Source organism: Serratia microhaemolytica (assembly GCF_004011885.1).
Classification (GTDB): Bacteria; Pseudomonadota; Gammaproteobacteria; order Enterobacterales; family Enterobacteriaceae; genus Serratia_G; species Serratia_G microhaemolytica.
The window spans coordinates 115,344-173,014 of record NZ_SBEF01000001.1; the positions used below are offsets into that span (position 1 = coordinate 115,344).

At 49.4% G+C, this 57,671-nt stretch carries 49 protein-coding genes (2 of these 49 cut by a window edge); 30 read left to right on the forward strand and 19 right to left on the reverse strand.

Annotated elements, in window-relative coordinates; genetic code table 11:
* A protein-coding gene (locus EOJ37_RS01465) for a TIGR04211 family SH3 domain-containing protein (RefSeq protein WP_127956909.1) crosses the window boundary here: on the reverse strand, positions 1-551 show its 5' portion. 67 nt of this gene lie to the left of the window's left edge; 551 of the gene's 618 nt are visible here — the first part of the coding sequence; it begins with the start codon at positions 549-551; the stop codon falls past the left edge of the window.
* 149 nt (positions 552-700) lie between these two features.
* On the opposite strand from EOJ37_RS01465, the gene arcB reads away from it, so the two are divergent.
* Complete coding sequence (arcB, locus tag EOJ37_RS01470; RefSeq protein WP_127956911.1) at positions 701-3,040, forward strand: aerobic respiration two-component sensor histidine kinase ArcB; 2,340 nt, start codon at positions 701-703, stop codon at positions 3,038-3,040.
* Positions 3,041-3,388: 348 nt separating this feature from the next.
* Here arcB and EOJ37_RS01475 read toward each other — a convergent pair whose 3' ends face one another.
* From EOJ37_RS01475 to parC, 3 genes are all read right to left on the reverse strand, one after another.
* Entirely contained in the window at positions 3,389-5,560 is a 2,172-nt protein-coding gene (locus EOJ37_RS01475; protein WP_127956914.1) for a YgiQ family radical SAM protein, read from the reverse strand.
* 200 nt (positions 5,561-5,760) lie between these two features.
* On the reverse strand, positions 5,761-6,495 hold the full coding sequence (locus EOJ37_RS01480) for a 1-acylglycerol-3-phosphate O-acyltransferase (protein WP_127956916.1): 735 nt from the start codon (positions 6,493-6,495) through the stop codon (positions 5,761-5,763).
* Between the two features lie 149 nt (positions 6,496-6,644).
* Positions 6,645-8,918 carry a DNA topoisomerase IV subunit A gene (parC, locus tag EOJ37_RS01485; protein ID WP_127956918.1) on the reverse strand — a complete coding sequence of 758 codons (2,274 nt, stop codon included), beginning with the start codon at positions 8,916-8,918 and terminating at the stop codon, positions 6,645-6,647.
* 725 nt (positions 8,919-9,643) lie between these two features.
* Between parC and nrfA the strand changes: the two genes are divergently transcribed.
* The 11 genes from nrfA (at position 9,644) to crcB (ending at position 21,509) form a co-directional block, all read left to right on the forward strand.
* Positions 9,644-11,080 carry an ammonia-forming nitrite reductase cytochrome c552 subunit gene (gene nrfA / locus EOJ37_RS01490; RefSeq protein ID WP_127956920.1) on the forward strand — a complete coding sequence of 479 codons (1,437 nt, stop codon included), beginning with the start codon at positions 9,644-9,646 and terminating at the stop codon, positions 11,078-11,080.
* A gap of 41 nt (positions 11,081-11,121) precedes the next feature.
* The gene (gene nrfB / locus EOJ37_RS01495) at positions 11,122-11,739 is read left to right on the forward strand and encodes a cytochrome c nitrite reductase pentaheme subunit (RefSeq protein WP_127956923.1); all 618 of its coding nucleotides are present in this window, start codon (positions 11,122-11,124) and stop codon (positions 11,737-11,739) included.
* Positions 11,736-12,407, forward strand: a complete 672-nt coding sequence (gene nrfC, locus EOJ37_RS01500) for a cytochrome c nitrite reductase Fe-S protein (RefSeq protein WP_127956925.1) — start codon at positions 11,736-11,738, stop codon at positions 12,405-12,407. Before nrfB ends, nrfC begins: the two co-directional genes overlap by 4 nt.
* A complete protein-coding gene (nrfD, locus tag EOJ37_RS01505; protein WP_127956927.1) occupies positions 12,404-13,354 on the forward strand; it encodes a cytochrome c nitrite reductase subunit NrfD in 951 nt (316 codons plus the stop codon). Before nrfC ends, nrfD begins: the two co-directional genes overlap by 4 nt.
* 38 nt (positions 13,355-13,392) lie before the next feature.
* Entirely contained in the window at positions 13,393-15,081 is a 1,689-nt protein-coding gene (gene nrfE, locus EOJ37_RS01510; protein ID WP_170174621.1) for a heme lyase NrfEFG subunit NrfE, read from the forward strand.
* On the forward strand, positions 15,069-15,452 hold the full coding sequence (locus EOJ37_RS14595; protein ID WP_240651649.1) for a cytochrome c-type biogenesis protein CcmH: 384 nt from the start codon (positions 15,069-15,071) through the stop codon (positions 15,450-15,452). The genes nrfE and EOJ37_RS14595 overlap by 13 nt, the downstream gene beginning before the upstream one ends.
* Positions 15,449-16,027, forward strand: coding sequence for a TPR domain-containing protein (locus EOJ37_RS01515; protein ID WP_127956929.1), 579 nt, complete (start codon positions 15,449-15,451; stop codon positions 16,025-16,027). Before EOJ37_RS14595 ends, EOJ37_RS01515 begins: the two co-directional genes overlap by 4 nt.
* A 362-nt stretch (positions 16,028-16,389) precedes the next feature.
* A complete protein-coding gene (locus EOJ37_RS01520) occupies positions 16,390-17,118 on the forward strand; it encodes an oligogalacturonate-specific porin KdgM family protein (protein WP_162473640.1) in 729 nt (242 codons plus the stop codon).
* Positions 17,119-17,159: 41 nt separating this feature from the next.
* Positions 17,160-19,391 (forward strand): right-handed parallel beta-helix repeat-containing protein, encoded by a 2,232-nt coding sequence (locus EOJ37_RS01525; RefSeq protein WP_127956933.1) that lies wholly within the window; start codon positions 17,160-17,162, stop codon positions 19,389-19,391.
* A 197-nt stretch (positions 19,392-19,588) separates the two neighbouring features.
* A complete protein-coding gene (gene cysS, locus EOJ37_RS01530) occupies positions 19,589-20,974 on the forward strand; it encodes a cysteine--tRNA ligase (RefSeq protein WP_127956935.1) in 1,386 nt (461 codons plus the stop codon).
* Between the two features lie 154 nt (positions 20,975-21,128).
* Positions 21,129-21,509: a fluoride efflux transporter CrcB gene (gene crcB, locus EOJ37_RS01535; RefSeq protein ID WP_127956937.1), complete on the forward strand. Its 381-nt coding sequence runs from the start codon at positions 21,129-21,131 to the stop codon at positions 21,507-21,509.
* A gap of 145 nt (positions 21,510-21,654) precedes the next feature.
* On the opposite strand, the gene EOJ37_RS01540 is transcribed toward crcB, so the two are convergent.
* Positions 21,655-22,446 (reverse strand): hypothetical protein, encoded by a 792-nt coding sequence (locus tag EOJ37_RS01540; protein ID WP_127956939.1) that lies wholly within the window; start codon positions 22,444-22,446, stop codon positions 21,655-21,657.
* Between the two features lie 2 nt (positions 22,447-22,448).
* Positions 22,449-22,589, reverse strand: coding sequence for a hypothetical protein (locus tag EOJ37_RS14370; protein ID WP_155522470.1), 141 nt, complete (start codon positions 22,587-22,589; stop codon positions 22,449-22,451).
* Between the two features lie 364 nt (positions 22,590-22,953).
* Here EOJ37_RS14370 and EOJ37_RS01545 point away from each other — a divergent pair, with 364 nt between their 5' ends.
* Both EOJ37_RS01545 and sixA read left to right on the forward strand, forming a co-directional pair.
* Positions 22,954-23,250 (forward strand): YfcZ/YiiS family protein, encoded by a 297-nt coding sequence (locus EOJ37_RS01545; RefSeq protein WP_127956941.1) that lies wholly within the window; start codon positions 22,954-22,956, stop codon positions 23,248-23,250.
* A gap of 131 nt (positions 23,251-23,381) precedes the next feature.
* Positions 23,382-23,855, forward strand: a complete 474-nt coding sequence (sixA, locus tag EOJ37_RS01550; protein ID WP_127956943.1) for a phosphohistidine phosphatase SixA — start codon at positions 23,382-23,384, stop codon at positions 23,853-23,855.
* A gap of 121 nt (positions 23,856-23,976) precedes the next feature.
* Here the strand turns inward: sixA and smrB are convergent, their stop codons facing one another.
* Positions 23,977-24,504, reverse strand: a complete 528-nt coding sequence (gene smrB, locus EOJ37_RS01555; protein ID WP_127956946.1) for an endonuclease SmrB — start codon at positions 24,502-24,504, stop codon at positions 23,977-23,979.
* A gap of 255 nt (positions 24,505-24,759) precedes the next feature.
* Here smrB and prmB point away from each other — a divergent pair, with 255 nt between their 5' ends.
* From prmB to EOJ37_RS01625, 14 genes are all read left to right on the forward strand, one after another.
* Complete coding sequence (gene prmB / locus EOJ37_RS01560) at positions 24,760-25,701, forward strand: 50S ribosomal protein L3 N(5)-glutamine methyltransferase (RefSeq protein ID WP_127956948.1); 942 nt, start codon at positions 24,760-24,762, stop codon at positions 25,699-25,701.
* Positions 25,702-25,782: 81 nt separating this feature from the next.
* A complete protein-coding gene (gene aroC, locus EOJ37_RS01565) occupies positions 25,783-26,865 on the forward strand; it encodes a chorismate synthase (protein WP_127956950.1) in 1,083 nt (360 codons plus the stop codon).
* A 16-nt stretch (positions 26,866-26,881) separates the two neighbouring features.
* Positions 26,882-27,709 carry a penicillin-insensitive murein endopeptidase gene (gene mepA, locus EOJ37_RS01570; RefSeq protein ID WP_127956952.1) on the forward strand — a complete coding sequence of 276 codons (828 nt, stop codon included), beginning with the start codon at positions 26,882-26,884 and terminating at the stop codon, positions 27,707-27,709.
* A 91-nt stretch (positions 27,710-27,800) separates the two neighbouring features.
* Positions 27,801-28,595 (forward strand): TSUP family transporter, encoded by a 795-nt coding sequence (locus EOJ37_RS01575; protein WP_127956954.1) that lies wholly within the window; start codon positions 27,801-27,803, stop codon positions 28,593-28,595.
* A 73-nt stretch (positions 28,596-28,668) separates the two neighbouring features.
* Complete coding sequence (locus EOJ37_RS01580) at positions 28,669-29,571, forward strand: acetamidase/formamidase family protein (RefSeq protein WP_127956955.1); 903 nt, start codon at positions 28,669-28,671, stop codon at positions 29,569-29,571.
* A 10-nt stretch (positions 29,572-29,581) separates the two neighbouring features.
* A complete protein-coding gene (locus tag EOJ37_RS01585) occupies positions 29,582-30,925 on the forward strand; it encodes an APC family permease (protein ID WP_127956957.1) in 1,344 nt (447 codons plus the stop codon).
* Positions 30,926-31,329: 404 nt separating this feature from the next.
* On the forward strand, positions 31,330-32,754 hold the full coding sequence (locus EOJ37_RS01590; protein ID WP_206194004.1) for a gamma-aminobutyraldehyde dehydrogenase: 1,425 nt from the start codon (positions 31,330-31,332) through the stop codon (positions 32,752-32,754).
* A gap of 17 nt (positions 32,755-32,771) precedes the next feature.
* Positions 32,772-33,545, forward strand: coding sequence for a nuclear transport factor 2 family protein (locus EOJ37_RS01595; RefSeq protein ID WP_127956961.1), 774 nt, complete (start codon positions 32,772-32,774; stop codon positions 33,543-33,545).
* A gap of 183 nt (positions 33,546-33,728) precedes the next feature.
* Entirely contained in the window at positions 33,729-34,466 is a 738-nt protein-coding gene (locus EOJ37_RS01600) for a FadR/GntR family transcriptional regulator (RefSeq protein ID WP_127956963.1), read from the forward strand.
* A 98-nt stretch (positions 34,467-34,564) separates the two neighbouring features.
* Positions 34,565-35,296: a cache domain-containing protein gene (locus EOJ37_RS01605; protein WP_127956965.1), complete on the forward strand. Its 732-nt coding sequence runs from the start codon at positions 34,565-34,567 to the stop codon at positions 35,294-35,296.
* Positions 35,297-35,482: 186 nt separating this feature from the next.
* Positions 35,483-36,778 carry a 4-aminobutyrate--2-oxoglutarate transaminase gene (locus EOJ37_RS01610; protein ID WP_127956967.1) on the forward strand — a complete coding sequence of 432 codons (1,296 nt, stop codon included), beginning with the start codon at positions 35,483-35,485 and terminating at the stop codon, positions 36,776-36,778.
* Positions 36,778-38,271: an NAD-dependent succinate-semialdehyde dehydrogenase gene (locus EOJ37_RS01615; protein ID WP_127956969.1), complete on the forward strand. Its 1,494-nt coding sequence runs from the start codon at positions 36,778-36,780 to the stop codon at positions 38,269-38,271. The genes EOJ37_RS01610 and EOJ37_RS01615 overlap by 1 nt, the downstream gene beginning before the upstream one ends.
* A gap of 267 nt (positions 38,272-38,538) precedes the next feature.
* Positions 38,539-38,901, forward strand: coding sequence for a DUF805 domain-containing protein (locus tag EOJ37_RS01620; RefSeq protein WP_127956971.1), 363 nt, complete (start codon positions 38,539-38,541; stop codon positions 38,899-38,901).
* Between the two features lie 195 nt (positions 38,902-39,096).
* Positions 39,097-40,638, forward strand: coding sequence for an NAD(P)/FAD-dependent oxidoreductase (locus EOJ37_RS01625; RefSeq protein ID WP_127956973.1), 1,542 nt, complete (start codon positions 39,097-39,099; stop codon positions 40,636-40,638).
* Between the two features lie 125 nt (positions 40,639-40,763).
* Here EOJ37_RS01625 and dinB read toward each other — a convergent pair whose 3' ends face one another.
* Positions 40,764-41,822 (reverse strand): DNA polymerase IV, encoded by a 1,059-nt coding sequence (gene dinB / locus EOJ37_RS01630; protein ID WP_127956975.1) that lies wholly within the window; start codon positions 41,820-41,822, stop codon positions 40,764-40,766.
* A gap of 699 nt (positions 41,823-42,521) precedes the next feature.
* Here dinB and EOJ37_RS01635 point away from each other — a divergent pair.
* The gene (locus EOJ37_RS01635) at positions 42,522-47,210 is read left to right on the forward strand and encodes an autotransporter outer membrane beta-barrel domain-containing protein (RefSeq protein ID WP_127956976.1); all 4,689 of its coding nucleotides are present in this window, start codon (positions 42,522-42,524) and stop codon (positions 47,208-47,210) included.
* A gap of 93 nt (positions 47,211-47,303) precedes the next feature.
* Here EOJ37_RS01635 and nqrM read toward each other — a convergent pair whose 3' ends face one another.
* From nqrM to EOJ37_RS01675, 8 genes are read right to left on the reverse strand one after another with little or no spacing between them, the layout of a single operon-like run.
* On the reverse strand, positions 47,304-47,531 hold the full coding sequence (gene nqrM, locus EOJ37_RS01640; RefSeq protein ID WP_127956978.1) for a (Na+)-NQR maturation NqrM: 228 nt from the start codon (positions 47,529-47,531) through the stop codon (positions 47,304-47,306).
* A 7-nt stretch (positions 47,532-47,538) separates the two neighbouring features.
* Positions 47,539-48,555, reverse strand: coding sequence for an FAD:protein FMN transferase (locus tag EOJ37_RS01645; RefSeq protein ID WP_127956980.1), 1,017 nt, complete (start codon positions 48,553-48,555; stop codon positions 47,539-47,541).
* Between the two features lie 24 nt (positions 48,556-48,579).
* Positions 48,580-49,806: an NADH:ubiquinone reductase (Na(+)-transporting) subunit F gene (gene nqrF, locus EOJ37_RS01650; RefSeq protein ID WP_127956982.1), complete on the reverse strand. Its 1,227-nt coding sequence runs from the start codon at positions 49,804-49,806 to the stop codon at positions 48,580-48,582.
* A 13-nt stretch (positions 49,807-49,819) separates the two neighbouring features.
* A complete protein-coding gene (gene nqrE, locus EOJ37_RS01655) occupies positions 49,820-50,416 on the reverse strand; it encodes an NADH:ubiquinone reductase (Na(+)-transporting) subunit E (RefSeq protein WP_127956984.1) in 597 nt (198 codons plus the stop codon).
* Between the two features lie 6 nt (positions 50,417-50,422).
* Complete coding sequence (locus EOJ37_RS01660) at positions 50,423-51,052, reverse strand: NADH:ubiquinone reductase (Na(+)-transporting) subunit D (RefSeq protein ID WP_127956986.1); 630 nt, start codon at positions 51,050-51,052, stop codon at positions 50,423-50,425.
* Positions 51,045-51,839: a Na(+)-translocating NADH-quinone reductase subunit C gene (locus EOJ37_RS01665; protein WP_127956988.1), complete on the reverse strand. Its 795-nt coding sequence runs from the start codon at positions 51,837-51,839 to the stop codon at positions 51,045-51,047. Before EOJ37_RS01665 ends, EOJ37_RS01660 begins: the two co-directional genes overlap by 8 nt.
* Positions 51,832-53,070, reverse strand: a complete 1,239-nt coding sequence (locus EOJ37_RS01670) for an NADH:ubiquinone reductase (Na(+)-transporting) subunit B (RefSeq protein WP_127956990.1) — start codon at positions 53,068-53,070, stop codon at positions 51,832-51,834. The genes EOJ37_RS01665 and EOJ37_RS01670 overlap by 8 nt, the downstream gene beginning before the upstream one ends.
* A 3-nt stretch (positions 53,071-53,073) precedes the next feature.
* On the reverse strand, positions 53,074-54,423 hold the full coding sequence (locus EOJ37_RS01675) for a Na(+)-translocating NADH-quinone reductase subunit A (RefSeq protein ID WP_127956992.1): 1,350 nt from the start codon (positions 54,421-54,423) through the stop codon (positions 53,074-53,076).
* A gap of 936 nt (positions 54,424-55,359) precedes the next feature.
* Here EOJ37_RS01675 and dpaA point away from each other — a divergent pair.
* Positions 55,360-56,055 carry a peptidoglycan meso-diaminopimelic acid protein amidase gene (dpaA, locus tag EOJ37_RS01680; protein ID WP_127956994.1) on the forward strand — a complete coding sequence of 232 codons (696 nt, stop codon included), beginning with the start codon at positions 55,360-55,362 and terminating at the stop codon, positions 56,053-56,055.
* A gap of 115 nt (positions 56,056-56,170) precedes the next feature.
* On the opposite strand, the gene EOJ37_RS01685 is transcribed toward dpaA, so the two are convergent.
* The 3 genes from EOJ37_RS01685 to EOJ37_RS01695 all read right to left on the reverse strand — a co-directional run.
* Positions 56,171-56,938 (reverse strand): class II glutamine amidotransferase, encoded by a 768-nt coding sequence (locus EOJ37_RS01685; protein WP_127956996.1) that lies wholly within the window; start codon positions 56,936-56,938, stop codon positions 56,171-56,173.
* Between the two features lie 50 nt (positions 56,939-56,988).
* Complete coding sequence (lpcA, locus tag EOJ37_RS01690; protein ID WP_127956998.1) at positions 56,989-57,570, reverse strand: D-sedoheptulose 7-phosphate isomerase; 582 nt, start codon at positions 57,568-57,570, stop codon at positions 56,989-56,991.
* Between the two features lie 66 nt (positions 57,571-57,636).
* On the reverse strand, positions 57,637-57,671 hold the 3' portion of the coding sequence (locus EOJ37_RS01695; RefSeq protein ID WP_127957000.1) for an O-antigen ligase family protein. 1,222 nt of this gene lie beyond the right edge of the window; the window shows 35 of its 1,257 coding nt (coding positions 1,223-1,257); its start codon lies beyond the right edge, outside the window; the stop codon is at positions 57,637-57,639.

Genomic DNA, 57,671 nt, shown 5'->3' on the forward strand with positions numbered 1-57,671 from the left:
CCCGCGCCCGCTACACCGCCGCCATACAGAAACCACTGCAAAATAATGGTACGCTGCTTGTCATCAAGTTGTAAATTGACCGCATTGACCTTCTTCTGTGCAACGATTAACTGGTTTTTCAGATCTTGGTTCTCCTGCCGCAGGCTATTAATCGTGCTGTCACTGGCGGCCACTTTCTGCTGCATCTCCGCAGTGCGTTTACTCCAGCTCTCATCGATGTTAGCCAGCTTATCGGTCAGGTTTTTTACCTGTTGTTCCAGTTTAGGTACCTGAGTACGTAGGCTTGGGGTCTCGCTCAACAGATTCATTGGCAACCAGACTTCACGCCCTTTGGCATCACGGATTTGTCCATACTTACTGGCACTGTCAACCGTCAACAGCGTCACCTCTTCACCCGCATTCAGCGTACCGACAATCCGGTACTGAGTGCCTGGCCCACGATGCACATAAGTACTTAATTCATCTGAAATATAGCGTTTATCTTCAGCATGAACTGCAAAAATAAAGCCAAAAATCAATACAATAAAATAGGTTAAACGTAATCTCTGCATGGTTGGTCATTGTAGCTGTGTGGATTTGTGAAACGATAGTAGAGAGTTCAGTGCCACGCTGCAACGGCAAAACGGTCATCTGCACCATTTTTTATCTCTCTCCACTTTTACCGTATGATAGGCAAAATAGTCTCTACGGAGGATCACTGATGAAACAAATTAGGATGTTGGCGCAGTATTACGTTGATGTGATGGTCAGGTTGGGATTGCTACGCTTTTCTCTGCTACTGGCCTCTGCGCTGGTATTACTGGTGATGGTGGTACAGATCGCCGTCATGCTATTACTGCGAGGCCAATTAGAGAGCCTGGATTTTGTCTCATCAATTTTGGTTGCTCTGCTGATCACCCCTTGGGCGGTCTACTTTCTGTCAGTAATGGTTGAACAACTGGAAGAGTCACGCCAGCATTTGGCTCGTCTGGTGGAGGAGCTTGAACAGCTCTGCCAGCGTAATCAGACATTAAATCAGCAAATGAAGGAAAACATTCACCAGCTTAACCAGGAGATTGCTGTTCGTATCAAAGCAGAGCAAGAGCGTCAGCAAGCGATGGATAAATTAACACAAGAGATCAAACAGCGTGAAAGAGCGCAGGTTGAACTGGGGCAACAGTCCGCTTTATTACGCTCATTCCTTGATGCTTCACCGGATTTAGTTTACTACCGTAACGAAGAGAAACAGTTCTCTTGCTGTAACCGCGCAATGGAGTTGCTATTGGGCAAGAGTGAAAAGCAACTGGTTGGTCTGACACCGTTCGATGTCTACACATCCGATGTCGCTGAAAAGGTGATCGAGACTGACGAAAAGGTGTTTTATCACAACGTCTCACTCACTTATGAACAGTGGCTGGTCTACCCTGATGGCCGCAAAGCCTGCTTTGAGCTACGTAAGGTGCCATTTTACGATAGCGCTGGGCAGCGTCATGGGCTGATGGGCTTTGGTCGTGATATTACCGAACGCAAACGCTATCAGGATGCGCTTGAGAATGCCAGCCGCGAGAAAACCACATTTATCTCCACCATCAGCCACGAGTTGCGTACTCCGCTAAACGGTATTGTCGGTTTGAGTCGTATTCTACTCGACACTGCGTTGAACGATGAACAGCTAAAATACTTAAAGACCATCCACGTCAGCGCCATCACTCTCGGTAATATTTTCAATGATATCATTGAAATGGATAAACTTGAGCGCTGTAAAGTCCAGCTTGACAATCAATGGCTTGACTTTACCGGGTTCCTCTCTGATCTGGAAAATCTCTCTGGCCTGTTAGTGCAACCGAAAAAATTACAGTTCGTGCTGGAACCACAAGCACCACTACCGACAAGAATTTTTGCTGATGGTACCCGCTTGCGGCAAATTTTATGGAACCTGATTGGCAATGCAGTGAAATTCACCGAGCAAGGGCAAATCACAGTACGTGTGCGTAGCCCACAGCCGAATCAGTTGCTGTTTGACGTTGAAGATACCGGGATTGGTATTCCACCAGATGAGCAGGAGAAAATCTTTGCCATGTACTACCAGGTCAAAGATCAGAATGGTGGTCGTCCGGCCACCGGTACCGGTATCGGGCTGGCCGTGTCTAAACGGTTAGCACAAATTATGGGCGGCGATATTAGTGTCAGTAGCCATCAAGGCCAAGGCTCCTGCTTCAGTTTGACAGTTGCCATTCCTGAAAGCAGCGTATTACCAGAACAGAAGCAGCCGAATGAAGAGTTGTTGCTACCAACTCTGCATATTCTGCTAGTAGAAGACATTGAACTGAACGTGATCGTTGCACGCTCAGTACTGGAAAAACTGGGCAACAGTGTTGAAGTCGCCATGACCGGGCAAGCTGCATTAGAGATGTTCAGCCCCGATGAATTTGATCTGGTACTGCTGGATATTCAATTGCCTGATATGACTGGGCTAGATATAGCACGCGCATTACATCAGCGTTATGCCAATCAGATGCTACCACCGCTGATTGCTCTCACTGCTAACGTGTTAAAAGATAAAAAAGAGTATCTTGATGCAGGCATGGATGATGTACTGAGTAAACCGCTTTCCGTTCCTGCTTTAACTGCGATGATCCAGCACCACTGGCATCACCCAGCGTCTCATAGCGCTGACAAAGTGCGTCCACAACTGGCTCCAGCCAGTGAACCGTTACTCGACACTGCAATGCTTGAGCAGTATTTGGAGTTGGTCGGCCCACAACTGATCCACCAAAGCCTGACCCTGTTTGAACAGATGATGCCGAAATATCTGGCCGTGCTCGATTCGAATATGACCGCACGTGATCAATCGGGCATCACTGAAGAGGGGCATAAAATTAAGGGAGCAGCAGGCTCTATCGGATTAAAGCATCTTCAACAATTAGCACAACAGATCCAGACACCGACACTACCGGCTTGGTGGAACAATGTACAAGATTGGGTCGACGAGTTGAAATCAAGCTGGCGAGATGATGTTGCGGCACTGCGTGCATGGGTTGAGAGCGTAGAAAAAAAATGACCCCGACTTCAGTCGGGGTGCGCGAACATTGCGCCAACACCAGGGAAATCGTGCACCTGCGTATCGGTTTTACTTATTTTTGACCGGTTGCGTCGCGTGCTGACCACCGCACGCTGACCTCACCGAACCAAACTTAAACCGAGCTAGATACTCGGGCAAGTGCTCTGTAACCATGCTTAGGAGTAACATTGAACATAGATTAGCAGATGTAAGCGTTCGTGTTAAAAGATTCATCAAAATTTGTGATGCAGTTAACTAGAATTTTGCACACTGCCTTTTTCTTTATTACTAATCAACGATTAGATATATCTTTTGGTAATAAAAAAATCAAAAATTCATCTATTATCCTTAAGTGTTAACTTTCTTGCTCTGTAACAGTTGACGTTTTAGTCGCTCAGTCGGTCTCTGCTGCTGCCTGATATCACTGTGTCGAGTCAATGCGGGACGCGTCTGGCGCAACAGTCGTTTTGCCTCACGCTGCTCATTGAGCGTTGGCGCAGGCACCAAACACTCACGCCGCGAGCCGATCAGATGCTTCAACCCCATCTCCTCCAGCGCGCTGCGGATCAACGGCCAGTTCAACGGATCGTGATAGCGTAATAACGCTTTCTGCAACCGCCGTTGGCGCTCGCCACGCGGAATAAATACCGCTTCGCTTTTATAGTCCACCTTGCCCAATGGATTTTTAGCGCTGTAATACATGGTAGTCGCACTCGCCATGGGTGAGGGGTAGAAGTTTTGCACTTGATCGAGCCGAAAACGATTTTTCTTCAGCCACAGCGCCAGATTGACCATATCCTCATCACGACTGCCAGGATGCGCTGCGATAAAATAGGGGATCAGATACTGCTCTTTACCTGCCTGCTTGGAGTATTGGTCAAACAACTGTTTGAAACGATCGTAGCTGCCAATACCCGGCTTCATCATTTTCGATAGTGGGCCAGGCTCGGTATGCTCAGGTGCAATCTTCAGATATCCGCCGACATGATGCAGTGCCAACTCCTTAATGTAACGTGGATCTTCAACCGCCAGATCATAACGCACACCTGAGGCAATCAAGATCTTCTTGATCCCGCTTAGCTGACGTGCGCGACGGTAGAGTTTGATCGTCGGCTCGTGGTTGGTATCCATGTAAGTACAAATTTCAGGATAAACACACGATGCACGGCGACAGGTCTGTTCCGCGCGCGGGTTGGTACAGCGCAACATATACATATTGGCCGTTGGGCCGCCAAGATCTGAAATCACCCCGGTAAAACCAGGCACCTTGTCGCGTATCTGTTCAATCTCGGCAATGATCGAATCTTCAGAGCGGCTTTGAATAATGCGCCCCTCATGTTCGGTAATCGAGCAGAATGAACAGCCGCCATAGCAGCCACGCATAATATTGACTGAGAAGCGGATCATCTCATAAGCGGGTATACGCGCCTGACCATACGCTGGGTGTGGCACACGCTGATAGGGTAACGCAAACACACTGTCCATCTCGGCGGTACTGAGTGGAATGGCGGGTGGATTGATCCAGATATAGCGATCGCCGTGCTTCTGCATCAATGCCCGTGCACAACCGGGATTGGTCTCATGGTGCAAAATGCGTGAAGCATGTGCATACAGTACTTTATCGGCCTTCACCTTCTCATAAGAAGGAAGTAGGACATAGGTCTTTTCCCACGGTTTAGGCTTGGCAGCACGCACGCTGACCGGTTTTGCTACCACCTCTTCGCTACTGCTATCACTGCACCCCACCGGCATTGCATAGGGATCAGCGATCGGATCAATACGCCCCGGTTTATCCAAACGCGTTGAATCGACCCCTTGCCAACCAGGCAAAGGCTGTTTGCACAGAATGGCGGTATTACGAATGTCACGGATATCTTCAATTTTCTCACCGGCCGCCAAGCGGTGTGCCAACTCGACCAGCGGACGCTCACCGTTACCGTAAATCAGCATGTCGGCTTTGGCATCAACCAGCACCGAACGACGCACACTGTCTGACCAGTAATCATAATGCGCTATCCGACGCAGACTGGCTTCAATTCCCCCTAGAATGATCGGCACCTGCTTATACGCTTCGCGGCAGCGCTGGCTGTAGACCAGCGTCGCGCGATCTGGCCGCTTACCGGCAACATTATCAGGGGTGTAGCTGTCATCATGGCGCAATTTACGATCGGCAGTATAACGGTTGATCATCGAATCCATGTTGCCTGCCGTCACACCAAAAAACAGATTCGGTTTACCCAAACGCATGAAGTCGTCTTTGTTACTCCAGTCTGGCTGCGCAATAATGCCAACACGAAAACCTTGCGCTTCCAGCATTCGACCGATGATCGCCATACCAAAACTGGGGTGGTCAACATACGCGTCACCGGTAACGATGATCACATCACAGCTATCCCAGCCGAGTTGATCCATCTCTTGGCGTGACATTGGTAAAAAAGGCGCGGTGCCAAAACATTCGGCCCAGTAAGGTTGATAAGAAAACAGTTCACGCTCAGGTTGGATCAGGCTGGTAGTGCTCATGACGAATGCTCTTGTACAGGGTGAGTGACCGCAGGGCGGCGATAATACCCATAGGCAGGCAATTTTCCAACATTTTCTTAACCGCTAATGTTGGCTTCACAGCGGCACGCAGGTTGCCGCTGTGTTGATCGCGCCCAATCGTGCACGCTGTTTCGCTGCGCTGCAGGCGCATCTTGTTAAATTGATTGGGCGATCAGCAATTACCGATTGCCAGCATCAAGCTCTGCAACTTCTGCATCTAATTGTGCTATTTTCTGTTGCATCAATTGATGGCAGTGTGCTGCCAACTCGCGCACCCGCTCTTTGCTGTACTGGCTGGTATCAACCGGTGGCAACATTTCCACAATTGCATGGCCATTATTCCAGCGATTGAGCTTGATTTTACCGCTAGTGCTGGAAATGCAGATCGGCACAATCGGTACACCGGCCGCTATCGCAGCATGAAATGCCCCAGTTTTGAATGGCAGCAGGCCACGCCCTCGACTGCGTGTTCCCTCAGGAAACATCCAAATCGAAATTTTCTGCTGTTTGAAAGCGTCGACTACTTGGGCAATTGTACCATGCGCCTTGGCACGATTATCTCTATCAATCAATAAATTACCACTCAACCAGTAGAGCTGACCAAAAAACGGTATCCAAGCCAAACTCTTCTTACCGATTGTCACGGTACGTGGCTGCACCATGTTAGCTGCCGTCACCATATCAAAATTGTTCTGGTGGTTGGCAATGTAAATGCAATTGCCATACTGATCGGCATCAGCCGGTTTGCGCAGATGTACTTTTAAGCCAAACAGGGTCGACAAGCGACCAAATTGATGGGCAAACAGCGCAACATGGCGCGGATCACGCGGGCTAAACAGACAATATACTGAACCGAAAATACAGATCAGGATCGCATAAGGAACAACAATTATTGTGCGTAATATTAATAACATAAAACCCTCACCCTCCCAGTTATCAGCCTGAAAACCGCCAACAACCGAGCAAAATCATCAACACCGTAACCAAACAAATCAGCTATCTAGCGCCAGCTTCAATTAACTCAATCTCTGCCCACTGTTGCCGCAGGCAGACAAAAAACTGGCTACTCCGGCATCTCCAGTGGCAACATCGCTGGCGGAATATCAAGCTCAATACTGTCGATCCGTTGCAACCCGCGCGGCAATGAGGTGCCCTTACGCCCTCGTTCAGCACGATATTTCTGTAGATCGGCAGGCAATAATTTCAGTTTGCGCTTGCCGGCATGGAGAGTGACCGCCGTTTGTGGTGGCAACACCAGCAACCAGACTAATTTGTCCTCTCCACTGGCTGCTTCCGCAGCAGCGATCGCGATGATCTTGTTGCCCCTGCCTTTAGAGAGCTGCGGTAAATCAGCGACCGGGAACATTAACATGCGCCCTTGTGCGCTGATCGCCAGCAACATGCTGTCGCTGTTGTCGATCGCTATTGGTGTTAGTACCTTGGCTTTATCCGGCAGGGTAATCAGCCCTTTTCCAGCACGGTTACGCGCCACCAGATCGGCAAAGGTACAGACAAAGCCATAACCCGCATCAGAAGCCATCAACAGTGGCTGCTCATCTGCTGCCATCAGCACTTGTTCAATCGTTGCCCCTGGTGGTGGGGTCAATTTCCCAGTAAGCGGTTCGCCTTGCCCTCGCGCCGAAGGTAGCGTCAATGGATCCAGTGCATAACTGCGCCCTGTCGAGTCAATAAACACTACCGGCTGGTTACTTTTACCGCGCGCTGCAGCACGGAAACTGTCGCCCGCTTTATAGCTTAAACCACGCGGATCGATATCGTGGCCTTTGGCACTGCGCACCCAGCCCATTTCAGATAGTACAATCGTTACCGGCTCTGAAGGCACCAGCGCATGTTCACTCATCGCTTTTGCCTCTTCACGCTCCGCCAGTGGTGAACGACGATCATCACCATAAGCCTGCGCATCGGCCTGGATCTCTTTTTTAATCAAATTATTGAGCTTGCGTTCCGAGGCCAGCAGTGCCTGTAACTGATCACGCTCTTTCTCCAACTCACTCTGCTCAGCGCGGATCTTCACCTCTTCCAACTTGGCCAAATGACGCAATTTCAATTCCAAGATCGCTTCCGCCTGGGTATCCGACAGACCAAAACGCTGCATTAACAGCGGCTTTGGTTCATCTTCACTACGGATAATCTGGATCACCTCATCAATATTGAGGAACGCAATCAGCAAACCAGCCAGAATATGTAACCGTTTGAGCACCTTCTCCAGACGATAATTCAATCGCCGACGTACTTTATCACGTCGGAATGTCAGCCATTCTGTCAGGATCTCAACCAGCCCTTTGATCTGAGGTCGATTGTCGAGACCGATCATATTCATGTTGACCCGGTAGCTGCGCTCCAGATCGGTAGTAGCAAACAGATGATCCATGATCTGTTCCAGATCGACTCGGTTGGAACGTGGCACTATCACCAAGCGAGTAGGGTTTTCGTGATCTGACTCATCACGCAGATCTTCCACCATCGGCAATTTTTTCGCCCGCATTTGGCTGGCGATCTGCTCCAACACTTTCGCCCCAGAGACCTGATGCGGCAATGCAGTGATCACCGCACTGCCATCCTCTTTTTTCCACACCGCACGCATACGGATGGAACCACGCCCATGCTGGTAAATTTTGCGTATCTCATCGCGTGGCGTGATAATTTCGGCTTCGGTTGGGAAATCGGGCGCTTGGACAAACTGCAACAGTTCATCGAGTGTCGTTTCCGGCTTATCCAACAGCGCGATGGTCGCTGCCGCCACTTCGCGCACGTTGTGCGGCGGAATATCGGTCGCCATACCAACCGCGATACCGGTAGTGCCATTCAGCAGGATATTCGGCAGACGCGCCGGCAACATCTTTGGTTCTTGCAACGAGCCATCAAAGTTAGCCACCCAATCGACCGTACCCTGCCCTAACTCGCCAAGCAACACCTCAGCATATTTTGATAGCCGCGACTCGGTGTAACGCATCGCAGCAAAAGATTTCGGATCATCCGGCGCTCCCCAGTTTCCCTGGCCATCTACCAGCGGATAACGATAGGAGAAGGGTTGAGCCATCAGCACCATCGCTTCATAACAGGCACTATCGCCATGCGGATGATACTTACCCAGCACATCCCCCACGGTACGGGCTGATTTCTTGAATTTGGCGCTATGGCTAAGCCCCAACTCAGACATCGCATAGATGATGCGACGCTGCACCGGCTTCAATCCATCGCCAATATAGGGCAACGCGCGATCCATGATCACATACATGGAGTAGTTTAAATACGCGTTTTCAGTAAAAGTGTGCAGCGCCAAACGCTCGACACCATCATGAGTCAATTCACTCATTACTCAAATTTCCTCAAACCGTAGTTGGATGATCCCTAGCTCTTAGGTGAAAAAACTGTCGCTGTTACCCAACCTGCAACAGAACACAGCCAGACGTTTTTCTTTATATACTGTCAATAATTCGAGTTGCTTCTGGACGGCAAGCCCTCCCACAGAGCAGCATCGCAATCACCAGTTGCACATTCAGCCAGCGATAGTAACCCATCCCTCTGAAGCTGTCACAGTCGCACCAGCGCTAGATTAACATGGTTAACGCAATATAAGCCAAATGCGACAAATTGCGAACGATACCCAAAAATGAAACCGCCGCTACGGCTTTTTCTGCGGTTCAAAGAAGCAGCGAGTCATCCCCGCCAGTAAACGGTTACACCGGATTAACGTTAACTCGCGATCAAATTTCCCATCCGCGTTTTCACTGATGTTCAATCAGTCAGCAATCACCTTAAGCGCAAAACCCATATTTTGGCTGGAAAAGCCGTTACAGATTAAAAAACAATCAACTTGTTAGCTTAAATAATCATCAAACAACCTGTTAGTTCACAAATTTGACCAAATATTCTGTATGAGTTTATTTAACTTGATTAAGAACAATAATTTTTTTTTGCCATATGTTATCCATATCACATCTTTAATATCAATAAGATACTCATCTCAGTTTTCACTCGTCAGTCAAGATTACGATACCAGGATGAGTTATCGTCGCCCTAACCGCCTAATTTGATGAGATGCTTATGCTTAAGCTACACCATATACCGCTACTGTTAACCGTCACTGGTTTGGGGTTATTGCCATCAAGCCTGTTGGCACAAGCCAATGCCCCCCAATCCACAGCAACGATTGAAACCCGAAGTGAACGCTTCGCCACCAACCTGCCAGATCAATATCAGTCATGGCGTGCCACCGCTGAACAGTCAAAACAAGTTGATGCGCTGGCAGAAGATCCGCGATTGGTGATCTTGTGGGCCGGTTATGCCTTCGCCAAAGATTACAACAAACCACGCGGACACGCTTTCGCGCTCACTGACGTGCGCGCGACGCTACGCACTGGAGCACCGAAAACAGCCGAAGATGGGCCATTGCCGATGGCCTGCTGGAGTTGTAAAAGCCCAGATGTCGCACGGGTGATTAACCAACAGGGTGAAGAGCATTATTTTCGTGGTCAGTGGGCGCGTGGCGGGCCAGAGATCGTTAACCCGTTGGGTTGTGCCGACTGCCACAATACCGCCTCTGCCGCCTTTAAGCAGGGCAAACCTGAATTAACACTATCACGCCCATATGCTGATCGGGCGATGCAATCCTTAGGTAAATCGTTTCACAGCGAAGGACGCCTCTCACAGCAATCGATGGTTTGTGGCCAATGCCATGTTGAGTATTACTTCAGCGGTAAAAATAAAGCGGTGAAATTCCCGTGGGATCAGGGCACACGCGTTGATGATATGGAGGATTACTACGACAAACTCAATTTCTCGGATTGGGTACACCCGCTGTCAAAAACACCGATGCTGAAAGCACAACATCCCGAGTTTGAGACTTGGCGTGCCGGTATTCATGGCAAGAACAATGTCACCTGCATCGATTGCCACATGCCTAAAGTACAAAACAGCGCCGGTAAAGTGTATACCGACCACAAGATTGGTAATCCATTTGATAATTTCGACCAGAGCTGTGCCAACTGCCATACACAGGACAAAGCCAGCCTGCAAGCAGTGGTTGCGCAACGTAAGCATGATGTCAATGAGATCAAACTAAAAGTTGAAGATCAATTAGTTCACGCGCATTTTGAGGCAAAAGCTGCCTGGAGTGCTGGCGTTTCCAGTGCTGAAATGCAACCGATCCTACAGGATATTCGCCATGCGCAATGGCGCTGGGATTACGCCATCGCCTCGCACGGTGTACATATGCACGCCCCTGATGTCGCATTACGTGTGCTTGCCACTGCACTCGATAAGGCAGCCTCAGCACGTACCAAACTTGCGCGCGTATTGGCAACTAAAGGCATTAGCCATGAAATTGCCCTACCCGATATTTCCAGTAAAGAGAAAGCACAATTGGCGCTAGGCATGGATATGCAGCAACTGAATGCAGAAAAGCAGCAATTCCTTAACACGGTGGTTCCTCGCTGGGATGAGCAGGCGCGTAATGCTGGGTTACTGGGTAAGTGATCCGCTGGCGTCCGTTTAGCATTAAAGATTATGGAGTCAATATGCGCGTATTGCGTTCGTTACTAGCTTATGGGGTTTTGCTTTGTGCTGTCGTGCTGTCATCATCACTGGCATTCGCTGCCGCTAGCCACGCTGTTTCAGCAGACAAACACCCAACTTTGCCGGCAGAAAACAGCCAGCATGGTAGTACACCAAAAAACCTGGGTGCTGAATTGCAGCGTAATCCAGATGATGCCTGCCTGCGCTGCCATAAACCGGAAAAACGCGGGATGCATGGTAAGCATGGCAATGCGATTAATCCCAACACTCATCTCCCGGTGACCTGTACCAACTGCCACGGCAAGCCTTCTCCTCTACATCGAGAAAAGGTGAAGGATGTAATGCGCTTTAATCATCCGATGTATGATGCGGCGACACAAAACAGCGTCTGTATGTCTTGCCATCAGCCCCAGGCGTTGCACAACGCATTCTGGCCACACGATGTGCATTTGAGCAAAGTCGCTTGCGCCAGTTGCCATCAATTACACCCACAACAAGATCGCATGGAGAAGCTGAATGATAAGACGCGGATCAAGATCTGCGTTGATTGCCACAGCCAGCAGCAACAGGATGCCAACTTCAACCCGGCCGCTGTGCGCTTTGGTAAGGAGTGGCCATGAGTTGTTCTCGACGTCGCTTTATTACTGGTGTCGGAGCCTTGGCAGCCAGCGCGGTAGCGGCAGAAAAGGTACTGGCCTACAGCATGAATATCAATGGATTGCGTTACGGCATGGTACATGATGAGTCACGCTGTATCGGCTGCAATGCCTGTATGGCGGCCTGTGTTGAAGTAAACCAGGTGCCGGAAGGGGTTTCACGTTTAACCATTATTCGCAGCGAACCGATCGGTGAGTTTCCCGATGTGAAATATCGCTTCTTTCGCCACTCCTGCCAACATTGTGAGCAGGCGCCCTGCGTAGATGTTTGCCCGACCGGCGCTTCCTTTCGGGATGCTGCCACCGGGATTGTCGATGTCAACCCAGATCTCTGTGTCGGTTGCCAATACTGTATTGCTGCCTGCCCTTACCGGGTGAGATTTATTCATCCCGTCAACAAAACTGCTGATAAGTGTGATTTTTGCCGTAAGACTAATCTGCGCCAAGGTAAGTTGCCGGCCTGTGTGCTCTCCTGCCCGACCCAAGCGCTCACGTTCGGCAACTTGGATGATCCCAACAGCGACATTTCACGCCTATTAAGGAAGACAACAACTTACCGCTATAAAATTGCGCTCGGCACGCGTCCAAAGGTGTATCGTGTGCCGTTTAAGTTTGGGGAGATCAAACAATGAGTGCTGCATTCCATTTTGACTCCCTGGTGTGGGACTGGCCAATCGCCATTTATCTGTTTCTGATTGGCATCTCTGCCGGTTTAGTGACGTTGACTATTCTGCTACGCCGCTATCACCCCGATCAGGGCGGTGCGCAAAGCCTGGTGCTACGCACCACGCTGATTATTGCCCCCAGTTCGATCTTGCTCGGCCTGCTGATCCTGATCTTCCACCTCACCCGTCCGTGGACATTCTGGAAACTGATGTTTCATTACAGTGTGACGTCAGTGATGTCGATGGGGGTGCTGCTGTTCCAACTCTACATGTTAGTGCTGGTGATCTGGCTGGCGTTAATTTTCCGTGATCAGCTTAGCGAGCTACAACAGCGCTGGCTACCCAGGCTTGGCTGGTGTAGCCGCCTGTTAACCCGCTGCTTGCCGCTGTTGCGCCCGATTGAGACCGTGATGCTGGTGTGTGCCGTGCTGCTGGGCGCTTATACCGGTTTTCTGCTGTCAGCACTGAAATCTTACCCGCTGTTGAACAACCCCATATTACCGGTACTGTTCCTATTCTCAGGGCTATCCTCCGCAATCGCTGTAGCGCTATTGGTTTTTGCCATCCGTGCCAAACAGCAAGATCTACACCACCCAGAAGTCACTTTCCTGCATCGGTTGGAGACTCCGGTTGTGTGGCTAGAGATCTTTCTGTTAGCTGCCTTTTTTATCGGGTTATGGCTCGGTGACGACGGTAAGGTACGTGCATTGTCTGCCGCACTGGGTGGTGGCTTCTGGAGTTGGTGGTTCTGGATCGGTGTCGTTGCTGTCGGTTTACTAACCCCGCTACTGCTGACACTCTGCCACTGGGGAAAAACCCGCTGGCAACTGTTGTTGATCAGCAGTTGTAGCCTGATTGGCGTGTTGATGCTGCGTTACTTTATCCTCTATGCTGGCCAGATGACGGTCGCTTAACCGGTGCTCGACCGGCATCACAATATAAGGCGGTAAACGTGCGGTTGTGGTTACCCGAACTGGGTTTTTCAGCGTTATTGCTCGCGTGTGTTGCGTCACTGCTGCTGGCAGTGGTGACGCTGTTTTTGCCGACTCACCACCGCAGGCCACTGTTACCTGTGCGCCGGTGGATCGGCGCGATTTTTCTGTTGGTGGCACTCGCCTTTCTGCTGCTGTTAATGTTGTTTATCGCTAATGATTTTTCGGTGTTGTATGTCGCCCAACATGGGCATCACCAGTTGCCGAATCTGTTGAAAATCGGTGCGCTCTGGGGGGGGCATGAAGGCTCACTGTTATTATGGCTATTGTGTCTGGCTGGCTGGTCTGCTGCTTTTGCGCTATCGAACCGTACCAACCAGGAGCTATCCGCCACCACGTTAGCGCTGCTAGCACTGATGATTGCCGGTTTTCTGATCTTTATTCTGCTCTATTCAGATCCGTTTGCCAGGCTGTTACCACCCGCACTGGAAGGACGTGATCTCAATCCGATGTTGCAGCACATTGGTCTGATCTTGCATCCGCCACTGCTCTACCTAGGTTACGGTGGTTTCGCTGTCTGCTGTGCGCTGCTGCTATCCGCCCTGATCAAAGGCGAATTTAGCCGCCAAATCGCACACCAAGCGCTGCGTTACGCCTCTCTGGCATGGTGCTTTGTTACCGCTGGCATCATTCTTGGCTCTTGGTGGGCATACAGTGAACTCGGCTGGGGAGGATGGTGGTTTTGGGATCCGGTTGAGAACGCCTCTCTGCTGCCTTGGTTAACCGCCACCGCACTATTACACAGCCTCGTGGTTAGCCAACGCACCGGTGGGTTGATGCATTGGTCGCTGCTGTTAACTGTGGTGACATTTATCCTTAGCCTGCTCGGAACGCTGATTGTGCGCTCTGGCATCTTGACTTCGGTACATGCGTTTGCGCTGGATGAGCAGCGTGCTTTTCCATTACTGGTGCTGTTTACTCTGTTTAGCAGTGCAGCACTGCTGATCTATGCACTGCGTGCTTGGCGCATCCAGCAATCCGCGCCCGCAGCACAATTACGGCAACTGGCGGTGCTGCTGTTGGGCAGTGCGGTGGCGGTGATTGTGCTGTTTGGCACGCTCTACCCGATGTTTTACCGTTTGATGGGCTGGGGGCAGATCTCTGTTGGTGCGCCCTATTTCAATCTCGCTCTGTTGCCGTTTGGTCTGTTGGCGCTGCTGCTGATCGTTGTCAGTTCATGGCGTTCACTCCCGCAGTGGATTGCGCACTCCGGTGTGTTGCTGGTTGCATCCGGTATCTTGTGTTCTACGCTGCTGCAACGTGAAGTGAGTGTCAATATTGCGTTAGGAGAGACGGTGAAACTGGTGGATTATCAGTTTACCTTCCGTTCGATCAATCTGCTGTCACAGGGCAATTTTATTACTGAACAAGCGGTGATCGAGGTGACACGTCAAGAGCAAGCAGTGACTCAGTTGCTGCCTGAACGCCGTTTTTATACTGTACGACGGCAGCAGATGTTTGAACCCGGTATTGCTTGGAGTTTGCTACATGACTGGTATGTGGTGCTGGGGGAAAAACTGGGCGAAGATCGTTACGCAATGCGTTTTTATCTGCAAACCGGCATTCGCTGGATCTGGTGGGGAGGAGGATTGATGATTATCGGTGTATTAGCCGCGCTCTGGCAACGGAGAAAACCATGCGTATCCTGATGATAATGCTGTTCTGCTGTTGGCTGGCGCCTGCGCTGGCTGATATCGTCGATACTTGGGCATTCTCTTCAACTGCGATGCAGAAAAAGGCATTGTCAATCGCAGGGCAAATACGCTGTCCACAGTGCCAGAATCAGAATGTGCTGGAATCTTCAGCACCGGTAGCGGTAGCAATGCGCCATGAGATTTTCACTATGGTGGAGCAGGGCAAGAGTCGCCATGAAGTGATTGCCGCCATGACAGAGCGCTACGGTAATTTTGTCCGTTATCAACCCGCATTGAGTGCCAACACGTTGGCGCTTTGGCTGCTACCAGGGCTGCTATTGGCTGCGATCAGTTGGCTGTTGTGGCGAGCTAGGAGCCGCCGATGAGACAACATTTTCAACGACTGTCGATTGGCGCGGTGTTGCTAGTCACGCTCAGCCTCTATCTGGGGAGCCAACGTCACCGGCCACTGATCAGCGCACAGCAACAGCAGACGTTGAGGCAACAAACGGCTACAGCCAGCGAAGCCGATGCTGTTCTGCTGGCGTTGCAACAAAAAATTGGTCAACAGCCCCAAAATGGCGTGTTATGGGCCGAATTGGGGCAATTTTACCTCTACCAAGATGAGTTTGAATTGGCATTTTCCGCCTATCAACAAGCACTACTGCTACAGGGCGACAATGCCGAAATTTACGCTGCACTCGCCACCGTGCTCTATTACCAAGCCGGGCGACAGTTAACCACTCCCGCTGCTCGTTACTTGGAGCAGGCGCTGCAACGTGACCCTAATCAGGTCTCTGCCTTGATGTTACAAGCAAGCAACGCTTTTACTCAGGGTGATTACCCACAAGCCAGCCGCTTATGGCAACGTCTGCTTGATAGCCGTGCTGCTCGGGTTGATTACCACCAGCTAGTCGAAGCGATTAATATGGCAAACATGCTGGCTCAACAGCAACAGTAGCGGCCTGTTTCCGGCAGCCCGCCAACTGACTGATTCAGCTCTCCTGTTGGTTACGCGCTCTATTCTCTACCTTGGTGTAGATGTAACAAATACTCAACTACGCCCCCCTAACGACTCGCCTCACTGCACTTTCGGCAGCACAGAGATCGGCCAATAGCCCACCGCTCTATTTAGAGATGTCATTAAAACAAATAATATCAATATCTTAAATTGTACCAATAAAAATTATGAGCAAGCACACAAATAAAGAACATTAAACCTTATTAAATGAAATAATGTTTTATTTTTGTGTTTTAGATCTCTTATTTTTTTTGAAATGTGATGCACCATGTCTGGCATCACTCAATAAAAGGGGTAGCTTTATGAAATTCAGCCGTGTTTTTACCTTATTATCGCTCTGTTCTGTATTGGTATCCGGCACACTGCAAGCAACCACAATTGACTATCGCCATGAGTACCTTGCTGATACCGAACAACACGCCGATCGCGTGAGGATCTCTCACCGTTTTGCCAATCAGTTAGGCTTCGCGTTAGAGGCGAAATGGGGTTCAAAATCCAGTAGCGGTGATAGTCGGTTGTTCGAAAATAATTACGCGAAAGGGCATGAGTTTGAACTGAGCTACAGTTATAAATTCGATGATCGTTTGACCCTCACACCGGCGCTGGTAATGGAGTCTGCATCAGAAGCAGCCACTTACAAGTCACAAGTAAAGGCCATCTACCTGTTAACCGAGAGGTTATATACTGGCGCACGCTACCGTTACGGTATTCAGAACTACACTTCCGCCGCGCGTGACAATCGCCATTATCATCAAGGTAACGTCTATCTTGGCTACAAGTTTGGCTGGGCTAATCTTGAGTATGACTTTGAGTACAAAGATACCGATTACCCCAGTTTACGCGGCAAACAGCGTACTTATCTGCACAATCTGGTGATGCAGATCCCGGTCAATAAAGAGTGGGTTCCCTATGCAGAATTAGGCTATCTGCCATACCGGAATGATGCTAAAGGTGGCTACACTAACGGCAGCACCAAGTACGATAACGACTTTCAGCTTCGTTATCGTGTTGGTGTGAAATATAACTTTTAGCTCACTATTGGCAGAATAACGGAAAACGCAAGAGGATCACTATGAAGCGCACTATCTTGGCTCTGGTTGGCCTACTGTCTGGTGGTTTAGCCGTTGCGACTGATCAGTGGCAAGCACTGACCTTCGGTCAATCAACCGATCTCAATTTCTCTACCAATGTGCTGCCAAGTAAAGTTGGCGTCAATCGAGTCACACTGAACAACGGAAAGGTATTGCCGATGGGGCAACCTTCCCCGCTCTCGGCTTCATTTGTCATCGAAAGCCGTGGCGGTAAGCTCGCCAATTCACACGACGGTATCACCTTATTTTATCGCCAGATCCCTGCCGACCACGCTTTCGTTCTGGAAGCCGACATGACGCTGCTGCAATTCGGCCCAGAAAATGGCAAAACGCCTAATGGCCAAGAAGGCGCTGGTTTATTGGTGCGTGATAGTGTCGGCCCTGCACGGTTAATGCCGCAGCCGTTGGGGCACGAAGAGTTTCCTCATGCAGCCAACCAGTTATTAAATGCCGCATTGACTACCAACAAAGCCAACGACAACGTGATCAACCTGGTCTCAGTGCAACGCGATGGTGTGCTGCAAGCCTGGGGTAATGCCAGGATAGCGATTGAGCGTAAACCTTACCAGCAAGCGATTGACTATCGCCAACAACCTTTGCGCTTGAGGCTTGAGCGCAATGCTGCAGGTTATCTGCTCTCTTGGTTTGATCGCTCAGGTAAATTGCAGGCACAACAAAAAACCGCTGATCGCCCCGGTTTTCTGACCACGCAGGATAGCCAATATGCTTATGTTGGCTTTTTTGCTGCGCGTAACGCAACAGCACAGTTTGATCATGCCAAACTGACCATCGGCGAAAAAATTGTTAACAACAAATTGGCACCTTCACTGCGTAGCAAGCAACCTATGGCTGAACTGGAGCAATTATCGCCCGAATTTAGCTTCACGCCACATTATGTGTTGCAACTACGCCCCAATTACGCTGGTCAGATCGTTTACCATACTAAATCGATACCCGCCAAAGCAGGTGAATTTATACAGCTACCCACTGCACTCACTGCCGGTGTTAACACCTTGACGGTCAGTTATCTTCCCGATGAGGGGCCAAATGCTGGTAACAGGCTAGAGATGACATTTCCGGTGCAACTGCTCACTGCCACAGTGGCTGACAGCTCAGTGATCTATGCCTCTGCTAACGGCTTAGCCAGTAACCCAGGTACCCTACAGGCACCGGTAGATGTTGCTACTGCACTGTTGCAACTGCAACCCGGGGGAACCATCTGGCTGGCTGATGGCCAATATCCCGGTTTTAATCTGCCGGCCAGCCAGAGTGGGTTGCCGCAACAACCGAAACGCTTACAAGCAATCAATCGCCATCAGGTCAGCTTTACTGATACGCCTTCACGGCTAAATGCCAGTTACTGGATCCTGGAAGGGCTGGTGTTTGATGGCAATCCAGAGGGTTCGCTCACCAGTAACCGCTCAGCTTTTTTGCGCGTTGCCGGTAGTCATAATCGACTGGAGCGTTTGATAGCGCGTAATAATGCTGATACCGGCTTCTGGATCAGCGCAAATGGCGTTCATCGCAGTCCCAGCTTATGGCCAGCACATAACTGGGTACTGAACAGTGACTCCTACAATAACCGTGATGATTCCGGGATCAATGCTGATGGATTTGCCGCCAAACTCGGTGTTGGCGTCGGCAATCTATTTGATGGCTGTCTGGCACATCACAACGCCGATGACGGCTGGGATCTGTTCAATAAAATTGAGGATGGTCCGAATCAGCCGGTCACCATTATCAACAGTGTCGCCTATCGCAATGGTTTGCCATTTGGACATAAAGCCCCCCCCGGCACTATTGGTAATGGCTTCAAGTTGGGTGGCGAAGGACAGCCGGTTGCCCACATTATTCATCACAATAAAGCGATCGCCAATAATATGGATGGATTTAGCGATAACTTTAATACCGGCTCGTTGCAGTTAACTGATAACCTGGCTATTGATAACGCGAGATACAATTTCATCGTGCGCAATAACCCTTACCCGAATAGCACCACCAGGGTTACTTTTCTCGACAATCACTCACTGCGTAGTCAACCACATCAATTGGCTGACTTTTTAGGTCAGCAGGTCAATGTAATACACTCGCCCTCCTTCACCGACCAGCAACGCGACTTGACAACACAGTGGCAAAGCGGTGTAGCCATGCTGGAATTTAGCCGTGATCAGCAAGGTAAATTATTGATAAATAAAAAATCAGATACTGACTAGCTAGCGTTAATAACAGACACAGGGACGTGTTCTGTTACTGTCGGTAAAACACACAATCCCCCGCCCCGTGCTGCAATTGACTGTTGAAAAAACATCCAGCCCCTTCCCTCAGTTAATGCTGAGACTTGCAATAGTGCGCTCTTCACGGTTCAATAGACTATCATTCTGCTAAATTTCGCACTCCATGGAACGTTCTGATGCTAAAGATCTTCAATACCCTGAGCCGCCAAAAAGAGACTTTTAAGCCCATCGATGCTAACAACGTGGGCATGTATGTCTGTGGGGTGACGATTTATGATTTATGCCATATTGGCCACGGTCGTACCTTTGTTGCTTTTGATGTCGTCGCGCGTTACCTGCGCTATCTTGGCTATTCACTGCGCTATGTGCGCAATATCACCGATGTCGATGACAAGATCATTAAGCGTGCTGCCGAAAATGGTGAAAGCTGCGACCAACTTACCACGCGTATGTTGGCAGAAATGCACGCCGATTTTGATGCATTACTGATCGAACGACCAGACGTTGAACCGCGCGCCACACAGCATATTGCTGAAATTATCGCGCTCACCCAAAACCTGCTTGATCGTGAACATGCTTATGTTGCCAGCAATGGTGATGTGATATTCGCCATCGACAGTGATGCCAATTATGGCCAATTATCGCGACAAGATCTTGAGCAGTTGCAAGCTGGGGCACGGGTCGAAGTCGATGAGGTAAAGCGCAATCCGCTCGATTTTGTGTTGTGGAAAATGTCCAAACCTGGTGAGCCAAGTTGGTCATCACCTTGGGGGCCTGGCCGCCCTGGTTGGCATATCGAGTGTTCCGCAATGAACTGCAAACAGTTAGGCACCCATTTCGATATCCACGGTGGCGGTTCTGATTTGATGTTCCCGCACCATGAGAATGAGATCGCCCAATCCACCTGTGCGCACGACGGCCGTTACGTTAACTACTGGATGCACTCAGGCATGGTAATGATCGACAAGGAGAAAATGTCAAAATCACTGGATAATTTCTTTACCATTCGTGATGTGCTCAATCACTATGACGCAGAAACTGTGCGCTACTTTTTGCTGTCGGCTCACTATCGTAGCCAGTTGAACTACAGCGAAGAGAACCTGAAACAGGCTCGTGCTTCATTAGAACGTCTGTACACTGCGCTGCGCGGCACTGATGCCAATGCACAACCGGCTGGTGGTGAAGCATTTGTTACCCGTTTTCGTGCCGCAATGGATGATGATTTCAACACACCGGAAGCCTATTCGGTGCTGTTTGATCTGGCGCGCGAAATCAATCGGCTAAAAGCAGATGATCAGGCAGCAGCCAGTCGCCTTGCAGCCGAATTACGCCAGTTGGCAAACGTGCTCGGTTTGTTGCAACAGTCACCGGAGCAGTTCCTACAGGCCACAATACAGCGTGATCAAAGCGAAGTGGCAGAAATTGAAGCATTGATTAAGCAGCGTAATGACGCACGTAGCAGCAAAAACTGGCCTCTGGCTGATGCTGCGCGTGAACGGCTTAATCAGATGAATATTGTGCTGGAAGATGGTCCACAAGGCACCACTTGGCGACGTAAGTAAGCGCTGTCGCGACATCTGCTACCCGTGAGTCGAAGCTGACTTAATCGTTAGCGAAATCTACTCTGGCCGCCTTGCTACGCTAGCAAGGCGGTTCAGTTCAGTGCAATTATCCGCGCATTTTTTGTAAGTCACATCAATGGTGAGAGTGTTAATTATGCCGAGTGCATTACTGGCAGTATTTATCGGTGGTGGTTTAGGCAGTGTGTTACGTTGGTCACTCAGTTTGAAGCTGAATCCGTTACATCCGCATATTCCGCTCGGTACACTGGCAGTAAATCTGCTCGGCAGTTTCATCATTGCATTGGTACTGGCACTGATCACACGCCTTGAGCATATCGATCCCTTTTGGCGTTTACTGCTGATCACCGGCTTTTGTGGTGGACTGACAACCTTTTCTACCTTTTCACTCGAAGTGGTTCAACTGATCCAGAGTGGGCGCTTTATCTGGGCACTGACTAATGTACTGCTCAATCTGCTCGCTTCAATCACCATGACGCTGTGCGCGTTTATTGTGGTGAGGGTGTATCTGGATTAATCCTCTTTGCAGGTATTGCGCTGCCGGTTTGTTCACCCGATTTAGAGACAGACAGCGCTCGGAAACCACAAGTGACAGCGAGCATATGCGGATCAGCAACGCTGTCCTGCGCCAAAATAGCGACTAATCCTAATCGGAACGGTGATCAATTCATAAACTGTAGATTCAGACCGACGTTGACCTGCCAGCGCGGTTGACCTGGGCCATCGTTGGCGGCTGAACCTTGTCCCTCCACGAAAAAGTTATACATCGTGTTGCCTTGCCGGATCACCTGACCAATACCTAAGCCAAGTGGTACGTTGTAGCTATCATTCTCGAAGTTGTACAGCCAGATCGGTGTTGAACGCAGATAAGTTCCACCACCTAGCTGATAGAACATGAAAGGCTGGAAAGTAGCCGCATTGACATCATCACGTTCATCTTTACCGGCAAAACTGTGCTGCCAACCGGCCAGATAACCATATTGGAACCTAGGTGATGTCGCATCAAAAAAAACCCCGACTAATCCCGCAGACCATTTTTCCGTTCCCAACGCATTATCGCTCGCAGTGGGTAAGGTGAATTGTGGCCCAAAACCGAAACTCATGGTTGGGCTGTTAGTATCAATCAGCCAAGCAGCAAACAGATTGATATCACCCAGCCCAGTTTTGCGTCCGCCATTCGGTGGTGTCGGTAATGTATTGATTGGCAAAGATGCTCGTAGTAACCAGTTACTCTCTCCCAGTGAAAATGGTTGTGCGTAGCGGAACCAGAACTGATTGCCGCTTTTATCGCTAGCACTGATATCACCAAGGTAGAAGTTTTGCATACTCAGCGCACGCATATTGGCTAGCGGGTTGTTAGCCTGCCCGGCTTGCGCGGGTAGTGGTTCATCTGCACTGGCGGCAGAAGCCAGTGATAGTAGGAAAAAACAGGCTAACTTATTGATATTTTTCATTACTATACTCCAGAAGTTAAGTCGAGCGTCGTAGTGGCACCACGTAATATCATCATCATGACTGGACTGATTTCACCGCAGTCAGCGTGCGCGATACCAACACGATCTTGCCCTAGTGAAGGAGAATACCACCCCGTTCGCATGGCGATTGCTGGTACGTAACAGACAACGTAACGGGGTCGTAGCTATGAAAAAACTAGTAGAACTTTGCCAACTTGTCGATCTAGGTCAGGCAACTTGTCGCTATTGCTAGTCTGACGCTTGCATCTTAGATAACGACGGGTATAGTTGCGCCAGAGTCAATGATAAGCGCTTATTCCAGTAGGGTGATTGACTTGCCATGGTGTCGCTGGCGCGAGCTCGAAATCCGCACGGAGTCGCTGTACGCTGCGGTTTCTGCACACTGCCTGTGTCCATAACTGTCCACACTGGCGTTGTCAATCACGCCGACTGGGGTAGGCTCTGCGTTGGCTGGATCCAGCCATAGCCTATGAGGAGATTTGAATCATGTCAGATGCGATCAATAAGTGTAATGCACAAGAAACAGCCGCCTGCTGCTGTGTCGATGTTGGCACTATCATGGATAATACCGATTGTACTGCCAGTTACCGTCAAGTTTTTGCCAATCGACAACAAGCAGAACAAGCTTTAGCTGCACTGACAGAGAAAGCACGTAGTGTTGAATCAGAGCCTTGCCAAATTAATAGCAGCATCATGCCTCTCGCTGAAGGAACTGAGCTGCAGGCTGATTTCACTTTTGCTTGTCAGGCTGAAACACTTATTTTTCAATTGGCCTTGCGTTAAATCTGTCCGATTGTCGATTAATGCATCATGCAATACGCTCTGTCGGCTAAGGTGGAGATGCTGGGCGTAACCCGCTATCCACCTTGGCAGCTAAGGGCGTTGCATTGTCGATCCAACAACAATGGTGCTATATGCAAGTTTTGATTATGCGGCACGGCGAAGCCATGCTGAATGCTGCCAGTGATGCACTGAGGGCATTGACAGCCAATGGCCGTGAAACATCACGTCACATGGCACAATGGTTAAATCAGCAAAATGTGCAGATCGACCATATCCTAGTTAGTCCTTATCTACGAGCCAGACAAACCTTAGAAGCAATGCGTGAGGCGTTAACGCTAACACTGAATGAAGAGGTGCTGCCTGAGTTAACACCGAATGGTGAAGCTGAGTGGGTCAGCGATTATCTACAGCGACTACAACAACAAGGCGTGCGTTGTGTGCTGTTGGTCTCACACCTACCATTGGTTGGCTATTTAGTGGCAGAACTCTGCCCAGCGGAAGCTCCGCCGATGTTCGCTCCCGCCGAGATTGCCGCCGTTGAGTTACCAACCGAGGGGTATGGAAGGCTGCTTTGGCAACTTAACCCAGCCAAACTTCCCCGCTAAGCACATCGATAGGGCGAGCTTGGCGACTGCCGTTTGGCTGCGATAACGCGCTCGCAGGCGATGGTACTGCTGTTAGCAGCGATTGAACGATTGCCAGTCTCGTCTAGCAGCAGGCAGGAGGTTATTCGCTGAGTTCAACCAGTATCAGCAGCGCAGCACTGCCGCCCCATTGCTTTGGAGCCTGATGAAAAGCCAGCACATCCGGATGTTGCGCCAACCACAATGGCGTCTGCTGTTTCAGTACATGTTTTCCATGCCCATGCATCACGCAAGCACAATGTACATGTTCACGTTTACAGGCTGCTAACAATGCGCCCAGCTCCTGCTTCGCCTGCAATTGTGTTAAACCATGCAGATCAAGAAACAGCTCTGGCTGGTAATCACCACGCCGTAACTTCTTCAGTTCATAGTGGCTGTAGTCCGCGCGAACATAGCGGCTGGGGCCATCATCACTCAACTGCGGCTGAAATTCATCCGAAAAATAGAAGCTGGCATCACTCTGCTCCTGTAACAACCGCTGTGGTGGTATCCTCGGCGTTTTTACCGCCGGCACAGGGACAATGGTGTCTTGCCGCAGTGGCTTCGCACCGGCAATCGTCTCTCTAAAGAGCAATAACTCTTCGTTGCTCAATGACAGCTTCTTTTGCATCATAAACCCAGGTAAACAGTTTCAGGACGCCTAGTTTACCCTGCTATTGGTGACTGTCGATGTAAAAATGGTGCGGATAGTACCTTAGTGCGGGTGATTGCTGCTGATTTGTTGTCGGCTTCATGGCAAACTAACCGTTCGTTTGTCGGAGCAGCAAGAGCAATAAGCACGCTTGAGTCAACCGCTGTTGATTCTGTATTCCCCTGTTTTTGCCCTGCTCCACTTGTCAAATTATCGTGCCCGTGGGAGAGCAAATTGGACAAAATTTTCGTTGAAGAAGCCGTTGAGGCGGTCAATGAGCTACATACCATTGCAGATATATTGCGCTGGACAGTCAGTCGCTTTAGTGCAGCCAATATCTATTATGGACATGGAACTGATAATCCTTGGGATGAAGCGCTGCAACTGGTGTTACCCAGCCTCTCTCTTCCACTTGATTTGCCCAGCACTATGCACAACGCGCGACTGGTTCACAGTGAACGGCAGCGTATCGTCGAACGGGTGATCCGCCGAGTCAACGAGCGGGTACCTGTGGCTTATCTGACCAACAAGGCCTGGTTCTGTGGTTTGGAATTCTATGTCGATGAGCGTGTACTGGTTCCGCGTTCACCGATCGGTGAGTTGATCCTACAAAATTTCAGCAACCAGTTAACTCAGCCGCCGCAGCATATTCTGGATATGTGTACCGGTAGCGGTTGTATTGCGATTGCCTGTGCCGAGGCCTTCCCTGACGTACCGGTTGATGCGGTTGACATCTCAAATGATGTGCTGACCGTTACAGAGCAAAATATTCAGGCACATGGTGTTGAACAACAAGTCACGCCGATCCGTTCTGATCTGTTCCGTGATCTGCCGCCAATTACTTATGATTTGATCATCAGCAATCCGCCTTATGTTGATGCAGAAGATATGGCTGACTTACCAAAAGAGTTCTGTTTTGAACCCGAGTTGGCTCTCGCCGCAGGCAGTGATGGTTTGAAGCTAGTTCGCCGTATACTGGCTTGTGCGCCAGATTATCTCAGTGATAATGGCGTGCTGATTTGTGAAGTAGGCAATAGCATGGTTCATCTGATTGAGCATTATCCCGACATCCCGTTTACTTGGCTCGAATTTGCCAATGGCGGCGATGGCGTGTTTATGCTAACTCGGCAACAGTTGCTGGACTGTAAGCAGCACTTTAGCCTTTACCGTAGCTAGCGTGCAGCCAGTCGCTAGGACCTGATGCAATTAACAACCTACAGTAAAAACAACCGACAGTAAAAACAGTAAGGAGCCGTGATGGCAGGAAACAGTATTGGGCAGTTTTTCCGAGTCACCACCTTTGGTGAATCTCACGGTGTGGCGCTAGGCTGTATTGTCGATGGTGTTCCTCCGGGCATCGCATTAACCGAGGCCGATATCCAACATGATCTTGATCGCCGCCGCCCTGGAACCTCACGCTATACCACCCAACGGCGCGAACCTGACCAGGTAAAAATTCTCTCTGGTGTATTTGATGGTGTAACCACCGGCACCAGCATCGGCCTGTTGATTGAAAATACCGACCAGCGTTCGCAAGATTACAGTGCGATCAAAGATCTGTTTCGCCCAGGTCATGCCGATTACACCTACCAGCAAAAATATGGCATTCGTGACTATCGCGGCGGCGGCCGCTCCTCTGCGCGCGAAACTGCAATGCGCGTTGCTGCTGGTGCGATCGCAAAAAAATATCTGGCACAGCAATATCAGGTGGTGATTCGTGGCTATCTGGCACAGATGGGCGACATCAATTGTGAACTGAAAGATTGGCAACAGGTGGAGCAGAACCCGTTCTTTTGCCCAGATGCCGATCAGCTCGAACGCTTGGATCAGTTGATGCGCACGCTGAAAAAGGAGGGAGATTCGATCGGTGCCAAGGTGACCGTCATAGCAGAAAATGTGCCTGCTGGACTAGGTGAGCCGGTATTTGATCGGTTAGATGCCGATCTGGCACACGCGTTAATGAGCATCAATGCGGTAAAAGGAGTGGAAATTGGCGATGGCTTTGCGGTGGTAAATAAACGTGGTAGCGAAAACCGTGATGAAATAACACCTGAAGGTTTTCTGACCAATCATGCCGGCGGCATTTTAGGTGGCATTAGCAGCAGTCAGCCGATCATCGCCCATTTGGCACTGAAACCAACGTCGAGCATCATGGTGCCAGGGAGAACCATCAACAGCCAAGGGGAAGCCATTGAGATGGTGACGCGTGGTCGTCATGATCCCTGTGTCGGTATCCGTGCAGTACCGATCGCGGAAGCAATGATGGCGATAGTTTTGCTCGATCACCTGCTGCGCCAGCGCGCACAAAATGGTGATCCCGTGCGTTCTACAGCGTATTAACGAGAATCTGAACATAATGAAAAAATGGCTACTAGGCTCTGCGGCTTTGATGATCTCAAGCTCTCTCTTTGCCTCGACTCCCTGGCAACAAATTGAGCACCCGATCAAGGGAGCACCGAAAGCAATCGGCAGTTTCTCCAACGGTTGTGTTATTGGCGCGCACACCTTACCGTTGCATTCAGCACACTATCAGGTGATGCGCCCAGATCAGCGCCGTTACTTTGGTCACCCGGATCTGCTGGCATTTATCAAACGCTTTACCAAACAGGCTAACCAGCAGGCATTGGGCACCGTGTTGATTGGCGATCTGGCCATGCCTGCCGGTGGGCGTTTTAGTAGTGGCCACGCTAGCCACCAATCTGGGCTAGATGTCGATATCTGGCTCCAACTACCGAAGCAGCGCTGGACTGAACAGCAACTGCTTAAACCACAGCCGATTGATCTGGTCTCTGCCGATGGTAAGAAGGTACAGCCACAACTCTGGCAACCACAGATCGGCACGTTGATCAAATTGGCTGCACAGGACAGTAAAGTGACGCGCATTTTTGTCCACCCCGCGATCAAGCAGCAGCTATGCCAGGAAGCTGGCAGCGATCGCAACTGGCTGCATAAAGTACGCCCTTGGTTTGGTCATCGTGCCCATATGCATGTCCGTCTAAGCTGTCCGGCAGGCAGCCATGAGTGTATTGAACAACCCGCACCACCCAATGGTGATGGTTGTGGCAGTGAGTTGGCCAGTTGGTTTGAAACCCCGCAACCAAATGCAAACCCGGTTAACACTCCGCCACCAGCACCACCCGCAGCTTGTCAAGCGGTGTTAGATCGCCATTTCACCAATCGCTAATACGTTGTTATCGAAACAGTTAAGTGGACTGGACTGACCGGTGTGGATCAACACCGGTCACCCTTGCTTATAACCTGTAGGCTAATAATTTATGGAACAGTTACTGCTTGAACCCACCCTACTTGGCCTACTTTTTTTAGTCGCACTGCTGGCTGGCTTCATTGACTCTATCGCTGGCGGCGGCGGCCTGCTGACCGTACCGGCACTGCTAGCTGTCGGTGTGCCACCTGCTCAGGCACTGGCAACCAACAAACTGCAAGCGGTAGGCGGTTCCTTCTCTGCCAGTTGGTATTTTGTCCGCCGTGGTGCAGTCGACCTGGCGGCCGAAAAGCTGACTATTCTGTTTACCCTGTTGGGTTCAGTGCTTGGGGCGCTGTTAATTCAGCATCTGCACGCTGATCTACTGCGGCAAATGTTGCCACTGCTGGTGATCGCCATCGGCTGCTACTTCCTACTCACGCCACAACTCGGCCAATATGACCAACAACGGCGCTTGGGCGGATTCGCTTTTGGGCTGTTTGCTGGCGCGATTATCGGCTTTTATGACGGCTTTTTTGGCCCAGGTGCCGGTTCCTTCTATGCTTTAGCTTATGTCACATTGTGCGGTTTTAATCTTGCCAAAGCGACTGCACATGCCAAGGTACTCAATTTCACTTCTAACTTAGGCAGCTTGGTGCTATTTATTATCGCTGGCAAAGTGCTATGGAACATTGGCCTGATTATGTTACTCGGCCAGGTGATTGGCGCGCGCTTAGGTGCCCGGATGGTGTTGAGTAAAGGTCAACGCCTGATTAGACCGATGATTGTGGTAATGTCACTGCTGATCAGTGTCAAATTACTGTATGACAATCATGCTGTTGAAATTCAGCAGTGGTTGGCACATTAGGATATTTCTGGGGCAGACTCTGAATTAACCATTTATACCAAAACAACTTATTAATGATGCTATAGGAATCACCATGGAAAGAATCACTCATACACAGGTGGTATACGCCATGTCGCGTGAGAATGTACCGGTGGCTGAAGTAGCCAGTGGTAGTGATGTCTGTTTTGAAACCTGCGACTGCTTTTCGGATCAGATCGCATCTGAACAGGCGACATTTACTGCCCTAGACTGGGGCCGTATCAATCCGGCTACCGGCCCAGTCTATGTTAAAGACGCACAGCCTGGCGATTTGCTCCGGGTAGAGATTAAGCGTATTACACCACGCAGTAAGCAGGCAGTGATGGTCACGGCGCCTGGTTTGGGGGTGATTGGTGATCAGTTACAACAACCACAAATTCGGATCGTGCCGTTAGAGGCTGATCATGCACTACTGCCTGGCGGCGTGCGCTGGCCATTAAAGCCAATGATTGGCGTGATTGGTGTCGCCCCCGCCGGAGAGCCGGTGCCCTGCGGAACACCCGATGCACATGGCGGTAATATGGATTGCAAAATTATCACTGAGGGTTGTGTATTGTGGCTACCGGTGAATGTAAGTGGTGCTCTGTTTGCACTGGGTGATCTCCATGCCGCGATGGGGGATGGTGAGGTCTCAGTCTGTGGCTTAGAGATCCCGGGTGAAGTGGTGGTTAACTTACAAGTGATTAAACAACGCCAGTTACCCACACCCATGGTGACCACTGCCGATACAATCTACACCCTCGCTTCCGCACTGACACTGGATGAAGCCGCACAATTAGCTACCCGCAATATGGCGCAGTTTGTTGCTGATAACAGCGAGCTGACGCTGGCCGATGCGATCAATCTGTTAAGCATTACCGGTGATTTGCAAATCTGTCAGGTGGTCGATCCACTGAAAACCTGCCGTTTCTCACTGCCTCGCAGTGTTGCAGCACAATTAAATATTCAGTTGGATTAAGGGATTTAGCATGTCTGTAGAACAATTTGGTTATAAACAAGAGTTACACCGTACACTGACACTCAAGGACTTGATCATTTATGGCATGATCTTTATGGTGCCGATTGCGCCGTTTGGTGTGTTCGGCCTTGTTTGGGAGGGTTCACAAGGGATGGTGGCGCTCGCCTATTTGATCGGTATGGTGGCGATGTTCTTCACCGCAATGAGCTACTGGTCAATGTCGCGTGCTTTTCCTGTCTCTGGCTCGGTTTATGCCTACGCACAGCGCGGCATACATGAAACGGTTGGTTTCTTTGCCGGTTGGTTGATCCTGTTAGACTATATTCTGATCCCTTCGTTACTCTATATCGTCAGTGCAGCCGCACTCGGCCCGATTATGCCCACTGTACCGGCTTGGGTATGGATCGTCACTTTTATTGCTATCAACAGTGTGATCAACCTGATCGGTATTCAGTTTACCGCTAAGGCCAACCGTTACATTCTGCTGGCTGAGATTATCATTCTGGCTATCTTTGTGGTATGTGGATTGATTGCGCTCTACTCCGGTGAAGGTGCGGGCGGCTTAACACTAAATCCGCTTTACAATGCCGATAAATTCAGTTTGCCACTGGTGATGGGCGCCGTCTCGATTGCTGTGCTCTCCTTCTTGGGCTTTGATGGCATTTCAACCCTCTCGGAAGAGAGTAAAGGTGGCGTTGATGCGGTCGGCAAAGCCTCGCTGTTCGCACTCCTGCTGGTCGGTTCACTGTTTATTCTACAGACTTGGATTGCGGCTGATTTGGCGATTGGGATGCAATTTGAAAACCTGGATAATGCCTTCTATCAAACCGCGAGTCTGGCTGGTGGCAGTTGGCTGAAACAGGCTACCATCTGGGCGACTGCGCTCTCATGGGGGATCGCTAATGCACTGGTAGCTCAGGCTGCCATTTCGCGTATTCTGTTTGCTATGGGACGTGATCGTCAGTTACCCAGTATTCTGGCAAAAGTCCATCCGCGCTTTAAAACACCTTATGTCAGCACACTACTGGTCGCGGTGATCTCTCTTGGCTCAGGGCTCTATTTTAACGGCAGCATCGATAATCTGGCCCGTCTGGTGAACTTTGGCGCCTTGACCGGTTTCTTCATTCTGCACTTATCAGTGATTAACCACTACATCATCCGGCAAAAATCAACCGATTGGCTACGCCATCTGCTTTTCCCACTGGTTGGTCTGCTGATTATCGGCTTTGTGCTGTACGAAATGGAATGGGAAGCCAAATCCCTTGGCTTGAGCTGGTTAGCCGTTGGCGTAATCTATTACTTGGTACTGACTCAGGTATTGAAACGCAAAACTTCACTCAAATTGAGTGACTAACAGCAGACGATTGCTGCCCACAGTATAACTACAGTGGGCGGCCTGACATCCTCCTGATAGAAATTACACTTTCACCTTATTTCTCACCTGTGATAAAGCCGAGAACACGGCACCAGCCAGAGATCACGCTAGGGTAGATCTCTGGCTAGCACTTTGCTTTATCACTGCTGTGTTGGCGTCAATTCACTACCTTCACACTACAACCACACTGCCAAAGCGATTACGCATAACAACTATCACCAATTGAAATTATAAAAAACACAAATAAACATTTTATTCACACAAGTTTGACAACGAGTTTACCTTAAAATATATTACTTCATAGTTTATATCTTTATAAGTAACAGCCGGAACCACTCTGGCACAGCCATTCTGGGCATACTATTGAGAGGAACGCTATGACAATACCAACACTTAAGCACTTCATTAACGGTCAGTTTGTTGAATCCAGCCATACCGATTATTTTGATCTGATTAGCCCCGTCACCGGCGAAGTCTATGCCCGTTCACCCAATGCCACTGCTCAAGAAGTTGACCACGCCTACGCCACAGCCAAGGCGGCTTTTAAAATTTGGGGACGTAGCACCCCTTCCGAACGACAAAAAGCCCTTTTGGCTCTGGCTGATGCGGTCGAAAAAAATGCGGATCGTCTGATCGAAGCGCAAAGCCGCAATACTGGGCAGCTAAAACATTTAATCGCTTCAGAAGAAGTTGCCACCTCTGTTGATCAAATCCGCTTTTTCGCCGGTGCCGCACGCTTTTTAGAAGGCAAAGCCACTGCTGAATATATGTCTGGTTTTACCTCCAGTATTCGGCGTGAACCGTTAGGTGTTATTGGCCAGGTAACGCCGTGGAACTACCCATTAATGATGGCTGTGTGGAAAATTGCCCCAGCATTGGCTGCTGGCAATACCGTAGTACTGAAACCCAGTGACACCACACCAGAAAGTACTTTACTGCTTGCTGAACTGGCCGCCCCACTGTTCCCCACAGGCGCAATCAATGTCGTGTTGGGAAATGCCGAAAGTGGCGCTCTGGTAGTCTCAAACAAAACTGCTGCAATGGTTTCAATCACCGGTTCAGTACGCGCCGGTTTGCAGGTAGCTGCCTCTGCTGCTGCCAACCTCACTCGTGCTCATCTGGAACTCGGCGGAAAAGCTCCAGTCGTGGTGTTTGCTGATGCCGATCTGGATCAGGCAGCACAGTGGATCGCCACTACGGGTTACTTCAATGCTGGGCAAGATTGCACCGCCGCCGCGCGCGTACTGGTGGAAGCCTCTGTCTATGACAAGTTTGTTGATAAACTCGTATCAAACGCGAAAACCACCCGCTTTGGCGAGCCAGATGACCAAGATGCACTCTACGGCCCATTAAACAACGCACGCCAATTACAGCAAGTCACTGGTTTTATTGAGCGTTTACCAAAGCATGCACGTATCGAAACTGGCGGCAAGCAGGCTAAACGCCCTGGCTACTACTTCGAACCTACAGTGATCACCGGTTTGCAACAAGATGATGAAGCCATTCAAACTGAGATTTTTGGCCCCGTGATCACAGTGCAGAAATTTGATGATGAAGCTGATGCGCTAGAGAAAGCCAACGACGTGCAATATGGGCTTGCCTCAAGTGTTTGGACCCGTGACCACGGCAGAGCACAACGTTTCTCGCGTGAGCTCGATTTTGGCACCGTCTGGATCAACACTCACATCCCACTGGTAGCGGAAGCGCCTCATGGCGGCTTTAAACACTCAGGCTATGGTAAAGACCTCTCTGGCTACGGTTTTGAAGAATATACCCGCGTCAAACACGTGATGAGTTCAGACCAGTAATGGTTGAGGAGATAACGATGACGCAACCTGAAAACCTACGTGACTTTGTCGCCAACGCGCACCACCAACTCTTTAATAACCATGATATCACTGCACTGGAGCGCTATTTTTCACCTAATTTCATTGAGCATTCACCACTAGTAAGTAATGGTTTATCCGGCTTATCTGAACTGGTTGAAACTCATGGCCAAATGCAGCATGAGGCTTACCGTATCCTGCAAGAAGGCGATCTCGTGGCGATCCACGGTCGTTTCACCGGGCTAGATGAACAACCGTTAATCGGTTTTGATCTCTATCGCGTCGCTGACGGGCTGATTGTTGAACACTGGGACGGCTTAGTGGCGCAAGCCCCCGCTAATGCCAGTGGCAGAACACAGCTCGATGGCCCAACCGAACCCGGGCAAGGCCATGATCGAGAGCAGAACCGCGCTGTGGTGCTTGACTTTTTTAAACGTACCCTGATCGGTGGTGACTATGCGGCTATCGCAGACTACACCAACGGCGAAGCATTTCACCAGCACAGTCCAGATATTGCCGATGGTACTGAAGCGGTGATTGCCTTCTTAAACCAACTGCGTGATCAGGGGCAAGGGCTGCACTACAGCCAAATCCACCGCACCCTGGCGGATGGTCAATTCGTGCTGACCCACTCGGAAGGCAGCATTGCTGGCCAACGCCACAGTTACTTTGAGTTATGGCGGCTGGAACACGGAAAATTGGTTGAACTGTGGGATGCAATCACACCCGTTCCGGAAGATGCCCAAGCAGTACATCGTTACGGGATTTTTTGATTGGCATTGCAGCAGCAATCGAGTAAAGATCTATCCAAGCTAGTTGAAAAATTGTCTGACGAAGCACCAGAGGTGCTCCGTCAGAGTTCTGAAAGCTGTTTGGCGCCTAGGTTAGGGCGTTAACTGTCGGGTAGCAGACCAGCGTTGCCCTATTGCTAAATAGATAACACGGAAATACTAAAGATGAGCGCACACACTATTGTCTATTCACAGCTGGAGCAGGCTACTCGGACAGAGCAAGTTGTCGAGCGCTTGCGCAATGCGATAGTGGCAGGTGTACTGCAAGCCAATGAACAGTTACCGAATGAGAACGAATTATCGCGTCTAATGGGCGTTTCGCCAATGACGGTGCGTGATGCTCTGAACACATTACGAGCAAACAAGCTGATCGACACACGCCGAGGTCGCAATGGTGGCAGTTTTGTCTGTCCGATCTCATTCAGCACCGCGTTGGAGTTACATCCATTACGCTGGATAAGCGCTAGTGAGTTAGCTGATTTAGGTGAATTTCACAGCGCGATTATTGCACACAGTGCCAGATTAGCAGCACAACGAGCAACTGACAGTGAGCTGAAAAAATTGCTCAATATGGTAGAAACCCTAGCTAAGGCAAGCTTGCCGGAAGAGCAAATGCAGGCTGACATGCGCTGTTTACTGACCCTGGTCACTTATGCACAGTCAGCTCGGTTAGCCAATCAGGAACTGGAGATCCAGACTGACTGGACGCCTCTTATTGCTGCATTATACCGTGAGCAGTCACTGAAACTGCATACAGAGATCGCCGCAGGCTACCGTACACTACTGACGCCACTGCAAGCCAGAGATGAGCTGAATAGCTATCTACAGGCACAATCTGTTATCAATCAGATTACTGATCGTCTGCTGGCATATAAATTACAGCTTGAGACCAAGGGCACCTGAGAAATAACGCGAATGATATTATCAGCTGAAAAATAACGTAAATAAGCGTGAGTGTCACTGTGGTATGAGCAACATACACGCAACAAAGGATATGGTAGATGGAAAAGCAAATCAAACCAGCAATCGTACGTGCTGAGCATCTGTTGGCCGATATCCTGGCTGACGCACAAAATGCAGCAAAGACACTGGCTGAAGCAACTGCTGCCATTTTGTCTGATGTGCCTAGCGAACATTTTTATGCTGGTGGAGTGCGCCTTAACCCCTACCATCGTCGTAAGTTACAACCACAGATCCACGCCACACTACAACAAAACCTCTGGTGTAATGGTGCCGGTTTTGCCAGCCATGCCTTGATTGAAGAGAGTGATGAAGAGTATTGGACATTAGAGTGGTGGCGACAAGAAGGACCATCGATTCAGCCAGCACAGTTAGAACAGAATCAGGCTCAGCGTAAACGGCTTGATTTTCGTCTGTTTGACTGGTTTGAACAACCTGCATACTGCCATCGGCCATTTATTGATGGTCCCTACGTCGACTACGTCTGTAACAGTGCCTACACCATCACTATTGCCCACCCAGTGCTGGTTGAGGGGAACTTCGCGGGTGTCGTTGCGCTAGACGTACTGGTTTCAACCTTAGATCGTCTGTTACAACCAACATTAGGAGCGATCAAACAGCCTGCAATTGTGATCAATGATCAGGCTCGTGTTGTTAGTTCAACAACCCCCGCTCTGCGCTCAGGTGCATTATGGCGTGAAACTGGCAACGTTCACTTTATTAGTCAGCAATCCACATCTCTGCGTTTAGTGGTACTGCCAGTAGCCAGTTAGTTTTTTTATTAGTGACATCCCTTTTTTATTTGGGGATAACAATTCATAACCAATATCTATTCTGCTATTGGTTAAATCGGCCTTACCCGCGTCACCCAACTAGGGTTAATACGCGATATATCTATTTGAAGTTCAAATTTTCTCTCTATTTAGTCGATTTATTTTAAAACGGTTAAGGAGTTTTTGATGACAGCGAATACCTCTGACAGTCTGCCGCAAAGACGCAGTGCTGCAATATCGCCTGGCGTTGGCGTTACTACGCAAATTTATGCTGAAAAGGCAAAAAATGCAGAAATCTGGGATACCACAGGCAAGCGTTATATCGATTTTGCCGCCGGCATTGCTGTAGTAAATACTGGTCATTGCCATCCACGTATTATTGCAGCGGCGAAAGCGCAACTCGACAAATTTACCCACACCTGCCATCAGGTAGTACCTTATGAAAATTATGTCGCACTGGCCGAGCGCTTAAATCAACTGGTACCGGGTGACTTTGCCAAAAAAACAGTGTTTGTTACTACCGGTGCTGAAGCGGTAGAAAATGCAGTGAAGATCGCCCGCGCTGCCACTGGGCGCACGGGCGTGTTGGCATTTAGCGGTGGTTTTCATGGTCGTACCTTTCTCGGCATGTCACTGACTGGAAAAGTAGCACCATATAAAATGGGTTTTGGTCCATTAGTGAACGATGTCTACCGTCTGCCTTTCCCGATCGAACTGCATGGCGTTTCGGTTGAGCAAACTATTCACGCAATTGAAAAAGTATTCAAAGCCGACATTGAACCGACTCGGGTTGCCGCAATCATTATTGAACCGATCCAAGGTGAAGGCGGTTTCTATCCTGCCCCAGCTACCTTAATGAAAGCATTGCGTGAACTGGCTGATCGCTATGGCATCATTTTGATCGCCGATGAAATCCAGACTGGCTTTGCCCGCACCGGTAAATTATTTGCCATGGATCACCACGAAGTTAACGCTGATCTTACCACCATGGCCAAAGGGCTTGCCGGTGGTTTTCCACTCGCTGCAGTCACAGGACGCGCTGAACTGATGGATGCTGTTGTCACTGGTGGACTGGGTGGCACATTTGGTGGTAACCCGGTTGCCATTGCTGCTGCACACGCAGTACTGGATGTCATTAGTGAAGAAAAACTGGCTGAACGTGCCGCACTGCTGGGGAATCGCCTGAAACAGCGCTTGCATGAGCTACGCTCTCGGGTACCACAAATTGCGGATGTACGCGGCCCTGGATTGATGGTTGCGGTCGAATTTAACACTGCCGACGGCCACGCACCAGATGCCGAGTTTACCAACCAACTGAGATTAAAAGCGTTAGAGGCTGGTCTTATCCTGCTTAGTTGTGGTGTATATGGCAACGTCATTCGTTTCCTGCCACCATTAACCATTGAAGATAATGTCTTTGATGAAGCACTCAACATTCTCGAAAAGACACTGCTTGATTTAGCTGCAAAGGTAAAAGCCTGATGAGCACCCTATCTTCATTAACCAATAAACTGCGTGACCCATCGCTACTGGTTGAAAAAGCTCTAGTCGGCGGCAGTTGGCTGGCGGACAGCCTATCAGGTGAGCGTTTTGATGTCACTAACCCTGCCACGGGTGAGCGTTTGGCATCGCTTCCTAATCTAGGAGCAGAAGAGGCGCAGCAAGCCATTGAGATGGCACACAGTGCGCAAAAAGAGTGGGCCAAGCGTTCAGGTAAAGAGCGAGCAAACATTCTGCGTGAGCTATACCGCCTGATGATAGTCAACATCGATGATCTGGCAACACTGTTGACAGCTGAAATGGGTAAACCATTGGCGGAAGCTCGTGGCGAAATCCTGTATGGTGCTTCCTATGTCGAGTGGTTTGCCGAAGAGGCGAAACGTGTTTATGGCGATGTCATCCCTGGTCATCAGCGTGATAAGCGCATTTTTGTCATTCGCCAACCGATTGGTGTCGTCGCCGCCATTACACCGTGGAATTTCCCTAATGCCATGTTGGCACGTAAAGTTGCGCCGGCGCTGGCTGTCGGCTGTGCCATGGTTGCAAAACCAGCAGCACAAACGCCGCTCTCTGCGTTGGCGTTGGCGGTACTCGCTGAACGTGCTGGCCTGCCAAGCGGACTGTTTTCAGTGTTAACCTCAACTCACTCTAGTGTGATTGGTCAAGTGTTTAGCAACGATAGTAAAGTAGCTAAACTCACCTTTACTGGCTCAACGGCTGTCGGGCGTAAGTTAATGCAACAAGCCTCAGCACAGATTAAAAAGCTAGGGCTGGAATTGGGTGGCAATGCACCTTTTATTGTATTTGATGATGCTGACCTCAACGCTGCAGTGGAGGGAGCCATTCAGTCGAAATTCCGCAATGCTGGCCAGACTTGTGTCTGCGCGAACCGGATTTATGTGCAGGATGGTATCTATGATGCCTTCGCCAAAGCACTGACTGAACGCGTAGCCGGATTAAAGGTCGGTGATGGTTTTGAAGCAGATGTTGCCATTGGTCCACTGATTGACCACAATGCACTGCTCAAAGTACAGGAACATGTCACAGATGCACTTGAAAAAGGTGCAAAAGTGGCTATAGGCGGTGAACCTGATGCACGTGGTGGCCTGTTCTTTACGCCAACCGTACTGACTGGGATCACCGCGCAGATGAAGGTGGCGCGTGAAGAGACCTTCGGGCCAGTTGCGCCGCTATTCCGTTTCAAGACCGAGCAAGAAGTACTGCAACAAGCCAATGATACTGAGTTTGGTTTAGCTTCCTATCTCTACACGCGTGATGCATCGCGTATTTTCCGTGTAGCAGAGCAGTTGGAGTCAGGTATTGTCGGCATTAATACTGGGCTTATTTCTACCGAAGTTGCTCCATTCGGCGGCATAAAACAGTCCGGTATTGGACGTGAAGGTTCTAAATACGGTATCGATGATTATACCGAACTAAAGTATCTCTGTTTGGAAGTGTCAGAAAACGCATCATAACGACAGAACGAGTAAGTGATTATTTATTAGTAAATATGATTAATTGCCGTTCCAGGGAAGAGATAATCATGTATTCTCTTCCCTGTCCAGTCGTTCATGCGATTGTTATTTATCTGAACAGCTAACCTTAGTATATCAGTGCGTCATCTGTAGGGTCGTTACGATTTTTGTTCGTCACCACAGTTGCAGCGATTTACTGAGCTAATAGTGATGTAATATCCAACTTATGTCGTATTGATGTACCTATTTAAAAGTAAGGAGAAGATCATGAACTGGTATTTGGCGGTTTTGAAAAAGTATGCCTGCTTTAGCGGACGGGCGAGACATAAAGAGTATTGGTATTTTGTTTTGTTCCAATTGATAGCGATCCTGCTTATCTCTTTTTTAGAGCGTACTTTCGCAGTAGCGAATCCCGAGGTTTATGCCGGTTGGTATACAGCTTTCTACATATTATTAACTTTGATACCTTTCTTAGCAGTGCAAGTACGTCGTCTGCATGATGCCAATTTTTCTGGCTGGTGGGCGCTGATTCACCTCATCCCGTTTATTGGGCAACTGGTAATGCTTATATTCGCACTATTGCCAGGCACCGTAGGCGAGAACCGATATGGTGCAGATCCGAGAAAATAATTTATACCATCCAGCGATAAATCATGCAGGGTGGCGCAATAACTAGCCTGAATTGATGTTCGATTGCCGATATAACGCTGCTAATGTGCAACGCGTCAATCATGTGCTCAAAAGTCTGGTTACTGCTAAAAAACCGCTATGATATTACCCTGCATCGTGAGGCTATGTTGAAAAAATAAAAACAGGAACATAATTATGACAATGAACAGAAGACGCTTTATTCGTAACAGTGCCGCCCTGGCTGGTGCCGGTATGGTTTCGTCAATGCTACCCATTCCTTCTGTAATGGCGAATGTATTATCACCGCTTGCCGCTAGCGATGCGGATGCGCTCTCGCCACTCTTTTTAAACGATGCTCGTCGTATGGACAGCCAACTAGGGCTCGATCCACGTTTGTGGAGTTGGCATAAGCAAGGGCCAATTGTTAAGGGTGCAATGCCAGCCAACTATTATGAAGCCTCGTTGGCCGAATGGCCGAGTTTTGGTGCATTGTCCAGTGATCAAAGCTGCGACGTGGTGATTGTTGGTGGTGGCCTGTTAGGTGCATCTGCTGCTCTGCATATGGCAGAAGCCGGTTTGGATGTGATCTTGGTAGAAAAGGACAACATCGGTTCTGGTGCCTCTGGGCGCAATGGTGGTCAGCTCACGCCCGGTATTGCCCGCTGGGAAGCAGAGACCATGTTAGAAAACTTGCCACTGGATGAAGCTAAGCGACTGTGGCGATTTGCTTCAGTCGAAGCGATGGAACTGGTTGATGAGTTATCTGAGCGTTATAACTTTGTCTGTGATCGTAAATATGGCCATATCACTGCGGCTGTTCATGCCGGCCATATGGGGCCACTGGTGGCAAATGCCGATGCGCGCCGCCAATTAGGAGATAGTGCTGTCAGCGTTATCGGCCCACACCAATTGCATGAAGAATATGTGCGTTCTAACATCTATCACGGTGCCTGCCTCGATAGCATCGGCGGTCAGGTTCATCCATTAGCGTTAGTGCGTGGCTTGGCATACGGCTTTGTCAAACAGGGTGGCCGCATTTACGATCGCACCAAAGTCACAGGGATCGAAAAGACGCCAAAAGGTACTGTGGTGAAAACCGAACAAGGCACCATCACCGCACGTAAAGCTGTGCTGTTGGCGGTTCACAGCTCCACCGAGGAGTTTATTTCTGGCGCGTCGACCACGGTACCATTCTTTACCTATGTTGCCGTAACACCACCATTGAAAATGGACATTAAAGAGCTGATCCCATCTGACTATCCGGTCTACGATACTCAGCTACAGATCGACTACTACCGTGGTGTGCGCAACAACCGTTTACTGTTTGGTGGTCAGGGTACCGGCAACTCCTGGTCTCCTCGCGATGTCAATAACTACCTGCTTGAGCGTATTAATATCGTCTTCCCTCAGATCGAGAAACCAGAGCTGGAGTTTTCTTGGGGAGGTGTCAGTGATTTAACCGTCAATGGTGCTACCGATGCACGCAAGAGTGATGATGGTGTACCAATCTATATGGTACATGGCTGGAGTGGGCACGGTGTCGCACAGACAGTACGGATTGGTAAAGCGATCAGCGATGACCTTACCGGTCGTAACAACGATTTCTCCATGCTGACACGTATCGAGCACTCTACCATCCCATTTGGTAGTTACCTCTCTCCAGTGGCCATTCCGGTGATCAAAGGAGCATTGACGGTCATGGGGGCATTAAACCCGGCAGATATGGTCTCGTTCTAGCAGTTAAAAGCGATCAGCGCGGGCTGTCGCCTGCGTTGTCAATCACTCAACTCCCCCGCAAGGGGGAGTGTTTCTGGTTAATGCATTGAATATACAGTGCATTAATAGTCAGTACACCGTTCACTTCACCACGGTAACTCCAGTTGCCGTTCAGTTTCCGGATCTAACAGTGTCACCTGTAATCCAATCAGACGCACACCGCGACCATTGCGGCGCTGTTGCCAAATCTGCTGAGCGAGCTCAAGCAAATCAGCTTGATTTAACCTTGGCCAAACATGCTCCTGGGTCGTTTGCTGAAAGTCATCGAACTTGAACTTGACTCCTTGCCGAGCAATATGCAGATCAGCCCTGGTTCGGCTTAAACGCAATTCCAGTTCCGGATAGAGCTTATCAATAATCACTCTTTTGCATTGTTGCCAATCATCAATATCCTGAGAGAGCGTCCGTTCAACACCCAGTGATTTACGTAACCGATCAGGTTGCACACCACGCTCATCAATTCCCTGGCAACGCTGCCAAAGTATCTGACCAAATTTACCAAAATGGCGTAACAGTAGTGCCAAATCATAGCGTTGCACATCGGCACAAGTGATTAACCCGAGCTGTTCCAAACGGTTAGCGGTTACTGTTCCCACGCCAGGGATCTCATGCAGTGGCAACTGCTGCAAAAATGCAGGAACTTGTGCCGGTGTGATCACATATTGGCCATTAGGTTTATTGAGATCAGACGCAATTTTGGCCAGAAATTTGACCGGTGCAATCCCCGCCGAGGCGGTAAGATTAAGTTCACTAACGATCCTCTGACGGATCTGTTGTGCCATCAGCGTTGCCGATCCTTGGCACTGGGTACTGTCGGTCACATCAAGATAAGCTTCATCTAACGATAGCGGTTCAACCTGGATGCTATAGTCGGCAAGAATTTGCCGGATCTGCTGAGAGACCGCTTTGTAAACCGACATTCTGCCTGGCAACAGTGTCAACTGTGGACATAAGCGCATTGCGGTGGCAGTTGCCATTGCACTCCGCACTCCGTAACGACGTGCCGGATAGTTAGCGGTACAGATCACACCTCGTTGTTCCGCACGCCCACCAATCGCTAACGGAATATCACGCAACCTGGGATCATCACGCATCTCTACTGCGGCAAAGAAGCAGTCCATATCAATATGAATGATCTTACGCACTTCCCCTCCCAGTGAACATCAACATTAGCAATAGAAAAATCGACCAACCAGCCCCTCCCTGACGTGCAGCTCTGTGTTGAAAAAAACAGCAACCTTCATCGGCACCCTTTTAATCTGGCATAGCTTGTCCCACCTAAGCACATCCGCAATTAACTGGATAAGTATACAGTCAATGATGATAACGGCAACACCGGTTTCATCATGATATTCAATTAAATCAACTTATCTTTTTTATGATAAAAGCCCATAATTGTTATCAAATATTTTAATATGAAAAAATGTGTTTCGGTTTTAACTCTCACCATTACGCTATTTACCTTTGTTTTTATTTTGTTTTTTTAAAAAAAACAGACAAATCACTGAAATATTTTTCATAACACAAAATAATATATCAACTATATTTCTTCAATATCTCTATTTTCTGTTTTTGAGTGAAAATTAAAATTTAAAAATCAATTCATTAGAGTTCAAAGAATTATAGGCAACCTTGGATTTACAAAAATCAGGGCAGTAGTTAACGCTTGCCAGTGAACGACTCATTAATTAACCGAATTGTTTTTAAAAGATTTTCAGCTATTGAACCTTATTACCGATCATTAAGGCTAGGCAGATTATCCACCTTAACAGATCGACAGTTTCTGCTGCTATTTTCGACGATCCTCAAATGCCCATCGGCTCTTGTGAAGGAGATAATCAACGGTGAACAAGATACATAACGTGATTTGGAGTGCTGCCCTACAGACTTGGGTAGTGGTAAGTGAACTGGTTAGCCTGCATAAGAAATCGACCAGCAGCAAGGAACAGCGTAACGCCCCATCGCAGATGCTACACAAACAACCGATGCTGTCACAGTTAACACTCGCAATCAGCAGTGTACTACTGCTGTTGGCTGCCTGTTCCAGTCAAGCTGCTAATTTCACGTCTGGTGGCGGTGACGGTGGTACCGGGCTATCCACTGCCGGTGGCGGAGCTGGAGGTGTTGCCGGTGGCGGTGGCGGTGGCGGAGGCAGTACCAATACCGCCGGTGGTGGCGGTGCTGGAGCGACAGCAACAACTAATGCACAAGCTGGTGGTAACAGTGGCACCAGTATTGGTGGTATAGCCGGAGCAGGCCGCAATGGCGGCGGTGGCGGTGGTGCTGTGTCAGGCACCCTCAGTGAACGTACTGGCGGTAATGGAGGAACAGGAACTGCTGATAACGCAACTTCAATCATTAATACCACGAATAAACAAGGTGGCAACGCTACTGGTAGCAACAATGGAGGAGGTGGCGGCGGCGGTGGTGGTGGCTATTCATTGACCAGCACGACCGGTGTCAACATGACCAACCAAGCAAACATTACGGGTGGCAATGGGGGGACTACCACCTCCCCTACACTGACTGGTGGCGGCGGTGGTGGTGGTGCTGGTCTAACTCTGCTCGATGGCAGCAGTGGTAGTGGGGGTGTGATTACTAACCAAGGCAACATCAAAGGAGGTGATGGTGGTAATGGTTCACGCGGTCACAGTGGTGGTGGTGGCGCTGGGGTATTTCTACTGAATGGCGGAACACTGAATAACCAAAGTGGTACTATCACTGGAGGAAATAGCGGTGCTTCCAATCATGCATTCAATGATTATGGCAACGCCGGTGCAGGAGTATTAAGCAACCGTGGCACAATCGACAACAGTGGACAGATCACTGGTGGTAATAGTGCGGCAAAAATCGGTAACGCCAACAGTGGCATTCTCGCTAATGGCGGCAATATCACCAACAATGCAGGCGGGGAGATCCGTGGTGGTTCACTAACCAGTCTCCAGAATACTCAGGCTGCCGGTAGCGGTGTGACACTGGCGCTGGATGGTGGTGCCACACTCACTAACCACGGCACTATCAGCGGCGGAGAGGGGACCAATACCGGTGGTGTGGGTGTCAGTGTTACCAGTGATAACAATACCATCATCAATACTGGCACCATCAGTGGTACGCAATCGGCCAAAGCGGTCGACATCAACGGAAATAATAATACCCTGCAAATTGAATCCAGTGCTGTTTTGAATGGTGATGTCACCGCGAGTGGAAGTGGTAATAAGTTTGTATTAGCTGGGGAGAGTGATGGCAGTATTGATATCTCCAAAGTGAGTGGTTTTAACAGCTACCAGAAGATCGATAACAGCACCTGGACATTAAACAACGTCTCAAGTGATGCGCAAAACTGGGAGATCTTTGCCGGTAAACTGCATTTAACACAATCAGAAATGTTGAATGGTGGTTCGGTTACCCTATCAGGGGGTAATCTCTCTTCGGTCGGCGGAGTCTTTAATGGCAATGCGATCCTGAATGCTAACGCCGGCACCATTGATATCGTGAGCGATACCGTCACTTTCAATGGTGTAATCAGCGGGGTCGGCAACCTGAATAAAATTGGTACTGGTGTGTTACTGCTCAATTCAGTCAACACCTTTACCGGTAATACCTTAGTCAATGAAGGTGAATTGAAGATGGGTATTGCCAATGCACTGGCCAGCAGTGCCTCAGTACAGGTTAATCAAGGTGCCTCGCTCAACCTCAATGATTTCGATCAACTGGCTAATAATCTCTCTGGCAGTGGCGAAATACAGCTCGGCTCAGCCACACTTACAGCTAATAATAACAGCGATACCACCTTTTCCGGCCAGATCAATGGTAGTGGCAGTTTGACCAAAACCGGCAGTGCCACCCTCACGCTTTCTGGTGCTAATAGCTACAGTGGTGGTACCCAAATCAACGAAGGTGAACTTGCCATCACTCATGGTGAAGCGTTAGGGAGCGGAACAGTCACCAACAATGCGCGGTTAAATCTAAACTTTGATACTGCTGCTACCGTAGCCAATACCATTAGTGGCGGAGAGTTGATCAAAACCGGCAGTAATGTAGTGACATTAACTGCTTCAAATAGCATGGTTAATAGTGTTGAAGTACAGCAAGGCACACTGAATTTCGCGCAACAAGGTATGTTTACCAGCAATAGCCATGTCACACAGAGCGGTGCGACCACCGCATTTAACAACGATGCCCAACTGACTACCAGTCAATTTACCCAACAGGCCAACTCCATCCTGTCCGTGACGGTCAGTAGTGCCTGGCAGCCCTCAATTTTCGCTGACACTGTTCAACTCGATGGTACGCTGGTGTTCAACGGTTTTAGTAATAGCGCACAACCGATGACCGCCAGTGAAGTCATCAGCGAGGGGTATATCCTGATACGTACCGAATCTGGTATCAGCGGTGATTTTAATAACAACCCATTAATCCCAAGTGGACTGGATTATCTACTGCATGATGGCCACCTCGCTAATGGTAACTTGGATTATGAACTGGACTTTCGCTTAGCATGGACAGATGGAGGACAAAGCGCAGCAACAGGTAACTTTACCATGACTGAAGGTTCAGCCTTTGATGTTGATATCGTGTTAAGTGATCAAACTCTGCCTAGTGGTGGATTTGATCGCGGGTGGGATGGCAAAAGCTTAGTAAAAGCAGGAGCCGGACGACTGGTACTCTCCGCACAAAACAGCTACACCGGTTCTACCACTGTTGAAGGGGGGGTATTGCAGTTCAATACCGCCGACAGTATCGCCAGCAGCAGTAATGTGGTGATCAACGATGGTGTGGTTAATCTAAATGGACATAACCAGTACGTTAATCGCCTTTCTGGTAGTGGTGGAACCGTGCAACTTAATGGCGCGACTCTGACGGTAAATAATGCCACCACTGCCGAAAGCACCAGCTATGCTGGTGATATCACAGGTAATGGTGGAGTGAATAAGCAGGGAAATGGCACATTAACCTTGACGGGTAAGACGGCTTGGACCGGCGTTACCAGATTAGATGCCGGCACATTAACACTTGATGGTTCTGCCGGCGGTGCACACCTGGTCAGCGATGTTGTTGCACAGCGTGGTACTCAGCTCAATCTGCATAATGGTGCTTCACTGACGGGTTCGATTGATCCGACCAGTGTCGATATTGACAGTGCCAGCCAATGGATCGTGACGGGCAGTTCACACGTTGAGAACCTGACCAATAACGGTAGCATCACTCTCCAGGCACCAACTGCCAGTGATTTCAAGACACTGACTGTCGAAGGCAATTATCAGGGTAATGACGGTCTATTGGTGCTTAATACCCGTTTAGGTGCTGATGATTCCGCCACTGATCGACTGGTGATTAACGGCGATAGCAGTGGCACAACCAGAGTACAGGTCAATAACGCAGGTGGAAGTGGTGCTAAAACGTTAAATGGCATCCGAGTTATTAATGTTACTGGTGCATCTGCTGGTGAATTCATCCAGCAAGGGCGTATTGCGGCAGGAGCCTACGATTATACGTTGACGCGTGGTGCCAGCCCTGACACAGAGAAAAACTGGTACTTAAACAGCGGGAATGCACGAACTGAGCGCCCTGAAGGTGGCGGTTATGCTGCTAACCTAGCTGCTGCCAATAATCTGTTTGTCAGTCGACTGCATGATCGCCTGGGGGAAACCGAATATCTTGATCCGTTGACCGGCGAAACCCGTGTCACCAGTCTATGGCTACGTAACGAAGGCGGACATAACCGCTCACGTGATGGCAGCGGCTACCTGCATACTCAAGGCAACCGCTATGTGCTGCAACTCGGTGGTGATATTGCACACTGGGGCCACAATAACAGTGATCGTTTCCATCTTGGCATGATGGCGGGTTATGGTCGTAACGACAGCACCACCAAAGCCGTGTTCTCCGGCCAGCAAGCGAAGGGAAAAGTGGATGGTTACAGCCTCGGTTTGTATGGTACCTGGTACGCCAATGCACAGGATAAATCTGGCTGGTATGCCGATAGCTGGGTACAGTACAGTTGGTTCGAAAACACTGTTTCCGGTTCAGAGCTAGCACAGGAACAATATGACTCGAAAGGTTTTACTGCTTCTGTTGAAGCGGGTTATAGCTTCGAGTTATTAACCAACACAACAGATAACTTTACTTGGTTACTACAACCTAAGGCACAGATCACCTGGATGGGAGTCAAAGCAGATGATCATATTGAAGCCAACGGTACTCGGATCAGTGGTGAAGGTGATGGCAATATCCAGACTCGCCTCGGTGCCAAAACCTTCCTTCATGGCCATAGCGCACGTGATCACGGCAAAGGACGTCAATTCCAGCCGTTCCTAGAGGCCAACTGGCTGCACAATACCAAAGAGTTTGCCAGCAATATGGATGGTGTCAGTCTCAAGCAAGGGGGAACAGCCAACATTGCAGAGCTGAAGCTAGGAGTTGAAGGCAAAATTCATCATCAGATTGATCTGTGGGGTAACATTGGTCAACAGGTCGGTGACAAAGGTTACAGTGATACCTCGGCAAGATTCGGCGTGAAGTATAACTTCTAACGCTAAACAAGAGGGGCACCTGCCAAGGTGCCCCTCTTAGATTAGTGAGAACGCATCCGCTCAAGGCGCGTTCAAACCGACTGACCCTATCGATTACAAAATACGCCGTTTTTCCAACTGTTCGCGCCGCTCAGCCTCTTTCGCCATACGCTTTTTCTTTGCATCACAAGGCTCGGGACAATTGCAAACCTTCTCAATTCCCAGTGCAGTGATACCGCCACAACTGCCTTGCAACATCTTACGCCGGAAAATGTAGCCCAGCGACATGGCAAGCATAACCAGTAAAAACAGCACGAAAGAGATGACGAATATCTTCAGCATAGGTACCTCATTGTGCCGCTTTCAGATAAGGCTTAAACGCTTCAGAGTAGTACTCGGTAAAACCGTCAGATGTCTTTGCAATCATAAAGACCGGCAGATCGAGCTGATTAGCTAGTGCAATCCCCTGCTCTACTCCAAGTACATTCAAGCCAGTGGCAAAACCATCCGCCGTCATACATGACGGATGAAGCACAGTGATAGAGGCCAGGTTGTGGCTAATCGGTTTACCAGTAGCAGGATCGATGGTATGCGAATAGCGCACGCTATCCTGCTCAAAATAATTGCGATAGTCTCCAGAGGTGGCAACCGACATCTCACCAGGCTCTATAATCAGTTGAGCAGTTTGATTTGCTTCAGCAGTCGGGCGTTCAATCGCAATACGCCACGGCTTTCTCTGCCCATTGTGACCACGAGTGCGCACCTCGCCACCAATGTCGACCAGATAATGATTGATCTGTTGTGACTGTAGATACTCAGCTACCACATCAACCCCATACCCTTTGGCAATCGATGAGAGATCAACATACAGCTCAGGAATACGCTTAATCAACGCATCACCCTCTACTGTCAAGTGGTTAATGCCGGTCTGGCTACGGCGCTGTTGCAGCTCTACTGCATCTGGCACTTTATCTTGTCGCTTTTCAGGGCCGAAGCCCCACAGATTGACCAACGGCCCGACCGTTACATCCAGCGCACCTTGTGTCAACTGACTTAAGCGGATCGCCTCACGCGTTACCTTACTGGTAGCGGCAGAGACCGGGAAGGGAGTATTCACTTCCCGGCTGCGGTTGAAACGGCTAAGCTCAGAATCTGAACGATAAGTAGACATCTGCTGGTTAACCAGCTCTAGCTGCTGATCGATCCCTTGCTGGATTTCTCTCGCTGAAGGTGTCCCTTCTCCAGGTATATAACGGATCGAATAGTAGGTCCCCATGGTCTTACCATCGAGGTTCTGCTGCTTTGGCTGGCAACCAACGAGCAGTAATGCCGCTACCAATGCTACTACCGTCTGGCCAAATTTCATTCTGCTGCCGCTAACTACCTGCATTTAACCACCAAAGTCATCCAACATAATGTTTTCATCTTCCACGCCGAGATCTTTGAGCATCTTAATCACTGCCGCATTCATCATCGGTGGCCCACACATGTAGAATTCACAATCTTCTGGTGCAGGGTGATTTTTCAGATAATTTTCCAGCAACACATTGTGGATAAAGCCGGTATAGCCGGTCCAGTTATCTTCTGGTTGTGGCTCAGACAGTGCGATGTTCCAAGTGAAGTTCTCATTCTCAGCCTGCAACTGGTTGAAATCATCCTGATAGAACATTTCACGCAGCGAACGGGCACCGTACCAGAAGCTGATCTTGCGCTTCGATTTAAGCCGCTTTAGCTGATCAAAAATGTGTGAACGCATCGGCGCCATACCTGCACCACCACCAATGAACACCATCTCAGCGTCAGTCTCTTTGGCGAAAAACTCACCAAACGGCCCAGAAATGGTGACCTTATCACCAGGTTTTAATGACCAGATGTAGGAAGACATAATGCCTGGAGGTGCATCCGGATTATTCGGCGGTGGTGTCGCGATACGCACATTAAGCAAAATCATCCCTTTTTCTTCAGGATAGTTAGCCATTGAATAAGCGCGTATGGTTGGCTCTTTCACCACCGAGCGGAAGCGGAACAGATTAAAGCGATCCCAATCACCACGGTATTTTTCTGGCACATCAAAATCGGCATAGTTAACTTCATGTGGCGGTGCTTCAATTTGGATATAACCACCAGCACGGAATGGCACATCTTCCCCTGCTGGAATTTGCAGCTTCAACTCTTTAATAAAGGTTGCTTTGTTATCATTGGAGATAACTTCACATTCCCATTTCTTAACGCCGAAGATCTCTTCCGGTAGCTCGATCTTCAGATTCTGTTTAACGTTAACTTGACAGGCTAAACGGCAACCCTCTTTAGCTTCACGTTTGCTGACGTGGGAAAGTTCAGTTGGCAGAATATCACCGCCCCCCTCTTTGATAACCACACGGCACTGACCACAAGAGCCACCGCCGCCACACGCGGAGGAGATAAAGATGCCCTGACTGGAGAGCATGTTGAGCAGTTTGTCCCCTGCCGGAGCAGTGAAACTCTTACTCTGATCATCGTTGACTTCCACCGTGATATCACCGGTATTAACCAACTTTGACTTCGCAAACAGGATCAGCAATGCCAGCACCACAACGATGCAGGTAAACATGACCACGCCTAATAATATAATTTCCATAGATGCCCTGCCGTTACAACTGAATGCCAGAGAATGACATAAAGCCCAATGCCATCAATCCGGTGGTAATAAAGGTGATACCCAGGCCGCGCAAACCAGCTGGGACATTGGCATATTTCAATTTTTCACGGATCCCCGCTAACGCGACAATCGCCAGCATCCAACCCGTACCAGAACCGATGCCATACACCACAGACTCGATAAAGTTGTAATCACGCTGCACCATAAACGATACACCACCAAAAATGGCACAGTTAACCGTGATCAATGGCAAGAAGATACCAAGCGCGTTGTAAAGTGCCGGGAAGAAGCGATCCAGTGTCATCTCAAGGATCTGGACTAGCGCCGCGATCACACCAATAAAGGTGATGAAGTTAAGGAAACTGAGGTCTACCCCTTCAACCAGTACACCATCACGTAGGATCAGGTTATACACCAGGTTATTAACCGGCACCGCAATACCAAGCACAATCGTTACCGCAATACCAAGGCCAAATGCGGTAGAAACCTTCTTCGATACGGCCAGGAAGGTACACATTCCCAAGAAGAAAGCCAAAGCCATATTCTCAATGAATACCGCACGTACAAACAGGCTAATATAGTGTTCCATCGGCAATTACTCCTTTTCTATCTGCGCTGGTTTCAAGGTGCGCAGACCCCAAATCAGCAAGCCAATGATAAAGAAGGCACTCGGCGCCAGCAGGAACATGCCATTCGGTTGATACCAACCACCATTTTGCACCGTTTCCAACACCGTAATGCCGAACAGTTTGCCAGAACCGATCAACTCACGCAGGAAGCCAACCAAGATCAAGATCACCCCGTAGCCTAAGCCATTACCGATACCATCCATAAAGCTCGCCAATGGCGGTGCCTTCATTGCGTAAGCTTCAGCACGCCCCATCACGATACAGTTGGTGATGATCAAACCAACAAACACCGAAAGCTGTTTCGAAATCTCAAACGCATAAGCACGCAATAACTGGTCAACCACAATCACCAGCGAAGCAATGATTGCCATCTGCACAATAATGCGCACACTGTTCGGAATATGATTACGGATCAGTGAGATAAACAAATTGGAAAATGCGGTTACTAGCGTCACCGCCACGGTCATCACCAGTGCTGTCTCCAGCTTGGTGGTCACCGCCAATGCCGAACAAACCCCAAGCACCTGTAGCGCAATTGGGTTGTTATCAAATAGCGGCCCCAATAGAACACGCTTAATTTCTTTGGAATCAGCCATTTTTCAGCGCCCCTTGACGAACTTTCTGTAGGAATGGGCCAAAACCCAGCTCACCTAACCAGAAATTAAATGTATTCTGCACCCCTTTCGCCGTCAGAGTCGCGCCAGAAAGCCCATCGACTCCGTGGATATCATCGCGTCGCGCTCCACCTTTAACGATCTGGATCGCCGGCACGCCGTTCTGATCAAACAGTTGCTTACCGACCCACTGCGCACGCCAGTTCGGGTTCTGAATTTCTCCGCCAAGCCCTGGTGTTTCGCCATGATCATAAAAGCTCAAACCCCGCACGGTGTTACCATCTGCATCTAGCGCGATGAAGCCATGTAGCATCGACCACAAACCAGTACCGTAGATTGGCAGTATTATTTTATCCACCGCACCGCTGCTATCACGTACCAGGTAGATCTCGACCTGATTGCTACGACGACGAATGCCAGCCAAGTCTTGCTCACTGGTCAACGCTCGGCTGTGTTCATTGCTACGCAGTGCTGCGGTCAGATTGAAAGCAGCACCAGTACCAGCAACAAACTCGCCAGAATCCAAGTCGAGCAGACGTGATTCGATACGATCAGCAAAAGTCGCTTTGATCTCCCTAGAAGGCATACCACGCTGAAGCAAACCCGCAACATCAAGAATATTACTTTGCTTATCAAGTAGTCGCTGTTCTTCTTGCTTGGACTTTAACCCTACCGCAGAACCGGCTACCACAATAGAACACACGAGACATACCAGCAGTACCACTAGCAGCGTTTTGCCAATGCTGTCATTTTTAGATTCATTAGCCACGAGCTTTTCTCCGCTTGATGTTGGCCTGCACCACCAGATAATCGAACAGTGGCGCGAACAGGTTGGCGAACAGGATCGCCAGCATCATGCCTTCTGGATAGGCTGGGTTGACCACCCGGATCAGTACACAGGTAATGCCGATCAGGATGCCATAACTCCACTTGCCCTTGTTGGTGAATGAAGCAGAAACCGGATCTGTCGCCATAAACACCATCCCAAAGGCGAAACCACCCAGCACCAGATGCCAGTACCACGGCATGGCAAACATCGGGTTGGTTGTCGAACCAATGGCGTTAAACAGGTAAGCAGTAGCGATCATACCGATCATCACGCCAGCAACAATGCGCCAAGAGGCCACTCGGCCAAACAGAATAATCGCACCGCCGATCAGGATCATCAGCGTAGAAACTTCACCAATCGAACCTGGGATGTTGCCAACAAAGGCATCCATCCAGCTCACCGGCTGACCAGTAGCAACATTGGTCAGATTGTGTAGCCCACCAGCATTCCACTGCGCCAGGGGTGTCGCTCCCGAAAAGCCATCAGCAGAAACCCAAACCAAGTCACCGGAAATTTGTGCTGGGTAAGCAAAGAACAAGAAAGCACGACCAGCCAGCGCTGGGTTAAGGAAGTTACGCCCTGTACCACCGAAAATCTCTTTGGCAATCACGACACCAAAGGTGATACCAAGCGCCGCCTGCCACAATGGTAATGTCGGCGGCACGATCAGCGCGAACAAAATCGAAGTAACGAAAAATCCTTCGTTAACTTCATGTTTACGCACGATGGCAAACACCACTTCCCAAAAACCACCGACCATGAACACCACAGCGTAGATTGGCAGAAAATAGGTCGCGCCTAAGATCATTTTACTGAGCCAACCTGCGTCAGCCTGTAATGAAGCCCCCAACCACTGAGCCAACACGTAGTGCCAGTCTGCCGCTAAAACCTGCTGTAACTGCCCGGCGCTGTGCAGATGATGCAGAGCGGCAATGGTCTGTTGACCAACGTTGTACATCCCCCAAAACATTGCAGGGAAGACGGCAAACCAGACCAGGATCATCATCCGCTTCAGGTCAATAGCATCACGAACATGCGATGCACCACGAGTCACGGTTCCAGGCGTGTAGAATACGGTCGCTGTTGCTTCAAACAGCGGATACCATTTCTCCAGTTTTCCGCCCGGCGTGAAGTGAGGCTCAATCTTGTGAAAAAAGTTCTTCAGGCCCATTGGTTATCCTTCCTGCTCAATCTTGGTCAGTACTTCACGTAGCACCGGACCATATTCATACTTGCCTGGGCAGACGAAGGTACAAAGTGCCAAATCTTCTTCATCCAATTCCAAACAGCCAAGCAATTGCGCACTATCACTGTCGCCTGCCAACAGGTCACGCAACAGATGTGTTGGTAAAATATCCAGCGGCATCACCCGCTCGTAATTACCAATCGGCACCATTGAGCGCTCACCACCATTCATTGTGGTGGAGAAGGCAAAGCGTCGCTTCTTAAGAAAGTGGCCTAGCGTGGTGCGGGTAATAGAGAATTTGCTCGGAGCAGGGATCAACCAGCCAAACAGCTCTTGCTCACGCCCTTCCTGCAACACCGAGACCTGATGATGAAAACGCCCCAACCAAGCAGTGACACCTTTTGCATGACAGCCGCTCAATACTGAACCAGAAATAATGCGGTTTTCACCCGTTTTGAGACGGTTTGCTGTCAACTGTTCCAGATTGGCACCCAAGCGTGTACGCAGTAATAGCGGTTGTGCCACTTGTGGCCCAGCCAACGCGACGACACGGCGGGTATCCAGTTGGCCAGTAGTAAATAGTGTACCAATCGCGATCACATCCTGATAACCGACATGCCAAACGACTTTATTTAGGCTGACCGGTTCTAGGAAGTGGATATGTGTTCCGACCAATCCAGCAGGGTGAGGGCCAGCAAATTGGCTGTAACTGATCTGCGCCCCTGCGGCAACATCAAGTTGTGTACCCGCAGCATGGCAAACGTGTACTTTGCCCTCGGTGAGACGTGTTAGCACAGTAAGCCCAGCGTTAAAGGCAGACTGCTGCTCAGCAATAATCACCAGCGGATCTGCCGCCAATGGCTGGGTATCCATCGCACTGACAAAAATCGCCTTTGGCACTGAGCCAGGCCGTGGTGTTTTGCTAAATGGTCGCGTGCGTAATGCTGTCCACAACCCACTGGCGATCAATTCATGCTCGACCTGCTCACGTGTCAGCTTTGGCAACTCTGCTAGCGGGTAGCTAGCGAAGCTGAGCTGATCATCGCCGTCATTGTCAATTTCAATCACCACCGATTGCAGGGCGCGGCGTTCACCACGATTGATCGCTACAATCTGCCCACTGGCTGGCGCAGTAAAAAGAACCCCGGGATTCTTTTTATCTTCAAAAAGCGCCTGACCTTTCTTAACGCGATCACCTTCTTTTACTAACATGGAGGGGCGCATACCAACATATTCCTGGCCAAGCAATGCCACTTGCGTGATCGCTGGACCATCCTGAATCACCTGGGAAGGTGCTCCATCTATTGGCAGATCTAACCCTTTTGAGATCTTAATCATATGATTTGCAGTATGTCATAAATTTCACATGCTCCATCGACCAAGGTTGATGCAGAACATGCAGGATGATGAGGTTGCCTTGGCTCTCCGGATGAGCGTGATGTGCCACGGCCGATATGAAATCTCTACACAGGAGACAAACTTATCACCTGTGGGTACTTCAACAACACAAACACCAAACACTGTGCCGTAACACGGCAGTTACGCTACCACTCGGAGCAGACACGATGATATTTTATTTACGCACAATATCAACTCATCTGTTGCCAATTGATGACAGCGCTAGAAAAATCGGATGTTAACATTTCCGGCAACATTTTTCCGCATCATCGGTTGATTTGAGTCAAAAAATGATAACTAAATCACTGTTATGCCAAAATGATGTATCAAAACCTGAGCACTGACCATATATTGCACACCGGTTGCTGCTTTTATGCTCAGCGCGAGTAAATCCCCCCTCGACCGCCAGCCATACCGCCATCACCAGAGTTCGATACTGCCGCTTTCTGTTTGCCTTAACTGGATCATCAGCAGCGCTAAAGCGGTTGGTTGTGTTGTAAATATCAGCGTTAGATTGATAAGTTTACTTAAACAAACGAATCTACTGCTGTGATAGCCCAAAAGCGTGTTTATCTGCTTCCATAACCACTGTCAAGGTTGCGAAAAAAATACAAACTGGTAGTCTAGCTGCTGTTTAGTCTCTCCCCCGATGTCGTGCCGCTTAGTTAAAGATAATAAACCAACTGGTAGCATAACGCCGTTTGCTTCACCGAAATCGGAATGTTGCAGGGTGAGCAGTAACAAGGTTGTCGCTGAAATAAGCCCACACTTTAATCAGCAGACTAAACTATAGTAGATGGTTAATAGAAGATTGTTAGGTGTAGAGCACAGAGGCTTTACGCCGCCAGTCGTTGAGCATAAGCAGGAAATTAAGCAATGAGTAAGATCGCGTTGTTGTTTGCGATGCTGTTTTGTGTGCCGATGGTTGCCACTTGCAGCGCTAGCGAACAGGTGCGCAAACCGCGTGTAGTGATGCAAAAATTACAGGGTTCGCCTGTCTATATCCAAATTTTCAAGGAAGAGCGTGTATTGGAGCTCTACGTCAAGGTTGACAATCGCTTCCGCTTGGTTAACAGCTTTCCGATTTGTAACTTTTCGGGAGGCCTGGGGCCTAAACGCCGTCAGGGAGACTTAAAAAGCCCTGAGGGGTTTTATACCGTTGGTGCTCACCATCTGAAACCAGATAGCCAGTATTACCGTGCTATCAATATCGGCTTTCCGAATGATTATGACAAATCTCAGGGTTATTCAGGTAATTACCTAATGATCCACGGTGAATGTAAGTCAATCGGCTGTTATGCGATGACTAACAACTATATGGGCGAGATCTATCGTTATGTCGAAGCTGCGTTTGCCAATGGTCAGCGTCAAGTGCATATCAATATCTACCCATTCCGCATGACCGAACAGAATCTGCAACGCCACAGCTCATCTGCAGATATCAACTTCTGGCGCCAGTTAAAACCAGGTTATGACTATTTTGTCAAACATAACCAACCGCCCGTGGTCAATGTCTCTAATGGTCGCTATGTACTTGCTAACGGCCAAGAGGGATCACGCTTTAACGGTTAACCCCTGTGCCAGTGTTATATCCGGCCAGCAGATCATCGCTGGCTGGGTTAACAGCCCGCCACCGATGCCGGTAATCGGTTCATAACGCCACTCACCATTTAATCAAACCGTTAAATCAAGCCAATTGCACCCCATTATGGAACAATACAAATTCACCCGGTGTGATTTTGTGCCAAGTTTCATCACCCGTCAGCGGTTGGGTCGCGATCACCGATACCACATCATCAGGTGCAGTTTGCTGTTGAAAATCAATTTCGACATCGTGATCCAGTAATGTTGCTTTACCAAATGGTGCTCGACGCGTTATCCAATATAGGTTTGTTGAGCAATACGCCATCACAAAGCGGCCATCCGACAGCAGCATGTTGAACACACCCCGTTGCCGTAATTGATCTGCCAACAGTGCAATATAGCGGAATACAGCAGGCCAGTTACGCGGTGGGCGTGGATACTTTAACCACAGCTGGTGCAACAACCAGCAAAACGCTCGCTCACTGTCTGTCTGGCCAACAGGACGAAAATGCCCAACAGCCAGCCGCTGATAACCCTTAAGTTGGCCATTATGAGCATAGCTCCAGTGACGTCCCCACAACTCTCGGGTAAACGGGTGAGTATTCTCCAGTGCCACCTCACCACGATTAGCTTGGCGAATATGGGAGATAACAGCGCGTGATTTGATCGGATACTCTTGCACCAAGCGCGCAATCGGTGAATTGAAACTGGGGGCGGGATCTTTAAACGTGCGGCAACCTTTCCCCTCGTAAAAGGTGATCCCCCAACCATCTTTATGTGGTCCAGTGCGGCCACCACGCTGAATTAATCCGGTAAAGCTGAAACAGATATCCGTCGGTACATTTGCGCTCATCCCAAGCAGTTCACACATTTAAACCAACCTATTGATCCAGATAGTTAATGATAGTCTTCTCACTCATCTCAGGTGCGCAACATCTCTTTTTCAATCAGTAAAATCAGGATATGGATCACCTTGATATGTATCTCCTGAATACGATCTGCATAGCCAAAGTGAGGAACACGGATCTCAACATCCGCCATATCTGCCATTTTCCCCCCCTGCTTACCGGTTAAGGTAATAATCTTCATCCCTTTCGCTTTAGCAGCTTCAATCGCTTTAATGATATTGCCTGAGTTACCTGATGTGGAGATGCCCAACAGCACATCGCCTTCTCGGCCAACAGCTTCAACATAACGGGAAAAGACGTAGTCATAACCAAAGTCATTACTCACACAAGAGAGGTGACTCACGTCAGAGATAGCAATCGCCGGATAGCCAGGACGATTTTCACGATAGCGTCCGGTCAGTTCTTCAGCAAAGTGCATCGCATCACAATGAGAACCGCCATTACCACAGGAGATAACTTTACCTCCCGCTTTAAAAGACGTTGCCAGCATGACAGCCGCCTGTTCAATATTGAGGATATTATTCTCATCGCTGAGAAACTTATTCAGAGTATCAGCCGCTTCAGTTAACTCATTGCGAATTAAATCGTGGTACATAGCGAAATTACCTCTTACTTAACGGTGCCATTGCATTGTTAATACGTTACGCGATAGCGGTCGCGATCACCTCTGTTGTTCCATTTTGCTATCACCGCTGT

What these genes read in the sequence shown, in the direction of transcription:
- EOJ37_RS01625 (WP_127956973.1), top strand. Translation starts at nt 39,097, where the DNA reads ATGACAATGAACAGAAGACGCTTTATTCGTAACAGTGCCGCCCTGGCT.
- EOJ37_RS01540 (WP_127956939.1), bottom strand. Translation starts at nt 22,446, where the DNA reads ATGAAAAATATCAATAAGTTAGCCTGTTTTTTCCTACTATCACTGGCT.
- cysS (WP_127956935.1), top strand. Translation starts at nt 19,589, where the DNA reads ATGCTAAAGATCTTCAATACCCTGAGCCGCCAAAAAGAGACTTTTAAG.
- EOJ37_RS01675 (WP_127956992.1), bottom strand. Translation starts at nt 54,423, where the DNA reads ATGATTAAGATCTCAAAAGGGTTAGATCTGCCAATAGATGGAGCACCT.
- sixA (WP_127956943.1), top strand. Translation starts at nt 23,382, where the DNA reads ATGCAAGTTTTGATTATGCGGCACGGCGAAGCCATGCTGAATGCTGCC.
- nrfD (WP_127956927.1), top strand. Translation starts at nt 12,404, where the DNA reads ATGAGTGCTGCATTCCATTTTGACTCCCTGGTGTGGGACTGGCCAATC.
- dpaA (WP_127956994.1), top strand. Translation starts at nt 55,360, where the DNA reads ATGAGTAAGATCGCGTTGTTGTTTGCGATGCTGTTTTGTGTGCCGATG.
- nrfA (WP_127956920.1), top strand. Translation starts at nt 9,644, where the DNA reads ATGCTTATGCTTAAGCTACACCATATACCGCTACTGTTAACCGTCACT.
- EOJ37_RS01595 (WP_127956961.1), top strand. Translation starts at nt 32,772, where the DNA reads ATGACGCAACCTGAAAACCTACGTGACTTTGTCGCCAACGCGCACCAC.
- aroC (WP_127956950.1), top strand. Translation starts at nt 25,783, where the DNA reads ATGGCAGGAAACAGTATTGGGCAGTTTTTCCGAGTCACCACCTTTGGT.
- EOJ37_RS01475 (WP_127956914.1), bottom strand. Translation starts at nt 5,560, where the DNA reads ATGAGCACTACCAGCCTGATCCAACCTGAGCGTGAACTGTTTTCTTAT.
- EOJ37_RS01545 (WP_127956941.1), top strand. Translation starts at nt 22,954, where the DNA reads ATGTCAGATGCGATCAATAAGTGTAATGCACAAGAAACAGCCGCCTGC.
- EOJ37_RS01615 (WP_127956969.1), top strand. Translation starts at nt 36,778, where the DNA reads ATGAGCACCCTATCTTCATTAACCAATAAACTGCGTGACCCATCGCTA.
- EOJ37_RS01645 (WP_127956980.1), bottom strand. Translation starts at nt 48,555, where the DNA reads ATGAAATTTGGCCAGACGGTAGTAGCATTGGTAGCGGCATTACTGCTC.
- EOJ37_RS01600 (WP_127956963.1), top strand. Translation starts at nt 33,729, where the DNA reads ATGAGCGCACACACTATTGTCTATTCACAGCTGGAGCAGGCTACTCGG.
- EOJ37_RS01515 (WP_127956929.1), top strand. Translation starts at nt 15,449, where the DNA reads ATGAGACAACATTTTCAACGACTGTCGATTGGCGCGGTGTTGCTAGTC.
- EOJ37_RS01525 (WP_127956933.1), top strand. Translation starts at nt 17,160, where the DNA reads ATGAAGCGCACTATCTTGGCTCTGGTTGGCCTACTGTCTGGTGGTTTA.
- lpcA (WP_127956998.1), bottom strand. Translation starts at nt 57,570, where the DNA reads ATGTACCACGATTTAATTCGCAATGAGTTAACTGAAGCGGCTGATACT.
- nrfC (WP_127956925.1), top strand. Translation starts at nt 11,736, where the DNA reads ATGAGTTGTTCTCGACGTCGCTTTATTACTGGTGTCGGAGCCTTGGCA.
- nrfB (WP_127956923.1), top strand. Translation starts at nt 11,122, where the DNA reads ATGCGCGTATTGCGTTCGTTACTAGCTTATGGGGTTTTGCTTTGTGCT.
- crcB (WP_127956937.1), top strand. Translation starts at nt 21,129, where the DNA reads ATGCCGAGTGCATTACTGGCAGTATTTATCGGTGGTGGTTTAGGCAGT.
- EOJ37_RS01670 (WP_127956990.1), bottom strand. Translation starts at nt 53,070, where the DNA reads ATGGGCCTGAAGAACTTTTTTCACAAGATTGAGCCTCACTTCACGCCG.
- smrB (WP_127956946.1), bottom strand. Translation starts at nt 24,504, where the DNA reads ATGCAAAAGAAGCTGTCATTGAGCAACGAAGAGTTATTGCTCTTTAGA.
- EOJ37_RS01685 (WP_127956996.1), bottom strand. Translation starts at nt 56,938, where the DNA reads ATGTGTGAACTGCTTGGGATGAGCGCAAATGTACCGACGGATATCTGT.
- parC (WP_127956918.1), bottom strand. Translation starts at nt 8,918, where the DNA reads ATGAGTGAATTGACTCATGATGGTGTCGAGCGTTTGGCGCTGCACACT.
- EOJ37_RS14595 (WP_240651649.1), top strand. Translation starts at nt 15,069, where the DNA reads ATGCGTATCCTGATGATAATGCTGTTCTGCTGTTGGCTGGCGCCTGCG.
- nqrF (WP_127956982.1), bottom strand. Translation starts at nt 49,806, where the DNA reads ATGGAAATTATATTATTAGGCGTGGTCATGTTTACCTGCATCGTTGTG.
- EOJ37_RS14370 (WP_155522470.1), bottom strand. Translation starts at nt 22,589, where the DNA reads ATGCGAACGGGGTGGTATTCTCCTTCACTAGGGCAAGATCGTGTTGGT.
- mepA (WP_127956952.1), top strand. Translation starts at nt 26,882, where the DNA reads ATGAAAAAATGGCTACTAGGCTCTGCGGCTTTGATGATCTCAAGCTCT.
- EOJ37_RS01580 (WP_127956955.1), top strand. Translation starts at nt 28,669, where the DNA reads ATGGAAAGAATCACTCATACACAGGTGGTATACGCCATGTCGCGTGAG.
- EOJ37_RS01610 (WP_127956967.1), top strand. Translation starts at nt 35,483, where the DNA reads ATGACAGCGAATACCTCTGACAGTCTGCCGCAAAGACGCAGTGCTGCA.
- EOJ37_RS01605 (WP_127956965.1), top strand. Translation starts at nt 34,565, where the DNA reads ATGGAAAAGCAAATCAAACCAGCAATCGTACGTGCTGAGCATCTGTTG.
- EOJ37_RS01520 (WP_162473640.1), top strand. Translation starts at nt 16,390, where the DNA reads ATGAAATTCAGCCGTGTTTTTACCTTATTATCGCTCTGTTCTGTATTG.
- EOJ37_RS01660 (WP_127956986.1), bottom strand. Translation starts at nt 51,052, where the DNA reads ATGGCTGATTCCAAAGAAATTAAGCGTGTTCTATTGGGGCCGCTATTT.
- EOJ37_RS01585 (WP_127956957.1), top strand. Translation starts at nt 29,582, where the DNA reads ATGTCTGTAGAACAATTTGGTTATAAACAAGAGTTACACCGTACACTG.
- arcB (WP_127956911.1), top strand. Translation starts at nt 701, where the DNA reads ATGAAACAAATTAGGATGTTGGCGCAGTATTACGTTGATGTGATGGTC.
- nqrE (WP_127956984.1), bottom strand. Translation starts at nt 50,416, where the DNA reads ATGGAACACTATATTAGCCTGTTTGTACGTGCGGTATTCATTGAGAAT.
- EOJ37_RS01575 (WP_127956954.1), top strand. Translation starts at nt 27,801, where the DNA reads ATGGAACAGTTACTGCTTGAACCCACCCTACTTGGCCTACTTTTTTTA.
- nqrM (WP_127956978.1), bottom strand. Translation starts at nt 47,531, where the DNA reads ATGCTGAAGATATTCGTCATCTCTTTCGTGCTGTTTTTACTGGTTATG.
- EOJ37_RS01480 (WP_127956916.1), bottom strand. Translation starts at nt 6,495, where the DNA reads ATGTTATTAATATTACGCACAATAATTGTTGTTCCTTATGCGATCCTG.
- EOJ37_RS01620 (WP_127956971.1), top strand. Translation starts at nt 38,539, where the DNA reads ATGAACTGGTATTTGGCGGTTTTGAAAAAGTATGCCTGCTTTAGCGGA.